This window comes from Mycobacterium sp., from assembly GCF_002863225.1.
In the GTDB taxonomy this organism is placed as follows: domain Bacteria; phylum Actinomycetota; class Actinomycetes; order Mycobacteriales; family Mycobacteriaceae; genus Mycobacterium.
In genome coordinates this window covers 1-56,470 of sequence record NZ_PKEK01000026.1, presented here as the reverse complement: position 1 = coordinate 56,470, position 56,470 = coordinate 1, and the positions used below count along the sequence as shown (strand labels likewise).

The following is a 56,470-nucleotide window of genomic DNA, read 5'->3' as shown; positions in this document are numbered from 1 at the left end:
AGGACTTCATCGCCGACGGTGCAATCGAGATCGGCGGCCGGTTGCCGATCAACACCCACGGCGGTCAACTCGGTGAGGCTTACATCCACGGTATGAACGGCATCGCAGAGGGTGTGCGCCAACTGCGCGGCACGTCGGTGAACCCCGTGCCCGACGTCGAGCATGTGCTGGTCACCGCCGGCACCGGGGTGCCGACCTCCGGCCTGATCCTCGGCTAGCTGCTTTCTGCTGAGCGCCCGTCTAGCAGGGCGCTCGAGGTTCGACGCTCGACTGGCCGGGCGTTCGACAGCTGAAGTGACGGCGACGATCTTGCGTGCGAATCTGCGGCGATGGGCCAGCCGTTTGTCGGGAGCGAAGCCGTTGCACGTGGAGTGCTGACCAAGAGCCAATTGGAGACGCGATACACCCGAGTGCTTCGAGACATTTACATCGATCGAAACGCTGAGATCACCGCCGTGGAGCGCGCCGAGGCTGGGTGGTTGTGGACTCGCCGCTTGGGAGTCGTGGCGGGGTTCTCGGCAGCCGCGCTGCACGGTAGTAAATGGGTCGACGACAGAAGACCGGTGGAGTTAATCCACGACAATCACCATCGCGCGGTGGGGATACAACTGCACAGGGACCTTGTCGAGGCGGACGAAGTCGAGATGGTCGGCGATGTCGTAGTCACATCACCGACACGGACAGCGCTCGACCTCGGCTGCTGGTACCCGAAGATGACCGCCGTGGCGGGGATCGATGCACTAGCCGCAGCGACGGAAATAAAGGCTGCTGATGTAGAGCTGTTGGCTCGTAGATACCCCGGACGCCGAGGGATCGCGCGAGCCCGCCTGGCGATCGAACTCTTTGACCCGGGCGCGCAGTCGCCGAAGGAGTCATGGCTACGGGTTGTTCTGATACAAGCCGGTTTGCCGCGACCGCAGACGCAGATCCCTGTACTCGACGAGTTCGGTGATGCTGTCGCGTTTCTCGACATGGGCTGGGAGGACGTGAAGGTAGCCGTGGAGTACGACGGCGAACAACACCGCGTCGACCGCAGCCAATACACCTGGGACGTTCGACGACTGGAAATGCTTGAGCGTCGTGGGTGGATCGTCATCCGAGTCGTGGCAGGAGACCGGCCCGCAGAAGTCGTGAGACGTGTTCGCGCGGCGTTGGCGCGCCGAGCGCCCCGTCAGACGGGCGCCTGACCATTCGGTCCCGGCTAGCCGGGCGCTCGGCCAGTCAAGCGACGCAGCAGCGCAGGCTAGCGTGGCGAAAGCTCTACCCCGCTGAGCACCACGGCGTTCTCCCGCGATGGCGCGGTAACGGTCGCGAGCAGACGCCCGTCTTCCTTCCACACCGACGCCCTCAGCGTCTCACCGGGGAAAGCGACGCCGGCGAACCGCGCGCCGTAGGAGCCGACGGCACCGGCGTCGCCGCCGAGAAACGCGTCGGTCAGCGCCTTGCAGGTCATGCCGTAGGTGCAGAGTCCGTGCAGAATCGGCCGGGGAAACCCTGCGGCAGAGGCGAATTCGGGATCGGAATGCAGTGGATTGCGGTCCCCGCACAAGCGGTAGAGCAGAGCCTGCTGCGGCAGGATCGGGATCTCGAGCTCGAGGTCGGGCGACCGTTCAGGTGCTGCCGCGGAGGTCGACGAGCCGCGGTCGCCGCCGAATCCACCTTCGCCGCGGGCGAAGATCGAGCGGAGCTGCGTCCACAGCAGCGTCCCGTCCGGGGCGGTCACGCGGGTCTCGGACCAGATCACCGCGGCCTTGCCCTTGTCCCAGATGTCGGTGAACCGGGTGACGGCCGTCGCGGAGCCGGACGGGGGCAGCGGCGCGGGTGCGGTGACCGACTCGCTGGCATGCAGCACCTTGCCCAGCTCGATGTCGATGCCGGGGTATTGCACGGTCGGCGGCGTGGTCATGTGGAAGCTGGCCGCGACATTGCCGAATGTCGGTAGCACCTGCGGTGTGTCGTCCACCAGGTAGCGCAGCTCGGCAGCATCCATCGGATCGGCTCCAGCGCCCAGCCCCAGGTGGTAGAGCTGGATATCGCTGCTGCTCCAAGTGAATTCGACTGGCTCCAGCTCAGCGGCCAGGGCCACGTCCACGTCAATAGGCATGTCAGCCCTGCCCGGCGATGTGCAGCGCAGCCAGGTAACCGAACGTCATGGCGGGTCCGATGGTGCCGCCCGGTCCGGGATAGGTGTGGCCCATCACCGGAGCGCTGACGTTGCCCGCCGCGTACAGGCCCTCGATGATGCTGCCGTCGTCCCGCAGCGCCCGTCCGTGGACATCCGTGCGGATTCCACCCTTGGTGCCCAGGTCGCCGGGGACCAACTTGGCGGCGTAGTACGGCCCGTGGCTGATCTCGCCGAGGTTGGGGTTGGGCTTGTTGGTCGGGTCGCCGTAGTAACGGTCGTAGGCGCTCTCGCCGCGGTGGTAGTCGGCGTCGACGCCCGAGCGGGCGAACCCGTTGAAGCGCTCCACCGTCGCTGTGAACTCGTCTGCGGGTAAGCCCGCCTTGGCGGCCAACTCCTGCAGAGTATCTGCCTGGACGATCACCCCGGACTCCATCCACTTTCGTGGAATGCGTTGTCCTGGTTGCAGTCCCGCGAAGATGTAGCGGTCGCGGTATTGCTGGTCGAATACCAGCCACGCTGGGATGTTCTCACCCGGGCCGGGGCCCTGGCCGAACTCGCCGCCGTACATGTGGTGGCACGCCTCGACGTAGGGCATGGATTCGTTCATGAATCGCTGCCCGGACATGTTGACGATGATCGACCCGGGAGAGTTGCGCTCCGACAGCGCGAACCACGGCGCTCCGACCAGTGGAACGGTCGGACCCCACCAGGCATCCTCCATGATTTCCAGTGCGGCGCCCAGCTTTTCGGCGGCCAGAATGCCGTCACCGGTGTTGGCCTTCGCGCCGACGGTCCACTCCGTGGTGATCGGTGCCCGCTGGTACTTGACCCGCATCTGCTCGTTGTGTTCGAACCCGCCGCTACCGAGGATCACGGCCTTCCGAGCCCGAATCAGTTGCGGTTCGCTCGCTTCCGGTTGTCCGGTGTCGCGCACGTAGACACCGCGGACGGCGCCGTCCTCGACGTAGAGGTCGGTCAGCGCGGTGTTGAGCCGGACCGGAACCCCGGCCTTGCGGAGCCCGACGCGAAGCGGCGCGATGAGCGCGCGTCCCATGCCGACCAGGTTCTTGCCGGTCGCCTTCGCCCACATGGTGCGAGCGCCGACCTTCAGGCTGCGCAGCACTCCACGAGGGTGGCGCTTGAGCTGATTGAGCCGAACGTAATCCTGTTGCATCACAACGACATTGAGTGGCACCTTGCCGTACGCCGGTTCCAGGCCGGCCATGTCGGGGCCGAGTTTCTTGGCGTTGAACGGTTTTGGCTCGATCGAACGACCCCCGGCGCGACCACCGGGCGCTTCGGGATAGTAGTCGGCGTACTGCGGGACCCAGCACATCTTCAGCGGCGAGTTCTTCAGCACGAAGGACAGCATTTCGGGCCCGCGCTCGAGGTAGGTGTCGATGCGCTGCGCCTCGACGACGTCGCCGACGATCCCGTGCAGATACGTGCGGGCCGCTTCGGCGGTGTCCTTGACGCCGTCTCGCTTGAGCACCTGGTTGTTGGGAATCCACACGCCGCCGCCGGAACGGGCGGTCGAGCCGCCGAAGTGCGCGGCCTTCTCTACGATTATAGTGTTGAGGCCCCGGTGGGCGGCCGCCAGCGCGGCAACCATGCCGGCGCCGCCGCTCCCGACCACGACGACGTCGAACTCCTGATCCGTCATGTAGAACACGTTATAGAATTGCCGGGGCCGGGCGCTACCGCCCCGGTCAATCGAGTGAGGGGACTTCGGCTCAATGCTTCCGTCAGCCACCCGTGACGCGCTGGCCGCCGACCTCGCCGAGGCCGAACGGACCCGCCAGCCCATCACTCCGCTGACCGGCGGGCACCCCGAGATCGACGTGGTCGACGCCTACGAAATCCAGCTGATCAACATCCGGCAGCGAGTCGCCGAAGGCGCCCGGGTGGTCGGCCACAAGGTCGGCCTGTCGTCACTGGCGATGCAGCAGATGATGGGTGTCGACGAGCCCGACTACGGTCACCTGCTCGACGAGATGCAGGTCTTCGAGGACGTCCCGGTCAAGTCCGAGAGGTATTTATACCCGCGGGTGGAAGTCGAGGTCGGTTTCATCCTGGCCCACGACCTGCCGGGTGCGAACTGCACCGAGGAAGACGTACTGAGGGCGACCGAGGCGCTCGTACCGTCGATCGAGCTGATCGACACCCGGATCACCGACTGGAAGATCGCGCTGTGCGACACCATCGCCGACAACGCATCGTCGGCGGGCTTCGTGCTGGGCGAGGCCCGGGTGGCGCCGTCCGACATCGACATCAAGTCCATCAACGCGGTACTGACCAACAACGGCGAGGTCGTGGCCGAGGGTCGCAGTGATGCGGTACTGGGCAATCCGGTGACCGCGGTGGCCTGGTTGTCCCGCAAGGTGGAAACCTTCGGTGTGCGGCTTCGAGCAGGCGATATCGTGTTGCCCGGTTCATGCACTCGAGCCATCGATGCACCCCCGGGCAGCAATTTCGTCGCCGATTTCGACGGGCTCGGGTCCGTCCGGCTGTCGTTCGAGTAAGGAGCGATCGCAAGCGCGGCGTAGCCGGGTGCAGCGGGTCGCGACAAGAGGAGAAGGAGCGATCGCAAGCGCGGCGTAGCCGGGTGCAGCGGGTCGCGACCAGGAGAGAAGGAGCTTCCATGCCGTCGAAACTCAGTGCGGCCATCGTCGGTTCGGGCAACATCAGCACCGATCTGCTCTACAAGCTGCTCCGCTCGGAGTGGCTGGAGCCGCGCTGGATGATCGGAATCGACCCGGAGAGCGAGGGCTTGGCCCGCGCCCGCAAGCTGGGACTCGAGACCAGCCACGAGGGCGTCGACTGGCTGCTGGCGCAGTCCGAGAAGCCCGACATCGTCTTCGAGGCGACCAGCGCCTACGTGCACCGTGACGCCGCGCCGAAATACGAGGCCGCCGGAATCCGGGCCATCGACCTGACGCCGGCCGCCGTCGGCCCCGCGGTGATTCCGCCGGCCAACCTGCGGGAGCACCTGGACGCCCCGAACGTCAACATGATCACCTGCGGCGGCCAGGCGACGATCCCGATCGTCTATGCGGTGTCCCGCGTCGTCGAAGTGCCCTACGCCGAGATCGTCGCATCGGTGTCGTCGAGTTCCGCCGGCCCTGGCACCCGGGCCAACATCGACGAGTTCACCAAGACGACCAGCAAAGGCGTGCAGACCATCGGTGGGGCGAAGCGCGGCAAGGCGATCATCATCCTGAACCCGGCCGATCCGCCAATGATCATGCGCGACACCATCTTCTGCGCCATTCCTGAAGACGCCGACCGGGACGCGATCGCCCAGTCGATCCGTGACGTCGTCGCCGAGGTGCAGACTTACGTGCCGGGCTACCGGTTGCTCAACGACCCGCAGTTCGACGACCCGTCGGTGCACTTCGGCGGCCAGGCACTGGTGACGACCTTCGTCGAGGTCGAAGGCGCCGGCGATTACCTACCGCCGTACGCCGGCAACCTCGACATCATGACCGCCGCGGCCACCAAGGTCGGTGAAGAGATCGCCAAGGAATCGCTGTCGGCGACAGCCCAGGGAGCACAGGCATGAGTACTCAAGACATCTTCTTCAACCCGATCTGGGACGTCCGGATGACGGACACCTCGCTGCGGGACGGCTCACATCACAAGCGTCACCAGTTCACCGCCGACGAGGTCGGCGCGATCGTGGCCGCACTCGACAACGCCGGCGTGCCGGTGATCGAGGTGACCCACGGTGACGGGCTCGGTGGCTCCAGCTTCAACTACGGCTTCTCCAAGACGCCCGAGCAGGAGCTGATCAAGCTTGCCGCCGAGACCGCCAAGGAAGCGAAGATCGCGTTCTTGATGCTGCCCGGCGTCGGCACCAAGGAAGACATCAAAGAGGCGCAGAACAACGGTGGCTCGATCTGCCGGATCGCCACCCACTGCACCGAGGCCGACGTCTCGATCCAGCACTTCGGCCTGGCGCGCGAGCTGGGACTGGAAACCGTTGGCTTCCTGATGATGTCGCACACCATCGCGCCGGAGAAGCTGGCGGCGCAGGCTCGCATCATGGCCGACGCCGGCTGCCAATGCGTCTACGTGGTGGACTCCGCTGGGGCGCTGGTGCTTGACGGCGTCGCGGACCGGGTTGCCGCGTTGGTTGCCGAACTCGGCGACGACGCCCAGGTCGGGTTCCACGGCCACGAGAACCTCGGGCTGGGCGTGGCCAACTCGGTGGAAGCCGTTCGGGCCGGCGCCAAGCAGATCGACGGCTCGTGCCGGCGGTTCGGCGCGGGCGCGGGCAACGCTCCGGTCGAGGCGCTGATCGGGGTGTTCGACAAGATCGGCGTCAAGACCGGCATCGACTTCTTCGACATCGCCGACGCGGCCGAAGAGGTGGTCGCACCCGCCATGCCCGCCGAATGTCTGCTCGACCGCAACGCGTTGATCATGGGCTACTCAGGGGTCTACTCGAGCTTCCTCAAGCACGCCGTCCGGCAGTCCGAACGCTACGGCGTTCCGGCCCACCAGCTGTTGCACCGGGCCGGCCAGCGCAAGCTGATCGGCGGCCAGGAGGATCAGCTGATCGACATTGCGCTGGAGATCAAGCGGGAGCAAGAAGCGGCCGGCGCCTCGCAATAGTCTGGCCATTTGCACAGCCTGTCCATAGCTGTCGCGGGTAGCGTCACGCCCATGAGCACGACATTCATCTGGGCCGGTCGAGTGGCCGGTGGACTGGTTGCGGCAACGGTCGCGACGATCATCGCGCTGCCGGTGGCAAACGCCGCCTGCAATCAGACGGTGGGTGACTCCATCAACTCGTACTTGCTACGGCATCCCGACCTCCACCAGCAACTGCAGGCCAGGTCGCAGGCTGAGGGTGATGGCCCCGACGTCATCAGCTACTTGAACCGGCACCCGGATGTGCGACAGCACCTGATCGACCTGTCACAGCGCTGCACGGACTAGCCCGCCGGCGAGCGGGTGTCGTTTCTCCCGTGCGGTGGACGACACGTGGGAATGTTCGCTTGTTGACGAAAACTAGAACACGTTCTAGCGTCAGAGCGTGCCGGATCCCCTCTTCTCTCAGCCGCTGATCGACGCCATCACCGAGTCCGAGAAGCTGGTCGCCGCCGCGCCGCATATCGAGACCGAGGCCGACCTGCTGGAGGGTCTGCAGTACCTGGCCGGTTGTGTGGCCGCGTGCACGCACATGGTGTTCGACTACGACCGCGACCATCCGGTGCTGCTCTCCGGCACCGGTCCGTACACGAAGATGGGCCTGGACAATCCGGACACCCTTTACTTCGGTTGCCGGGTGCAGCCGGACCACGACTACCTGGTCACCGGAGTCCGTGGCACCACCACGGATCTGAGTTTCCAGTTGCTCGGCGGCGAGTACACCGACGACAACGTGCCCGCCAGTCAGGCCGCATTCGACGACCGCGAACTCGAGATCGCCGCAGACGGCAGCTTTCAATGGCAGGTCAGGCCCACCAGCCCCGGTCAATTGGTGATCCGCGAGGTCTACGGTGACTGGGCTGCGCGGCGGGGCACGCTGTCGATCTCGCGTTCCGACACCGCCGGCACGGCGCCGCCGCCCCTGAGCCGGGCAACGATTGAAAAGCGTTACAGCGCAGCGGGAAAGCAGCTGGTCAATCGGATCAAGACCTGGCTGCAGTTCCCGCAGTGGTTCTACTTGGACCTCCCGGTCAACACGATGGTCGCACCGCGTCTGACGCCCGGCGGTCTGGCGACGCAGTACTCCTCGGTCGGGCACTTCGACCTACGGCCGGACGAGGCGCTGGTCATCACGTTGCCGGTGACCGATGCGCCCTATCTCGGATTCCAGCTGGGCAGCCTGTGGTACATCTCGCTGGATTACATCAACCATCAGACGTCACTGAACAACGCTCAGGTGCAGGCGGATCCAGACGGGAAGATCCGGATCGTCGTCGCCGACCAGAACCCAGGTGTCACGAACTGGGTCGAGACGCTGGGGCACCGCCGCGGGTTCTTGCAGTTCCGCTGGCAGCGGGTGTCGCGTCAACTGACCGAGGCCGACGGCCCCACCGTCCAGCTGGTCGACATCGACAAGCTCTCGGACGCGCTGCCGTATTTCGAGCACAACAAGATCTCAGAGCAAGACTGGCGTACACGAATCGCGTTGCGCCAACAGCAAATTGCGGCCAGGATGCTGGGGTGACCATGACGGGACTGCTGGAGAAAAAAGTCATCGTGATCAGCGGTGTCGGCCCGGGGCTCGGCACCACGCTGGCGCATCGGTGTGCGAATGACGGCGCCGAGCTGGTGCTGGCGGCTCGTACGGTCGAACGCCTGGAAGAACTGGCCACCCAGCTCGGCGACGCCGGGCACAAGGCGCTGGCCGTGCGTGCCGACATCACCGAGGACGACGACGTCGCGGCCCTGGTGGAATCCACCACCTCGAATTTCGGCAAGGTGGACGTGCTGATCAACAACGCGTTCCGGGTGCCGTCGATGAAACCGTTGGCCGGCACCAGCTTTCAGCACATCCGAGACGCCATCGAGCTGAGCGCGCTGGGCGCGTTGCGGCTCATCCAGGCCTTCACGCCGGCGTTGGAGGAGGGTGGCGGCTCGATCGTCAACGTCAACTCCATGGTGCTGCGGCACTCGCAGGCGAAATACGGCGCCTACAAGATGGCCAAGTCCGCGCTGCTGTCCATGTCGCAGTCGTTGGCCACCGAGTTGGGCGAGAAGGGTATCCGGGTGAATTCGGTTGCACCCGGCTATATTTGGGGCGAGACGCTGCAGGGCTACTTCGAGCATCAGGCCGGCAAATACGGCACCACGGCCGACCAGATCTACCAGGCGACCGCGGCCAATTCCGACCTCAAACGTCTGCCGACCGAAGACGAGGTGGCGTCGGCGATCATATTCATGGCCAGCGACTTGTCCAGCGGTATCAGCGGGCAGACGCTCGATGTCAACTGCGGCGAATACCACAACTAGGCCTCCGCCGACGATGCAGAGCGAAGCGATGACGAGGAGACGGGCTAGTGGTTGAACGCACCGACATTGCGACCGTCGATGAGCTGCATGCCTCGGCCACCAAGCTGACCGGGCTCGACGACTTCGGGGTCGACAACGACAACTACCGCGAGGCGCTCGGCGTGCTGCTGGACTCCTACCGGCAGGAGGCCGGCCTAACGGTGTTGGGCAGCAAGATGAATCGATTTTTCCTGCGTGGCGCACTGGTCGCCAGGTTGTTGTCGGAGTCCGCGTGGAAGCAGTACCCGCAGCATGCCGACATCGAGATCAAACGGCCCATCTTCGTCACCGGCCTGGTGCGCACCGGAACCACCGCACTGCACCGGCTGCTCGGCGCCGACCCGGCACACCAGGGGTTGCACATGTGGCTGGCGGAATTTCCGCAGCCGCGTCCCCCGCGCGACACGTGGGAATCTCACCCGTTGTACCGCCAACTCGACGACCAGTTCACCCAGCATCACCAGGACAACCCGGGATACACCGGCCTGCACTTCATGGCCGCCTACGAGCTCGAGGAATGCTGGCAGCTGCTGCGTCAGTCGCTGCATTCGGTGTCCTACGAGACGTTGGCGCACCTGCCGACCTACTCGAAGTGGTTGGCGCAACAGGACTGGACGCCGGCCTACCGGCGGCACCGCAAGAACCTCCAGCTGATCGGACTCAACGACGCCGACAAGCGGTGGGTGCTGAAGAACCCCAGCCACCTTTTCGCGCTCGACGCATTGATGCAGACCTATCCCGACGCGCTGGTCATCCAGACACATCGACCCGTCGAGACGATCATGGCGTCGATGTGCTCGCTCGCCCAGCACACCGCCGACGGCTGGTCGACAGGGTTCACCGGTGAGCAAATCGGTTCGGACGCAATGGAAACCTGGTCACGCGGACTGGAGCAGTTCAACACCGCGCGGGCCAAATACAATCCCGACCAGTTCTACGACGTCGAGTATCGAGAACTCATCGCCGACCCGATCGGCACCGTGGCCGACATCTACCGGAAATTCGACATCCCGCTCACCGACGAGGCGAGGCAGGCGATGGAGGACAGCCATGCCGAAAGTCAAACCGGTGCAAGGGCTCCCAAGCACAAGTACTCGTTGGCCGACTACGGGTTGACCGCCGAGGGAGTCAAGGAGCGCTTCGCGGGGCTGTGACGTTTGTCGGGTCAGCCGCCGCCCGGCTCCTGAGCCGGCCGCCGACACGGCACGACTGTGAATCCTGCTACGCGACACGCCGAACAGGTGTCGCTGTATGCACTTTCGGCGCGGAGACGTCTACCCGTCGCCCGGTGGGGTGGCGGTCGACACCGCCTCGAGACAACCTTCGGCTACGGCGTGCTCGATGCTGTCGCCGAGTTTGGGGCAGGACCGGCTGCGCGCGCTGGGTTCGCCCGATGCACGCACCTCGGCGAAGTAGGCGCAGCGTTGCGAAGCATCGCCATTCCATTGCACCGCAGTGTGTCCGGGCCCGAGTCGCTTGACGTTCACCGTGGCGTGGCAGAACCGGCAGTCCACCGGTTGCAGCCCCGACGTCAGGTAGCGGGTCTTGTCGGCCTGTGTGGCCGCCTGCACTGCGGCGGCCCGTTCCGGGTCGTCGGCGAAATTCGGTGCCTTGGACCAAGATCCACCGCTCTGGCTGGGTGCCGGCTGGTCGTCGTGGTCGTGGTCGCCGCGGAGCATCAGCATCGACCGGGCCAGCCGGTCGACGTCGGGCGACTCTTCGGGCTGGTTCATCAGACCTGCGTCGGCTGACCTTCGGACTCGGTCTTCTCTTCGTCAGCCTGCTTCGCCAGGTTCTCGTCGACCTCCACGTGCCATTTCTCGTTGGCAACGGTGGTGTCCACCTCGATCTCGAAGCGGTCGGTCATGTCAGCCGTGACGTCGGCGATGTCGACGTAGAACTGCTGATACCACCGCCGCATCTGATAGACAGCGCCGTCTTCCTCGACCAGCAACGGGTTGTCGATCCGGGTCTTGTGCTTCCAGATCTCGACGTCTTGCAGGAAGCCTTTGCTGACGCCCTCGGTGAAGACCTTGGCGAGCTTGTTCGTCATCTTTTCGTCCATGCCCTTGGGCTTTTCGACCATGACGCCCCACTGCAGCACGAACGAGTTCTGGGTCACCGGGTAGTGGCAGTTGATCAGGATCGACTCGGCCTTGTAGTCGCCGTACTTGTTGTGCAGCCAGTTGATCATGAACGACGGGCCGAAATACGACGCCTCCGAGTCCAGATGCGCTTCGCCGTAGGAGGTGCCGAGGTCGTTGACGTCGGGCCGGCCCACGTTGTGCAGGTACTGCGAAGCGATGTGGCCTTCGAAGACGTTCTTGAAGTACGTCGGCAAACCGAAGTGGATGTAGAAGAAGTGCGCCATGTCGGTGACGTTGTCGATGATCTCGCGGCAGTTGGAGCCCTCGATCAGCATCGAATGCCACCGCCAGTCGGTCCACTCGTCGCTGGCGAACTCGGGAAGCTCGGGAATCCGCAATTCGGGCGGTGGTGGATTGCCCTCGTGGTCGTGCCAGACATACAGCAGGCCGCTGCGGACATCCGTGGTCCAGGATCGCGTGCGGGCCAGTCGGGGAGTGCGCTTGGCGTAGGGCACCAGCTTGCATTTGCCGTCTCCGCCCCAGCGCCAATCGTGGAACGGGCAGGCCACCTCGTCGCCCTTGATGGTGCCCTGCGCCAGGTTGCCGCCCATGTGCCGGCAGTAACCGTCCAAGACATGCAGGTCGCCGTGTGAATCGGCGAACACCACCAGATGCGTGCCGAACGCCTCGATGCCGTGCGGTTCGCCGTCGAGATAGTCCTTGACCGGGCCAAGGCAGTGCCAGCCGCGGGCATAGCGGTCAGGCAGGGTGCCGGCGTCGATCTCGCGGACAGCGGCGGTCTCGGTAGCCATCAGGCCTCCAGATTTATCGGGCTTCTAACTAGAACACGTTACAGTTTTTGCCCCGTATCGCGCAATGACGGGGATATCACTGCCGGTTACCCGGCCTGCGGTATATCTGAACGATGCCGCTGTACTCCTTCGAGGGCCGATCGCCCCGAGTCGATCCGACCGCTTTCGTCGCGCCCACGGCCACGCTGATCGGCGACGTGACCGTCGAGGCCGGGGCGTCGGTCTGGTTCAACGCCGTGCTGCGCGCCGATTACGGCCCGGTGATCGTTCGTGAGGGAGCGAATGTCCAAGACGGTTCGGTGCTCCATTCACCGCCGGGCATCCCGGTCGACATAGGCCCGGGTGCGACGGTGGCGCACATGTGCGTCATCCACGGCGCCCACATCGGCGCCGAGGCGCTGATCGCCAACCACGCCACCGTGCTCGACGGGGCGGTGATCGGTGCGCGCAGTCTGGTGGCAGCCGGCTCACTGGTGACCGGCGGTACGAAGATCCCAGCCGAGGTGTTGGTGGTGGGATCTCCCGCGACCATCAAGGGCCCGATCGCGGGGACCGGTGCCGAGATGTGGGTCAAGGTGAACCCGCAGGCCTATCAGGATCTGGCCCAGCGTTATCTGAAGGGGCTGGAACCGATTTAGATCTTGCGGGCGCTTGCGGTGGCCTGGTCGACTTCCCAGAACGCGCGCAGCGCCAGCATCTTGCCCTGGTCGTCGACCTTGTAGGTGAAGACACCTTCGGCGGTGACCTGATGTCCCGCCGCGGTGATCAGGATGTGGCCGACGTTGGCCTCCTCATTGCCGCATTGGTAGGTCTTGTCGAAGACGAACTCGATCTTGTCAGTCGGCGCGATCGCCTTGTCCCAGAACGCCGAGATGGCGTCCCGCCCGCGGTGGCCTTTGCCCTCTGGGTCGAAATGCGAAGGGCCGACCGGGTCTTCGACAATGCCGTCGTCGGCGAAGTTCGACACCCAGGCATCCTTGTCGCGGGCTGCAACGGCATCGCGGGAGCGTTTTCCGGCCAGGTGTGCCGGGGTGTCGTTCATTTCTGCCAGCCCGAGTGAATGTAGGTGTCGGCGAAGCGCTTCAGCGAATCTTGCTTCTTGTCCAGCGGCGCATCGGTCCCGAGGCCGTCCAGAATCCACGGGATGGTGATGTAGTCGGTGACGCCAATCTCGGCGAGCTCGCGGTGGCCGTCCACACCGAACTTGTCGATGCACACCGCCTGGATCTCGAAAGGCAGTTCCGCTCGTCCGTTTTCGGCGCGCAGCGCGTCGAGTTTACCGATGGTTTCCTCGAGCTCCGCGTGCGTCATCATCGCACTGGTCCAACCGTCACCGACCCGGGCAGCTCGGCGCAGCGCCACATCGGTGTGGCCGCCTACATAGAACGGCACCGGTTCAGTGGGCGCCGGGCTCATCTGCAGGCGGTCGAAATCGTAGAAGTCGCCGTGGAATTCGACCATCCCACCGGCGAGTACCAGCTTGATGACCTCGATCATCTCGTCGACACGCTTGCCGCGCTTGGCGAACGGAACGCCACACCACTCGAATTCCTCCGGGGCCCAACCGATCCCGACACCGAATCCGAAGCGGTTGTTGGTCAGGTTGGCCACCGAGCCCACCTGGCGGGCCAGTAGCAACGGGTTGCGCGAACCCAGCTTCATCACGTTCGTATAGAACCGCAGCTTCGAGGTGACCGCGCCCATCGCGCCTGCCAGGATCAGCGGGTCGACCCAGGGCGACTCCTCGTCGAACATCCGCTTACCATCGGCGGTGTAGGGATAGTCGACCGATTGCTTCTCGAAATAGAAGATCGAGTCCGGCAGTGCGATCGAGTCGAATCCGACTTCTTCCGCGGTCTTGGCCAACTCGGTCAGTTGGTCGATCTGGCCGAACGCGATACTGCAGGTGTATTTCACTTCTTGTCAGCTCCCACAACCCACATCGAGTAGTACTGCGAGCCACCGCCGTAGGCGTGGCCAAGTGCCTTGCGCGCGTTGGGAACCTGATGGTCACCGGCCTTGCCCATCACCTGGATCGCCGCTTCGGCGAACCGGATCAGGCCGGAAGCGCCGATCGGGTTCGACGAAAGCACCCCGCCGGAAGCGTTCAGCGGAATTCTGCCGCCGATCGCCGTCTCACCGGCCTCGGTGAGTTTCCAACCCTCGCCTTCGGCGGCAAACCCCAAGTTCTCCAACCACATCGGCTCGAACCAGGAGAACGGCACGTAGATCTCTGCGGCGTCGATCTCGTCGATCGGGCTGGTGATGCCGGCCGCTTTCCACAACGCCTTGGCGGCATCCCGGCCGGCCTGCGGGTTGACCTGGTCGCGGCCGGAATACGCCAGCGGTTCGGTGCGTAATGCGGTGGCGTGGATCCAGGCCACCGGATGGCCATCGGCGACGCGCTTGTCGGCGACATCCTCGTTGCCGATCACGACCGCGCAGGCGCCGTCGGACGACGGGCAGGTCTCATCGAATCGAATTGGATCCCAGAGCATCTGCGACGACATCACCTTGTCCAGGGTGATGTCGGGTTGGTGCAGGTGCGCCAACGGGTTCTTGGCCCCGTTCAGCCGGTCCTTGACCGCGACCATGGCCCCGATGTGGGTCGGCGCGCCCGACCGGCGGATGTAGGACCGAACGTGTGGCGCGAAGTAACCACCGGCGCCGGCACCCACCGGCTTGGTGAAAGGCACCGGAATGCTCAACGCCCACATGGCATTCGACTCGGACTGTTTCTCCCACGCCATTGCCAGCACCCGCCGGTACTTGCCCGACTGGACCAGGCTGGCCGCCACCACACCGGTCGACCCGCCCACCGAACCGGCGGTGTGCACCCGGATCAGCGGCTTGTTGGTAGCGCCCACGGCATCGGCCATGAACAACTCCGGCATCATCACGCCCTCGAAGAAGTCGGGCGCCTTGCCGACCACCACCGCGTCGATGTCGTCCATCGTCGACCCGGAGTCGGCCAATGCCTTGTCGATGGCCTCGCGAACGAGTCCGTTCATCGAGACGTCCTGGCGCTTGGCGACGTACTTCGTCTGCCCGGTGCCGAGCACCGCAGCGAGCTGGCCCGCCATTAGTGCCACTCCTTCTCATCGCTACGCTCTGCATCGTCGTGACACGCCATTGTTATTTCCCTTCCAGCACGGCGACGAGATTTTGTTGCAACACCGGACCGCCGGTCGCGTGCGCGAGCACCCGGCCCGCCGAACCGTTGAATATGTGTTGTGCCGCAAAGCCGATGCGCTCCAACCCGGCGGAGAACATCGGGTTGGCCGCCAAGGCGCCGCCGGAGGGGTTGACCTTCGTCGACGACGGCAGGCCGATGGCCTCGGTCAGGATCAGCTGCTGATGGGTGAACGGCGCGTAGAGCTCGGCGATTTCGATCGAGCCGGCGTCACCGCCCGTCGCGGCCTTGGCTGACGCCTCGGTCGACGGCGACGCGGTCAGGTCGCGGGCGCCGAGCACCGGGGTTTCGATGCGGTGTTCGATGCCGGTGATCCACGCCGGGTTCTCCCGCAGCTCGCGGGCCCGGTCGCCGGCCGCCAACACGATGGCCGCGGCGCCGTCGGTGATCGGCGCGATGTCATGGCGCCGAAGCGGATCCGCGAAGTACGGCCGGGCCAGTAGCTCGTCGATGCTCTTGGCCGGCTTTTCGGAGTCGGTGCGCTCGGAGGCCGCGAACGAGTCGAGCGCCACCTGGGCCATCTGCTCGGCGGTCCATTTACCGGAATCCAGGCCGAACCGGGCCTGCAGTCCGGCCATCGAGACAGCGTCCGGCCACAGCGGCGCAACGGTGTACGGGTCGGTCTGCAGTGAGAGCACCCGGCGCAGCGTGCCCGCCGAGGACTTGCCGAAGCCGTACACCAGCGCGGTGTCGACTTCGCCGGTCAGCAGCTTGATGTAGGCCTCGTAGAGGGCCCACGCCGCGTCCATCTCGACATGCGATTCGTTGATCGGCGGCACCGCACCGATCGAGTCGATCGCCGAGATGAACGAGAATGCCCGGCCCGCAAGGTAATCCGAGGAACCGGAGCACCAGAAGCCAATGTCGGTCTGCTGCAGGCCGAGCGCTTCGTAGAGCGAGTGGAAACACGGCATCAGCATTTCGACGCCGTTGGTGGTGCCGTCGGTCCGGCGCACATGCGGCGCATGGGCGAATCCGACGACGGCTACATCGCGAAAAGTCACGTGTCTGGGCCTTTACAGGTGGTGTTTGTAGGTGTCGTAATCGGCGTCGGGCTCGCCGGTCGGCTTGAAGTACTCGATGTTGTCGATGCCCAGGCCCCACTCCTCGCGGGGCTTCCAGACCGCCTCGACGCGCATGCCCATCCGCACCTCGGTCGCGTCGATCTCTTGAATCAGGTGCAGGAAGGCGATATCCGCGCCGTCGAGCAACACGTAGGCCGCGACGTACGGCGGTTTGATCCGCTGCCCGGCGAACGGGATGTTGATGATCGCGAATGTGGTGACCGTGCCCTTGTCCGGCAACTCGATGAAATTGTCGAGCACCAGACCGGTCGCCGGATCGGCTTCCTTGGGTGGGAAGTACACCTTTCCGCTGTCGCCGGTGCGGGCGCCGAGCAGCTTGCCCTCTTCCAGCCCGCGCAGGAACGCCGTCTCGGGAAGTGAAGCGGTGTGCTGGATTTCGATGCTGGCGGGGGTCACCTGAACCGTCACGGGCTCGCGGTCGTCTTTGTCGCCGGGAACCTGCTCGGCCTCGTCACCGAGGACGAAGTGGGCGATGTCGGTGATCGCACCGGCGGGATCGTCGACCCAGTGCGCGTGCACGCGGGCGCCGCTGCTGATCGCGTCGGCGGACCCGGCATCGACCGCGTGCAGCAGCGGGACATCGGCACCGTCGAGCTTGATCAGCGCCCAGGCGAACGGGTGGTCGAGCGGTTGTCCCTCGAGGGGTTGGGCCTGCCACGTCCACGACACCACGGTCCCGACGCTCTCCACCGGGACGATCTCGGTCAGCGGTTCGTAGGTCACCGGGTCGAACTCAGCCGGCGGGACGTAGACCCGGCCGTCGGAGCCGCGGACGCCGACAATGCGTCGTTCGCGAAGGGCGGTGAAGAACTGACTCAGGACGGGGCCGACTGAACGGGTGTAGTCGAACGACAGCTTCAGAGGCGCCGAGAGAACCTTCTGATGGGTATCGATCTGCACCGGGCTGCTTTGGCTGGTGGTCACAGTGTCGAGTAGAACAGGTTCTAAGAATGGATTCAAGATAGGGTCGAGACCTGCAGGAAGGTAGCGCGCATGAAGCTCGGACTCCAGCTGGGATATTGGGGCGCTCAGCCCCCCGACAATTACGCCGAACTCGTGGCGGCCGCCGAGGACGCCGGATTCGACGCGGTGTTCACCGCCGAAGCGTGGGGCTCGGACGCCTACACGCCACTGGCCTGGTGGGGTTCTTCGACCCATCGTCTGCGGCTCGGCACGTCGGTCGTGCAGCTGTCCGCGCGCACCCCGACCGCCTGCGCGATGGCCGCGCTGACCCTCGACCATCTGTCCGGCGGCCGGCACATCCTGGGCCTCGGGGTGTCGGGACCGCAGGTGGTGGAGGGGTGGTACGGCCAAGCCTTCCCCAAGCCGCTGGCCCGCACCCGCGAATACGTCGACATCATCCGCCAGGTGTGGGCTCGGGAGAAGCCGGTCACCAGCGACGGCCCGCACTACCCGTTGCCGCTGAAGAGCGAGCGCGCAACCGGTCTGGGCAAGCCGCTCAAGCCGATCACTCACCCGCTGCGCCCGGACATTCCGATCATGCTGGGCGCCGAGGGGCCGAAGAACGTGGCGTTGGCGGCCGAGGTCTGCGACGGCTGGCTGCCGATCTTCTACACGCCGCGGATGGCCGACACCTACAACGAATGGCTCGACGAAGGGTTCGCCCGGCCGGGTGCGCGCCGCAGTCGCGAGGACTTCGAGATCTGCGCGACGGCGAACATCGTCATCACCGAGGACCGTCCCGCGGCGTTCGCCGCGATGAAGCCATACATCGCGCTCTACATGGGCGGGATGGGCGCCGAGGACACCAACTTCCACGCCGACGTCTACCGCCGGATGGGTTACGCCGAGGTGGTCGACGACGTGACCAAGCTGTTCCGCAGTAACCAGAAGGACAAGGCGGCCGAGATCATCCCGGACGAGGTCATCGACGACGCCGCGATCGTCGGCGACGTCGACTACGTGCGTAAGCAGATCAAGGCCTGGGAGGCGTCCGGCGTCACCATGATGGTGGTCTCAGGACGCAGTACCGAGCAGGTCCAGGAGCTGGCCGGCCTGATCTGACCCGGTTGTTGCGGTCAGTTAGAACACGTTCTAGATTAGCCGGGTGGCGGTTCGTGACCGGTCAGCTGATGGCGTGTGCGTCGCCGAAGGTCATCTCGACGTGGCCAACCGCACCCGACGCCATCGCGCGCTTCGGCAGACCCAACGACGCCAGCTCCTTGGCGTACGGGTGATCGCCGAGACGCACGGTCGCCCCGCCGAGACGGCCGCGCACCTCGCGGATCTTCATCTCCCACGGAACTTCGCGGGTGGTGCCCTCGGCGAACGTGTAGGTCTTGAGCATCCGGGCCCGCGACGTGAACACCCCGGGCACCGGCAGGCCGCGGCCGAAGTCGATGCCGGCGATGTGCTGACCCTCGGCGCTGACATCGAAGCCGAAGTGACTGCCTTCGCGAACGGTGAAGTCCGCCATAATTTTTGGGAAGCCCCAAATGGTGCGACCGGCCTCCAGAGTGAAAGCCTGGTCGACCGGCAGGTGGTGGATGAACGCCGCCGCGTCACCGAGCGCCTTAAGGCCTTGGGCATTCGAGCCCGGCGGATTGACCATGACCGCGGTACCGAACTCGTGGTACTGCCCAAGATCCCCGTCGATGTAGCGGGCCAGCATCAGGGTGAGAACTGCGCGGTCCGGGCGGTGCCGGCAGACCTGCAGGCCGCTGTAGTCGACAAGCCGCTGCGCTGCGGCGGCGTCGACCGAGAACATCGCGGTGCGAACGTCCGCCTTACGGATCCGCACCGGCATGGTGAGCACGGTTCCGGCGATGGTGTGCTGTGAATTCGGCATGCCGGCCACTGTAATCCGCTAGTAATTGGGCCAAGTACATAACTGGAGGCTTAGGTACATGACCGCAACCATTCCGACCACGATCGCGAACATCGATCTCGCAGACGGCAACTTCTACGCCGACCGCGCGGCTTCGCGCGAGGCCTATCGCTGGATGCGCGCACACCAGCCGGTGTTTCGCGACCGCAACGGCTTGGCCGGCGCGACGACGTATCAGGCCATCATCGATGCCGAACGCAACCCCGAACTGTTCTCCAACACCGGTGGTATCCGGCCGGATCAACCCGGTATGCCGTACATGATCGATATGGACGATCCGTCGCATCTGTTGCGGCGCAAGCTGGTCAACGCCGGGTTCACCCGCAAACGCGTCACCGAGAAGATCCCCTCGCTCGGCCGGCTGTGCGACGCATTGATCGACGCCGTCTGCGAGCGCGGCGAATGTGACTTCGTCCGCGACATCGCCGCCCCGCTGCCGATGGCGGTGATCGGCGACATGCTCGGTGTGCTGCCCGAGGAGCGGGGCATGCTGTTGAAGTGGTCGGACGACCTCGTGTCCGGGCTGAGTTCGCACCTCGACCCGACGGGGCCTGAGTTCCAGACGGTGATGAATGCCTTTGCGGGATATACCGAATTCACCATGGGCATCATCGCCAAGCGCCGCGCCGAGCCAACCGACGACCTGTTCTCCATCCTGGTCAACGCCGAAGTCGAAGGCCAGCGGATGAGCGATGAAGAGATCGTGATGGAGACCCTGCTGATCCTGATCGGCGGCGACGAGACGACTCGGCACACCCTCTCCGGCGGCACCGAGCAGCTGGTGCGTCATCGCGATCAGTGGGACGCGCTGCGTGCCGACTCCGACGCGTTGCTGCCCGGTGCGATCGAGGAGATGCTGCGCTGGACCTCACCGGTGAAGAACATGTGCCGAATGTTGACCGCCGACACCGAGTTCCACGGCACCGAGCTGAAGCAGGGCGAGAAGATCATGCTGTTGTTCGAGTCGGCGAACTTCGACGAGTCGCAGTTCGACAGCCCTGATCAATTCGACATTCGCCGAGACCCCAACGGCCACGTGGCTTTCGGCTTCGGTACTCACTTCTGTCTGGGTAACCAGTTGGCCCGGCTGGAATTACGGCTGATGACCGAGCGGGTGCTGCAGCGGCTACCGGACCTGCGCCTGGCCGACGACAGCGGCCAATTGCCGTTGCGCCCAGCCAACTTCGTCAGCGGCCTGGAGTCGATGCCGATGGTGTTCACACCGAGCGCACCCATCGGCTGACGCTTTGCGCCGAGCGTGCCGAGCGCCCGGCTGGCCGCGCGCTCGGCACCGAACGCCCGGCTAGACGGGCGCTCGGCGCAAAGGATGCGCCAAGGGGCTCAGCGGTTTTTGAACTGCGGGGCCCGCTTCTCCTTGAAAGCCAACGGGCCCTCCTTGGCGTCCTCGGACAGAAACACGCCGATGCCCAGCTTGGTGTCGATCTTGAATGCGTCGTTCTCGTGCAGGCCTTCGGTATCCCGGATCGAGCGCAGGATCGCCTGGACGGCCAGCGGCCCGTTGTTGGCGATCACGTCGGCGATTTCGAGCGCCTTGTCCAGCGCGCTGCCGTCGGGGACGACGTAGCCGATCAGCCCGTAGGACAGCGCCTCGGCGGCGGTGATGTGCCGTCCGGTCAGCAGCAGATCGGCCGCGATCGTGTACGGGATCTGCCGCACCAGGCGGACCGCGGAGCCGCCCATCGGGTAGAGGCTCCACTTGGCTTCGGAGATGCCGAACTTGGCGCTCTCGCCGGCGATGCGGATGTCGGTGCCCTGCAGGATCTCGGTGCCGCCGGCGATCGCCGGACCCTCGACCGCGGCGATCAGCGGTTTCGTCAGCCGCCGGCCCTTGAGCAGAGCGTCGATGCGCGACGGGTCGTAGCTGCCGTCTTTGAACGAGTCACCGGGCGGCTTCGCGGTCGCGGCCTTGAGATCCATGCCCGCGCAGAAGTAGCCGCCGGCCCCGGTCAGGATGCAGCAGCGGATGTCGGGATCGGTGTCGACGCGGTCCCAGGCCTCGACCATGATCGAGAGCATCTCGGTGGAAAGTGCGTTGCGAGCCTCGGGTCGGTTCAAGGTCAGGATCAGAGTGTGTCCGCGCTGCTCAATGAGGGCATGAGCACTGCCTTCGGCCGGACTTCTCGACTCGCTCACGGGTGATCGCCTTCCTGTCCGTCAGCCGGAAACTTGTCAGGAAATGTAACACGTTCTAATTTAGGTCCCGTGGCCCTGAATATTGCCGACCTGGCGGAGCACGCCATCGATGCCGTCCCTGACCGTGTCGCCCTGATCTGCGGCGACGAGCAGCTGACCTACGCCCAGCTCGAGGAGAAGGCCAACCGCCTCGCGCACTACCTGCAGGAGCAGGGGGTGAAGAAGGACGACAAGGTCGGCCTGTACTGCCGCAACCGGATCGAGATCGTCGTCGCGATGGTCGGGATCATCAAGGCGGGTGCGATCCTGGTCAACATCAACTATCGGTACGTCGAGGGCGAACTGCGCTACCTGTTCGACAACTCCGACATGGTCGCGCTGGTGCACGAGCGCCAGTACTCCGAGCGCGTCGCCAACGTGCTGCCGGAGACTCCCAACGTGAAGACCGTCCTGGTGATCGACGACGGGTCGAGCGTCCCCGAAAGCACATATCAGAGCTACGGCGGTGTCGAGTTCTACGCCGCGATCGCCGACAGCTCCGCCGAGCGCGACTTCGGCCCGCGCAGCGCCGACGACATCTATCTGCTCTACACCGGCGGCACCACCGGATTCCCGAAGGGTGTGATGTGGCGCCACGAGGACATCTACCGGGTGCTGTTCGGTGGAACCGACTTCGCCACAGGCGAATTCATCGAAGACGAATACGACCTGGCCAAGGCCGCCGCGGCCAACACGCCGATGGTGCGCCACCCGATCCCGCCGATGATCCACGGCGCCACCCAGTCGGCCACCTGGATGTCGATCTTCTCCGGCCAAACCACCGTTCTCGCACCGGAATTCAACGCCGACGAAGTCTGGCGCACGATCCACGACCACAAGGTGAACCTGCTGTTCTTCACCGGCGACGCGATGGCGCGCCCGCTGCTGGACGCACTGCTGGCCCATCAGGACAAAGGAAACGAGTACGACCTGTCGTCGCTGTTCCTGCTCGCTTCCACCGCGGCGCTGTTCTCGCCGAGCATCAAGGAGAAGTTCCTCGAGCTGCTGCCCAACCGGGTCATCACCGACTCGATCGGCTCCTCGGAGACCGGTTTCGGTGGCACCAGCATCGTCGCAAAGGATGCGCCGCACAGCGGTGGTCCACGGGTGACGATCGACCACCGCACCGTCGTCCTGGACGACGACGGTAACGAGGTCAAGCCCGGCTCGGGTGTCCGCGGCTTCATCGCCAAGAAGGGCAACATTCCGGTCGGTTACTACAAGGACGAGAAGAAGACCGCCGAGACGTTCAAGACCATCAACGGCGTCCGCTACGCCATCCCCGGCGACTGGGCGACGGTCGAGGAGGACGGCAGCGTCACGATGCTCGGCCGCGGCTCGGTGTCGATCAACAGCGGTGGCGAAAAGATCTACCCCGAGGAGGTCGAGGCCGCGCTGAAAGGGCATCCCGACGTCTTCGACGCACTGGTGGTCGGGGTCCCCGACCCCCGCTACGGTCAGCACGTGGCGGCCGTCGTGCAGGCGCGGCCAGGAGCCCGCCCTGCGCTGTCCGACCTGGATTCGTTCGTCCGCGCCGAGATCGCGGGATACAAAGTGCCGCGCAGCCTTTGGCTGGTCGACGAGGTCAAGCGCTCGCCTGCGGGCAAGCCCGACTACCGGTGGGCCAAGGAGCAGACCGAGGCGCGACCGGCCGACGACGTCCACGCCGCGCACGCGACCGCTTGACCGACTTCGTCAAACGCCACGCCGGCGCGCCGGCCGGGTTCTTCGAGTGCGAAGCCGCTGGGCTGCAATGGCTTTCGACCGCCGACGGTGGTGTGCCTTGCGTGCCGGTGCGCGCGGTGGACGCGACGAGTCTGACGCTGCAACGACTCGAGTCTGTCCCGCCCACCCCGGATGCGGCCCGCGAGTTCGGGTCGCGGTTGGCCGCGACGCATGACGCGGGAGCAGTCGGCTTCGGTGCCGGCCCCGACGGATGGGACGGGCCCGGGTTCTTCGGGCCGTTGACGCAGCCGTTGCCGATGTCGCTGGAGCCGCAGCCGCTGTGGGGACAGTTCTATGCCGACCAGCGGCTGGCGCCGATGGCGTTGCGGGCCGCGCCCCGGCTCAGCGAAACGACGCGGGAGGCAGTGGAACGTGTCGCGGCGCGCTGCCGGGCCGGCGACTTCGACGACGGCGATGGGCCCGCGCGACTACACGGTGATCTGTGGGCGGGCAACGTGATGTGGACGCCCGACGGTGTGGTGCTCATCGATCCGGCCGCGCACGGCGGCCACCGGGAGAACGACCTGGCCATGCTTGCGCTGTTCGGCTGCCCGCACTACGACGCGATCATCGACGGTTACCAGCGCGCGCATCCGCTGCGGCCGGGGTGGCGACAGCGGATCGGGTTGCACCAGCTATTCGCTTTACTGGCGCATGTGGTGCTGTTCGGCGGCGGTCACGCGCAGCGGACCCAGATCTGCGCCCAGGCCGCCCTGGCGATCTGAGCAGTTCTAGAGTCGAAGCGTGAATGGTGCGCAGGCTCTGATCAACACGCTGGTCGACTCCGGAGTCGACGTATGCTTCGCGAACCCCGGCACGTCGGAGATGCACTTCGTCGCCGCCTTGGACTCCGTTCCCCAAATACGCGGCGTGCTGGGTCTTTTCGAAGGCGTTGCGACCGGTGCAGCGGACGGCTACGCGCGTATCTCCGGTCGGCCGGCCGCAGTGCTGCTGCACCTCGGCCCGGGCCTGGGCAATGGCCTGGCAAACCTGCACAACGCGCGCCGCGCCCGCGTGCCGATGGTGGTCATCGTCGGTGATCACGCCACCTATCACAAGAAGTACGACGCCCCACTGGAATCCGACATCGATGCGCTCGCCGGCAGCGTCTCGGGTTGGCTGCATCGGTCGGCCGGTACTGCCGGTGTGGCGGCGGACGCGGCCCAGGCGGTGGCCGCGAGCCGGGCCGGAGCCCAGATTGCGACGCTGATCCTGCCGGCCGACGTGTCGTGGTCCGAGGGCGCCGAACCCGCCGGCGAGCTGCCGACCCGCGTCCCGGCCGCCGATCCGGCGTTGGCACCCGAGGTCGCGGAGGTGCTGCGCTCCGGCGAGCCCACGACGATTCTGCTCGGTGGCGACGCCACCCGGCGACCCGGATTGGCCGCGGCCACCCGGATCGCCCAAGCCACCGGTGCGCGTCTGCTCTGCGAGACCTTCCCCACGCGTCTGGAGCGCGGTGCCGGCGTCCCGGCCATCGACCGGCTCGCCTACTTCGGCGAGGCGGCGCTGGCGCAGCTCGACGGCGCCAAGCATCTGGTGCTGGCCGGCGCCAAGTCGCCGGTGTCCTTTTTCGCCTATCCCGACAAGCCCAGCGACCTGGTGCCTCCCGGCTGCGAGGTGCACGTGCTCGCCGAAAACAACGGCGCCGCAGACGCATTGATCACTCTTGCCGACGAGTTGGCCCCGGGCACCGTAGCGCCGGTCGCCGAGCTCTCCCGCCCCCAACTACCGGCCGGGGCGCTGACGGCGGTCTCCGTTGCCGACGTCGTCGGCGCACTCATGCCCGACAACGCGATCGTGGTCGACGAGTCGAATACATCCAGCCTGCCGTTGGCGGCAGCCACCACCGGAGCGCCCGCGCACGACTGGCTGACCCTGACCGGCGGTGCCATCGGATACGGCATTCCGGCAGCAGTGGGAGCCGCGGTGGCGGCACCGGACCGTCCTGTGCTTTGTCTGGAATCGGATGGTTCTGCGATGTATACGATTTCGGGACTGTGGACCCAGGCGCGGGAGGGTCTCGATGTCACCACAGTCATCTACAACAATGCCGCCTACGACATCCTGCGACTGGAACTGCAGCGAGTCGGAGTCGGAGCGGAACCGGGCCCCAAGGCGCTCGACCTTCTCGACTTGTCGCGGCCGACAATGGATTTCGTCAAGATTGCCGAAGGCATGGGGGTACCGGCCCGCCGGGCCACCACCGTGGAGGAATTCGTCGATGCGTTACGGACGGCCTTCGCCGAACCCGGCCCGCATCTGATCGACGCCGTCGTGCCGTCAATACTCGGCTAGGGCCTGGCTGACGACCCAGTCGGCCAGTGCGTTGACCGCATCGACCCCCGTTTCGTAGCCGCCGTCGCTGACCTCGGCCGCCAACGCGACGCCGATGTTGCCGGGTACGACCGCGAACTGGCGAACGAGATACCCGCCGCCCAGACCCGGCCCCCAACCACCCTTAGCGGCAAAGCCTTTCGCGGCCAGGCCCCATCGGTGCCCGGCCGCAAGGCGGCCCATCAGCTCGATCACCCGGGCAGCGCCGCTGACGTCAGACAGCCCGGCGGCGAATCGGGCCTGGCCGGCCAGCGACCATCGCGTCTGCCCGAACGGCGTGTATTCGCTTCGCAAGCGCCGTGATTCGACCGCGGTGGCCGGATCACCCGCGTCGCGAATCACGGCTTGCACGAGTTGGCCGGCGTGCTCCCCGAGCCGCGACCACAGCGTCTCGGCGGAGGCGTTGTCGGATCGGGTGATCGTCTCGACGACAAGCTCGTCGATGTCCGACCTCGCACGCATGGCCGCAATTGCCAACGGCACCTTGATCGTCGACCATGCGACGCCGGTCTGCCAGTCGCCGTAGCCGGCCGGGGGACTACCGCCGGAAGATGCGATCGCGACACCGACGGTTGCCGGGATGCTTCCCGACAGCTGTCGAAAGCCGGCCTCCACCGCTCGTTTCACGATGCCCGAATCGTACCGACCGGCAGTCACCACGAACCGGCTGGTTGCGCGGTTTACAGTCGGTGTCACACACCGACACAAGGACAGCGGATGACCGAGCTCCCAGGCACGCCATCGGATGACGTGGCCGGTGTTCTCGGCACCGGGGACGGCGGGATCGGAACACTGTTCGTCTCGATGGCGACTCGGCATCCCGATGGATCGGACGCCGACTATCTGCGCTGGCACACACTCGACCACCGCCCGGAACAACATCGGCTGACGGCCTTGCGCGCTTCGCTCCGGTTGGTGTCGACACCGGCCTGCCGATCGGTCCGCGCGGTCAGCCACGACCGGTTCGATCCCGTGGACCATGTGATGACCTACTTCTTCACCGATCCCGGCGGGTTGACGGGCTTCCTGGAACTCGGGAAGGCGTTGCGCAATGCCGGCCGGATACCCACGCTGCTGCCTCCGGTGAAGCGCGGTGTGTACCAGGTATACGCCAAGGCGTCGGCGCCGGACGTCAAGGTCGGAGCCGACGTGCTGCCGTGGTGGCCGATCCGCGGGGTATTCCTGTTGTTGGAGAGGGGGACTGCGCCCGCCATAGGGCTTCTCGACGTCGCCGGTGTCGCCGGTGTCTGGTCGGCCTCAGCGGACAGCGTCGACGCGAGGTCGGCCGATGCGCGGCCGGGTCAGTCCATCACATATTGCTTCCTCGACGACGACCCGGTGGACACCGCTGATCGGTTGCGAGCGGTGCTGTCACGACGATGGCGCGACGCGCCCGTGGAACCCTTGCTGGCCGCGCCGTTCTATCCGGTGGTGCCACATGATTGGGATCGCCACATCCCTTAGCGCTCACGACGAATCGACACGACCGGCTCGTCGCAGTCCAGTCCTTCGGCCGACAGCTGTCTTTTGAGCACCTTGAACGTCGCGGTCCGAGGCAGATTCGAGCTGATCCGGATGTACGACGGCCACTGCTTGGGTCCGAGATCGGACTGTTCGGCGAGAAACGCCCGGAACTTGTCGACATCGAATTCCGCACCCGACGCCAGCACCACCGCGGCCATCACCTGATCCCCGACGGACGGATCCGGGACCGCGTACACGGCCACCTCGGTGATGTCGGGGTGGCGGGCCAGCACTCGCTCGATCGGCGCGGTGCCCAGGTTCTCGCCGTCCACCCTCAACCAATCGCCGAGCCGCCCGGCGAAGTAGGCGTAGCCGGCCTCGTCGCGATAGGCGAGGTCGCCGCTGTGGTACCTGCCGCCGGCCATCCGCTGCGCGTTTGCTTCCGCGTCGTTGTAATAGCCCTCGAAACGCCCTGCGCCGGTGACGTTCACCAGCTCGCCCACCACGCCGACCGGGCAGGGCTCACCGGTTTCCACGTCGACGATCTCGACCTCGGCAGGCAGCGGACCCAGAGCGCCCGACGGCGTGTCCGGCGTTCGGCCGATCGCGATGCCGCCCTCGGTCGACCCGAACCCGTCGACCACCCGGCAGCCGAACCGGACGCCGAACCGGTCGATGTCGGCGGGTGCACCCTCGTTGCCGTACACCGCCCGCAGCGGATTGTCCGCATCGTCGGGGCGCTCCGGTGTGGCCAGCACGTAGGACAGCGGCTTTCCCACGTAGTTCGCGTAGGTGGCGCCGTAGCGGCGGATGTCGGGCAGGAACCCGGACGCGGAGAACTTGCGCCGCAACACCATCGAGCCGCGGCAGGCCAGCGCCACCGCCCAGCCGACCAGCACCGCATTCGAATGGAACAACGGCATCGACGCGTAACAGACGTCGGCGGTGCCGAGACCGAATCGGTCGGACATGGTCACACCGGCGACCGCCACCTTGCCGTGGCTGCACATCACCGCCTTGGGATTGCCACTGGTGCCCGAGGTGAAGATCAGCATGAACAGGTCGTCAGGCGATGCCGCCCGGAACGTGACTGGGGCGTCGCGATGGCCGGCCACCTCGACCGCCCACTCGGGGGAGTCGACATCGACGTAATCGATACCGTCGAGGGTTGCTGACGACTTCGAATCGGCAAGCACCAGTTGGCAATCCGCATGTTCGATATCCCGAACGAGTGCGTCACCGCGGCGCACCGGGTTCAGACCCACCGGGACGATTCCGGTCATTCCCGCGGCGACCAGCACCGAGGAGAAGAACGGTGTGTTCTCCAGCAACACCCCCACGTGCGGTGGCCGGGCCGGATCCAGTCGCGCGCGCAGCGCCGCCGCGACCGCCGCGCCATCGCGGAGATGGTCGTGCCAGGAGACGAACGCGTCTTCGAAGTAGACGCCCCGATCCTCGACGTCGACCAGCGGCGCCAGCAGGTCGGCGACCGTGGGAAGGCCGTCAGTCACCGGCCCGCTCCTCCTCGGTCGGCTGCACGGGCCGCATCGTCGTCGGACGCCACAGCTAGGCGGGAGTGTCCGCCAGTTCGCGGCCGATCTTCAGTAATTGGCCGGTCGCGCCGCCCACCGCGAACTCGGTTTGCTTGGCGGCCAGGAAGTATCGATGGACCGGGTGGTCGGTGTCGATACCGACTCCGCCGTGGATGTGCACGATGGTGTGTGCCACGCGGTGTCCGGCATCGGCCGCCCAGAATGCCGCGGTGGCCACTTCGGTGTCGGCGGGCAGGTCCTCGCTGAGCCGCCATGCCGCCTGGGTCAGGGTCAGACGCAGACCCTTCACGTCGATGTAACCGTCGGCCAGTCGCTGCCCGACAGCCTGGAAGCTGCCGATCGGACGGTCGAATTGCTCACGCTCCCGGGCATATTCGGCAGTCATCTGCAGGCCGCGCTCCAGGACACCGAGTTGGAAAGCGCTGTGGCCCAGCACACCCAGCGTCGCGATCCAGCTGACGACGTCGGCCCCACCGACCGCCCGCGCGCTGGAGACCTCGGCCCCGTCGAGTCGCAGGTGCCCGATGCTGCCCAGCCCGGTGGTGTCCAGCGTGGTGACCGTGACTCCGGGATCGTCGGCGGTGACCAGGAAAACGGTAGTGCCGGAATCAGTTTCAGCGGGCACCAGGAAAGCGTCGGCCACCGGCCCGAAAGCGATCTGGGTGCGGGTTCCGGTCAATCGATAGCCGTTCCCGGCTGCCGCTGCTTGAACCGGCCCGTCACCCATCTCGCCGTCGAGAGCGACGGCTAGAATCTTGGACCCGTTCACCGCTGCTGTGCCCCACTCCTGTTGCAGCTCAGGCGATCCGAACCGGGCCAGTGCGCCGGCTGCCAACACCGCCGATTCGAGGTAGGGAACCGCGGCGAGTTGGCGGCCGAGACCGACCAGCACCGCGACCTCCTCGAGCACGCCGAATCCGCCGCCGCCCAACGATTCCGGCGCCGCTGTGGACAGAATGTCGGCGTCGATCAGTTTGCTCCAGAGCTCACGGTCGAACCGCTGCTCGAGTCCGTCGAGTTTTCGCTGATGCTCGGGTGTGCACACGGCGTCGACGATGGTGGTGACCAGCCCGCCGAGATCTTGCGCGGCTTCGGTTGTCGAGAAGTCCATGAGTTCTCCTGCCGTTCTCAGCGGTTGGCTCGGGGCAGGCCGAGCGCCACCATGCCGATGATGTCGCGCTGCACCTCGTTGGTGCCGCCGCCGAAGGTCAAAATCAGGCACGCCCGGTGCATCCGCTCGACGCGGCCCCGAAGCAGCGCACCGGGGGAGTCCTGGCGGAGGGTCGCCGCGGTGCCCAGCACCTCCATCAGCAACCGGTAAGCCTCGGTGGCCAACTCGGTACCGAACACCTTGGCCGCCGAGGCGTCGGCGGGTGACGGGCTCTCCGACGCCGAAGAGGCCAGTTCCCAGTTGATCAACTTGAGCACTTCGACCTTGGCATGCACGCGGGCCAGGTTGAGCTGTATCCACTCCGAGTCGATCAAGCGGGCGCCGGCGGCGTCCTTGGTGTTCTGTGCCCAGTCACGAACCTGGTTGAGTGCCATGATGATCGGCATCGGGGATACCAGGGCCACGCGCTCGTGGTTCAGCTGGTTGGTGACCAGCTTCCAACCGGCGTTCTCTTCACCTACCCGGTTGGCGACCGGCACGCGGACGTCCTGGTAATAGGTGGCGCTGGTGTCCACGCCCGACATAGTGTGCACCGGCGTCCAGGAGAAGCCCTCTGCGGTGGTGGGCATGATCAGCATCGAGATGCCGCGATGCTTCTTGGCTTCGGTGTTGGTGCGGACCGCGAGCCAGACGTAGTCGGCGTAGGCGATCAGGCTGGTCCACATCTTCTGACCGTTGACCACGTAGTCGTCGCCGTCGCGCACCGCGGTCGTGCGCAGGTTCGCCAGGTCGGTGCCCGCGCCGGGCTCCGAGTAGCCGATCGAGAAGTGCAGATCGCCGGCGGCGATCTTGGGCAGGAAGAAATTCTTCTGCTCCTCGGAGCCGAAGTGCATGATGGTCGGCGCGACGCTGTTGATCGTCAGAAACGGCACCGGTGCGCCGGCGATCGCCGCCTCGTCGGTGAAGATCAGCGAGTCCATCGGGGAGCGGTCTTGGCCGCCGTACTCCTTCGGCCAGTTCAGGGTGAGCCACCCGTCCTTGCCCATCTGCGCCACCGTCTCGCGGTAGACGTTCCCCTCGCCGACCTCGCCCGAGGTCGAGCTCAACGCCTCGCGACGTTCGGGGGTGATCAGCTGGGCGAAGTACGCCCGCAGCTCGCGGCGCAACTCCTCCTGCTCCGGCGTGTAACTGATGCGCATTTCGGCCGCCTCCGGTCATCGGTGAGTTCTGCGGCAGCCTGCATCGTCGGCCACCCATTCGCTTCCCTGGTTGTAACACGTTCTAGTCTGAGGGTCCAGCGACCATTCCTCTGGACGCGATCGGGACTGGTCGTATGGTGGGCATACCGTTTTCAGCCACAGTCCAGGCTTGCGTCAGAGGAGGAACGTCGTGCGGGTGAAAGTCGACCATGACCGGTGTGAAGGCAACGCGGTGTGCTTGGGAATCGCGCCGGATATCTTCGACCTCGACGACGAGGATTATGCCGTGGTCAAGGCCGACCCGGTGCCCGCCGACCAGGAGGCGCTGACCGAGCAGGCGATCGCGGAATGCCCGCGAGCCGCGCTGCTGCGCAGCGAATAACACAGACTAGAGGTATTCATAAATTGACTACGCCCAATGGACCGGCTTCTCCTCAGACCGCCGGGCGGTCTGCAACGTCGCCGGCGGCGAGCACGGACGCGATCGACCTGTCCGGGAAGGTCGCGGTAGTGACCGGCGCGGCAGCGGGGCTGGGCCGTGCCGAGGCGATCGGCCTGGCCCGCGCCGGTGCCACCGTCGTCGTGAACGACATCTCCGCCGCTCTGGACGCCTCCGACGTGATCGACGAGATCAGCAGCGCCGGTTCGAAGGCCGTCGCTGTGGCCGGCGACATCAGCCAGCGAGAGACGGCTGACGAACTGGTCAGCACCGCAGACGGATTGGGCGGACTCGGCATCGTGGTGAACAACGCCGGGATCACCCGCGACCGGATGCTGTTCAACATGTCCGACGAGGAGTGGGACGCGGTGATCGCGGTGCACCTGCGCGGCCACTTCCTGCTGACCCGCAATGCCGCCACCTACTGGCGGCAAAAAGCAAAGGACAACGACGGTTCGGTCTACGGGCGCCTCGTCAACACGTCGTCGGAGGCTGGGCTGGTCGGACCGGTCGGGCAGGCGAACTACGGCGCCGCGAAAGCAGGCATCTCGGCACTGACCCTCACCGCGGCACGCGCGTTAGGCCGGTACGGGGTGTGCGCCAACGCAATCGCTCCCAGAGCTCGCACCGCGATGACCGCGGACGTCTTCGGTGACGCACCCGATCCCGCCTCCGGTGAGATCGATCCGCTCTCACCGGAGCACGTCGTGACGTTGGTGCGCTTCCTGGCGTCGCCGGCAGCCAAAGACGTCAACGGTCAGGTCTTCATCGTTTACGGGCCGCAGGTCACGCTGGTGGCGGCGCCGACCGTGGAGCACCGGTTCGACGCGAGTGCGCAGGCCTGGGATCCGGCTGAACTGAGCGACGAGCTGCAGCAGTACTTCGCCGGACGCGATCCCGAACGCAACTTCGCGGCCACCGCATTGATGGAGTGATCGACGCGCGGACGCCTTCCCGCGACAGCACGTATCGATTGGAAATCAACTAGAACACGTTTCAGGATGATCTGCGTCACAAATGCTCTGACCTGCAGTGTTACTAACTTTCGTCTAATTCGATGGTTCTTTGACACTGCGAACTTGTTCTAGTTACGATTGGCCGGCTCACGCGGAGCGCCGGCGGCTCAGCAACAAGCTATGGCGGCGCAACCGGGGACACAAGGCCTTCGGTCTGAAGGTGGAGACGCCCGCGCGAGAAGGGAACCAAGTTGATCGAACAGCTTGCGGTTCCGGCTCGGGCCGTGGGCGGTTTCGTCGAGATGGCCCTGGAAACCTTCCGGAAGGCGTTCCAGCGCCCCTTCCAATTCCGTGAGTTCCTCGACCAGACCTGGATGATCGCCCGGGTTTCATTGGTGCCGACGCTCTTGGTGGCCATCCCGTTCACCGTTCTGGTGGCCTTCACGCTCAACATTCTGTTGCGCGAGATCGGCGCCGCCGACCTCTCCGGCGCCGGCACCGCCTTCGGCACCATCACCCAGCTCGGTCCGGTAGTCACGGTGTTGGTGGTGGCCGGGGCCGGCGCTACCGCAATCTGCGCCGATTTGGGCGCGCGCACCATCCGCGAGGAGATCGACGCGATGCGGGTGCTGGGTATCGATCCGATCCACCGCCTGGTCGTGCCGAGGGTGCTGGCGTCGACCTTCGTCGCGCTGCTCCTCAACGGTCTGGTCTCGGCGATCGGAATCGCCGGCGGTTACGTCTTCTCGGTACTGCTGCAGGGCGTCAACCCGGGCGCCTTCGTCAGCGGACTGACGGTGCTGACCCACCTGGGCGAGCTGATTCTCTCGGAGGTCAAGGCACTGCTGTTCGGCGTCGTGGCCGGTTTGGTCGGCTGCTACCGCGGGCTGACGGTCAAGGGCGGCCCGAAAGGGGTTGGGGTCGCGGTCAACGAGACCGTGGTCTACGCGTTCATCTGCCTGTTCGTGATCAACGTGATCATGACGGCCATCGGCGTGCGGGTGCTGACCCGATGAGTCGTGCCGGCGCCGCGGAGTCGCGCCGATGAGTTACGACGCCTCGCTGCGGGTCCGCCGCTTCCTGCACCAGTTCGCCGGCCCCGTCGACAGCTTCGGCGAGCAGGCACTGTTCTACGGCGAGTCGATGCGCTACATCCCGAACGCGTTGACGCGCTATCGCAAAGAGACCATCCGGTTGATCGCCGAGATGACCATGGGCACTGGCGCATTGGTCTTGATCGGCGGAACAGTCGGTGTCGCGGCATTTTTGACGCTGGCGTCCGGCGGCGTGATCGCCGTACAGGGTTACGAGTCGTTGGGCAACATCGGTATCGAGGCGCTGACCGGATTCCTGTCGGCGTTCCTGAACGTCCGCATCGTCGCTCCGGTCGTTGCGGGAATCGCCTTGGCCGCCACCATCGGTGCCGGCACCACGGCGCAATTGGGCGCCATGCGGGTGGCCGAGGAGATCGACGCCGTCGAAGCGATGGCCGTACATTCGGTGTCCTACCTGGTGTCGACCCGGCTGATCGCCGGCCTCATCGCGATCGTTCCGCTGTATTCGCTTGCGGTGCTTGCCTCTTTCTTCGCCGCGCGCTCCACCACGGTATTCATCAACGGTCAGTCGGCCGGTCTGTACGACCACTACTTCAGCACCTTCCTGATTCCGACCGATCTGCTCTGGTCGTTCCTGCAGGCGATCGTGATGTCGATCGCGGTGATGCTGATCCATACCTACTACGGCTACAACGCATCTGGCGGTCCGGTGGGTGTCGGTTTGGCGGTGGGTCAGGCCGTGCGGACCTCGCTGATCGTCGTGGTGGTGATTACCTTGTTCATCTCGCTGGCCGTCTACGGGGCGTCGGGTAATTTCAACCTCTCCGGATGAGCGGTCAGGCTGCGGAGAGCACTACGCGATGACCGAGCAAACGGGCAACTAGCAGAAAGGGGGACAGTGGCAAGCACCGGCGCACAACGCACTCACGTCAGGCTGGCAGCGGCGCTGCTGGCCTCTCTGCTGCTGGGGTTCGTAGTGTTGACCTATCTGTCCTACACGGCCGCGTTTTCGCCGGTCGACACGGTCACGCTCACCGCGCCGCGCGCCGGCCTCGAGATGGACCGCGGCAACAAGGTCAAGTACCGCGGCATTCAGATCGGCAAGGTCGACGAGATCAGCTACGAGGGTGAGCATGCCCAGCTCAAACTCGCGATCGATGGCGGCCAGCTGCACTACATTCCGTCCAACGCCGCCGTCCACATCGCCAGCAGCACGGTATTCGGGGCCAAGTCGGTGGAGTTCATCCCGCCCAAGGCGCCGTCGCCCGCCGCGCTGCGGCCGGGTTCGCATCTGGCGGTCTCGGCCGTCTCGCTGGAAGTCAACACGTTGTTCCAGTCGCTGATCGGGCTGCTGCAGAAAATCGATCCGGTCGAGCTGAACGGGACACTGAGCGCGCTCGCCGAGGGGCTGCGCGGGCACGGCCACGACTTGGGCGGCGTGCTGTCCGGGCTCAATACCCTGACGCAGCAACTCAATCCGAAGCTTCCCGCGTTGCAGCAGGACTTCCGTCGGACCGCCGCCGTCGCCAACATCTACGCCGACGCGGCACCCGACCTGGTCACCGTCTTCGACAACACCCCCACGATCGCCAAAACCGTGGTGGATCAGCAGACCAACCTCAACACCAGCCTGCTGTCCGCAATAGGCCTGTCCAACAACGCTTATGACACGCTGGCGCCGGCCGAGCAGAATCTGATCGACGGGATCAAGCGTCTGCGTGCGCCGCTGAAGGTCGCCGCCGACTATTCGCCGGAATTCGGCTGCCTGTTCGGGGCGATCAACCGCGGAATCCAGGAGTTCGCGCCCATTCTCGGTGTCAAGAAGGCGGGTCTGTTCACCTCGTCGAGCTTCATCCTGGGTGCCCCGACCTACACCTATCCGGAGAGTCTGCCGAGGGTCAACGCCTCCGGCGGCCCCAACTGCCGCGGGTTGCCGGACCTACCCACCAAACAGACCGGTGGCTCGTGGTACCGCGCCCCATTCCTGGTGACTGACAACGCGAACATCCCCTACGAGCCGTTCACCGAGCTTCAGGTCGACGCCCCGTCCACGCTGCAGTGGCTGTTCCACGGCGCGTTCGCAGAGCGGGACGACTTCTGATGGACAGTCACGAGTCGCAGCGGTCGATCATGGTGAAGGTCGGGATCTTCACCGCGACCATGCTTTTGGTGGCGCTCGGTCTGGTGGTGACGTTCGGTGAATTCCGGTTCGGGCCGTCGAACACGTACCACGCCAACTTCCTCGACGCCACGAGACTGAAGGGCAACCAGAAGGTCCGCATCGCCGGGGTGCCGGTCGGCGCGGTGAAGACGGTCAAGCTCAACCCGAACAACACGGTGGACGTGGAGTTCACCGTCGACAAGCGCTACACCTTGTACTCGTCGACTCGTGCGCTGATCCGCTACGACAACCTGGTCGGTGACCGGTTCCTCGAAATCGCATCGGGCCCAGGTGAATTGCGGAAGCTCCCGCCGGGCGCGACCATCGACCAACGTCACACCCAGCCCGCGCTGGACCTCGACGCCCTACTCGGTGGCCTGCGTCCGGTGCTCAAGGGGCTGGACGCCGACAAGATCAACACCATCAGCGGCTACGTGATCGATCTTCTGCAGGGCCAAGGTGGGGCGCTGTCGAATCTGCTGGGCAACACCAACGCCTTCGGCTCGACGCTGGGTGCCCGCGACCAGGCGATCGGCAGCGTGATCACCAACCTCAACAAGGTGCTGGCCACCGTCGACGCCAAGGGCGCGCAGTTCTCCGACACCGTCGACCAGTTGCAGAAACTGATCACCGGTCTGGCCGAGGGTCGTGACTCGATCGCCGGTGCGATCCAGCCGCTGGCCACCACCACGACGGATCTGACTGACCTGCTCAAGCATTCACGCCGGCCGTTGCAGGGGATCATCGAGAACACCCGCCCGCTGGCCGGTGAGCTCAACGATCGACTGCCCGAGGTGAACAACGACATCGAGCAACTCGGCGAAGACTATCTCCGGCTGTCCGCGCTCGGCGCCTACGGCGCGTACTTCAACATCTACTTCTGCACGGTGTCGCTGAAGATCAACGGCCCGGCCGGCAGCGACATCATCATCCCGATGGGCGGCCAGGTGGATCCGAGCAAGGGCAGGTGCGCTTTTGTCAACAAGTAGCACCCACCGCCGCGACCGCGACCCACTCCGCACCGGGATCTTCGGAGTGGTCCTCGTGGTGTGCGTCATCCTGGTCGCATTCGGCTACACGTCGTTGCCGTTCTGGCCGCAAGGTCGGCCCTATACCGCGTACTTCGCTGACGCCGGTGGCCTCGATCCCGGCAATGACGTCTACGTTTCCGGCATCAAAGTCGGCAAGGTGCAAGCGGTTTCGCTGGCCGGCGACACAGCCAGGGTCGATTTCACCGTCGACCGTCACGTCAACGTCGGGAACGGCTCGCTCGTGGCGATCCGGACGGAGACCATCCTCGGCCAGCGTGCGGTGGCAGTGACACCGTCCGGAGCGGGAACCGCTACGACCATCCCGTTGAGTCGCACCACGACGCCGTACGCACTGGGCTCGGCGCTGGAAGACCTGGGCCACACCGCCGGCGAGTTGGACAAGGCGCAGTTCGAGAAGTCGCTGAAGGTGCTCACCGACGCATTGCACGACGCCACGCCGCAGCTGCGCGGGGCGCTGGACGGCATCACCACGCTGTCGCGTTCGTTGAACACCCGCGACGAAGCGCTGGAACAGCTTCTGGCCCATGCCAAGTCGGTGACCGGGGTGCTCGCCGAGCGTGCGGGCCAGGTGAACAAACTGATCGTCGATGGCAACCAGTTGTTCGCGGCGCTCGATGCACGCCGCGCCGCGCTGGGCGAGCTGGTCGCCGGCATCGACGACGTGTCGGCGCAGTTGTCCGGCTTCGTCGCCGACAACCGCAAGGAGTTCGGTCCGGCGCTGAGCAAGCTGAACACCGTGCTCGACGACCTCAACGAACGCCGTGACTACATCAGCGAAGCGTTGAAGCGATTGCCTGCCTACGCGACCACGCTCGGTGAGGTGGTGGGCTCCGGGCCCGGCTTCAACGTGAACGTCTACGGCGTGATCCCGGCGCCAATCGTCGGAATGATGTTCGACGCGGTGTTCCAGCCCGGCAAGCTGCCGAACAGCTTCGCGGATTACCTGCGCGGCCTCGTGCAGGAGCGCTGGAAATTGAGGCCGCAGTCGCCATGACCCTGACCTCGGCTATCCGGCAACGTCACCGCGGTGTGCGGTTGACGGTGGCTGTGCTGCTTGCGGTTTCGCTCGCAGTGAGTGCCTACCTGGTCTGGCCGGGCCGGGCCGGCAACAAGATCGTCGGCTACTTCACCTCGGCGGTCGGTTTGTACCCCGGTGACCAGGTCCGCATCGTCGGTGTTCCGGTCGGCACGATCGACTCGATCGAGCCGCGGGCCGAGGACGTCAAAATCACGATGTCGGTGGACAGCGGCGTCAAGGTTCCCTCGGATGCCCGCGCTATCGTCATGTCGCCCAACTTGGTTGCGGCACGGTTCATTCAGCTCGCCCCGGCCTACACCAGCGGACCCGCATTGTCCGACGGAGCCACCATCCCGCTGGCCAAGACTGCGGTGCCGGTGGAGTGGGACGAGGTCAAAGAGTCGCTGACCGATCTCGCCAAACAGCTCAGTCCCGCGGCCGGGCAGCTGCAGGGGCCACTGGGCAAGGCGATCAACCAGGCCGCCGACACCTTCAACGGCAACGGTGATTCGTTCCGTACGTCTTTGCGGGAGCTCTCGCAGGCCGCCGGTCGGCTGGGCGATTCGCGCACTGACATCTTCGGCACGGTCAAGAACCTGCAGGTGCTTGTCGACGCGTTGTCGGCGAGCAACGAGCAGATCGTCTCCTTCGCCGGGCACGTGGCCTCGGTGTCGCAGGTGTTGGCCAAGAGCTCGACCCACCTCGACAACACCCTCGGCACGTTGAATCAGGCCCTGATCGACGTCAAAGGCTTCCTGCAGCAGAACAATTCGACGCTGATCGGCACGGTCAACAAACTCACCGACCTGACCCAGGTGTTGAGCGACCAGAGTGAAGACATCGAACAGGTGTTGCACGTCGCCGGACCCGGTATCTCCAACTTCTACAACATCTACGACCCCGCGCAGGGAACCCTGAACGGCCTGATCTCGATTCCGGAGTTCGCCAACCCGGTGCAGTTCATCTGCGGTGGTTCCTTCGACACCGTGGCGGGTCTGTCCGGCCCGGACTACTACAAGCGCGCCGAGATCTGCCGCGAGCGACTGGGTCCGCCACTGCGCCGACTGACGTTCAACTATCCGCCGCTGATGTTCCACCCGCTCAACATGATCACCGCCTACAAAGGCCAGATCCAATACGACACCCCGGAGACCCAGGCCAAGTCTCAGACGCCTATCCCGGACCTGCATTGGATACCGGCGCCCGGTGCGCATCCGCCCAGCCCGACCGACCTGCAGGCGATGATGGTGCCGCAGGCTGCACCCAACGGTGGCGCTCCGGCGGCCGGCGCCCCGGGCCCGGCTCCGGTTCCGTTCGGTCCGCGGCCGGGTCCCGGTCCGGCTGCGCCACCGCCGGTCCTGCCGTTGCCGGCCGAGCAGGGAGCCGGGCGATGAAGCGGATCTTGTTGCGCGGCAGCGCCTTGGCCGCGGGAACTGCGCTACTGGCCGGCTGCCAGTTCGGTGGACTCAACTCGGTGGCGCTGCCCGGTACCGCCGGACACGGTTCGGGTTCGTTCTCGATCACCGTGGATCTGGCCGATGTGGCGACGCTGCCGCAGAACTCGCCCGTGATGGTCGATGACGTCACGGTGGGTAGTGTCTCGGGCATCGACGCGATGCAGCGCCGCGATGGAAGTTTCTACGCCGCGGTCAAGCTGGCGCTGGACAAGAACGTCGTGCTGCCGGCGAATTCGATTGCCCGGGTGGCCCAGACCTCGCTGCTCGGGTCCCAGCATGTCGAGCTGGCGGCCCCGCCGGATCAGCCGGGCGTCGGCCGACTCGTCGACGGCTCGGCCATCCAAGAGGCGCGGACCAGCCGCTTCCCGACCACCGAAGAAGTGTTCTCCGCGCTCGGCGTGGTGGTCAACAAGGGCAATCTTGGTGCGCTGCAAGAGATCACCGACGAGACCTTTCAGGCGGTCGCGGGCCGGGAGGGTCAGTTCACCAACCTGGTGCCGCGGCTGGCCGAGCTGACCGCCGGGCTCACCAACCAGGTGAACGACATCGTCGCCGCCATCGACGGACTCGACCGGTTCTCGACCATCCTGGCCAACAACAAGGACAGCCTGGGGCGGACGCTGGAGACGTTGCCCGAAGCACTGCGGGTGCTCAACAAGAACCGGGACAAGATCGTCGAAGCATTCGGTGCGCTGAAGAAGGTCTCGACGGTGGCGGCGCACGTTCTTTCGCAGACCAAGGTCGACTTCGCCGCGGATGTCAAAGACATCTACGCCAACATCAAAGCGCTGGCCGACAACCGGAAGAACTTCGTGACGTCGATGCAGTTGCTGCTCACGTTCCCGTTCCCGAACTTCGGCATCAAGCAGGCGGTGCGTGGTGACTACCTCAACGTCTTCACCACGTTCGATCTCACCGTCCGGCGACTGGGCGAGACGTTCTTCACCACCTCGTGGCCGCTGGACCCGAACATGCAGCACATGAAGGAGATCCTCAACCCGCCGGACTTTCTGCTCGGTGAAATGGCCAACCTCTCCGGGCAGGCCGCAGACCCGTTCAAGATTCCGCCCGGTACACCAGCGGGGAACAACTGATGCAGGATCGGCTGACTCGCGTCCAACTGGCCATCTTTGCTGTGGTCACGGTGATCACCGTGGTGATCATGGCGATCTTCTACCTCAGGTTGCCTGCCGCGCTGGGCATCGGAACCTACCGTGTGACAGCGAATTTCGTCGCCGGCGGCGGTCTGTACAAGAATGCCAACGTCACCTACCGCGGGGTCGCGGTGGGCCGGGTCGATTCGGTGGGCCTCACCCCGGACGGCGTCGACGCGGTGATGCGGCTGAACAGCGGCACCGTCGTCCCGTCGAACGTCACCGCATCGGTGAAGAGCGTCTCCGCCATCGGCGAGCAGTACATCGACCTGGTGCCTCCCAAGCATGCGGCCGCGGACAAGCTGCACAACGGATCGCGTATCGACCGGGCCAACACCGTGATCGGGGTGGACATCGCGACGCTGCTGCACCAATCGGAGACGCTGGTCAACAGCGTCGCCGACACCCGTCTGCGTGAGCTGTTGCGCGAAACCTTCAAGGCGTTCAACGGATCCGGACCGGAGCTGGCCCGGTTGTTCGAGTCGTCGCGCCTGCTCGTCGAGCAGGCCAACGCGGATTTCCCGCAGGCCTCGCAGCTGATCGACCAGGTCGGCCCGTTCTTGCAGGCTCAGATCCGCTCCGGCAACGACATCAGGGCGTTGTCTGATGGCCTCGCCCGGTTCACATCCGAAGTGCACCAAGCTGATCCGCAGCTACGCACGCTGCTGACCGTCGTTCCACCCGCCGTCGATCAAGCCAACACGGCGTTCTCCGGCATTCGCCCGTCGTTCCCGATGCTGGCGGCCAATTTGGCCAACCTGGGCCGCGTCGGCGTCATCTACCACAAGTCGATCGAGCAGCTGCTGGTCGTGTTGCCGGCCCTGTTCGCCGCGATCATCACCGCGGCCAACGGCGCGCCCCAGGACGAGGGTGCCAAGCTCGACTTCAAGGTCAACGTCGATCCGCCGCCGTGCACCACCGGTTTCGTTCCGCCACCACTGATCCGGACCCCGGCCGACGAAACGCTGCGGGAGCTGCCGACGGACATGTACTGCAAAACCGCCCAGAACGACCCGGCAGCGGTCCGCGGTGCGCGCAACTACCCGTGCCAGGAGTTTCCCGGCAAGCGGGCCCCGACCGTCGCGCTCTGCCGCGATCCGAAGGGCTACGTGCCGATCGGTACCAACCCGTGGCGCGGACCGCCGATCCCGTACGGCACACCCGTGACGAATGGGCTGAACATTTTGCCGCCCAACAAATATCCATTCATTCCGCCGGGCAACGACCCGGACCCGGGTACGCCGATCGCCGGGGCGCTTCCACCCGGGGTGATCGAAGGACCCGGTCCGGCACCGCACCAACCGTTTCCGGCGCAGCCACCGCCCAACACCGGTGGGACTGACGGGCGGCAGGCCTGGATACCACCCTCGCCCTACCCGCCGCAAGCTCCGGCCATCCCTTTCCCGAAAGCCGTTCCCGCGCCGCCACCGCCGGTGGGGTTGCCGGGCGCGCCGTATCCACCGGCCGAGAAACCGTGGGGCCCGCCGCCGGGCCCGGGTCCACGGGCCAACGGGACGTCGTACACCACCTATGACGACAGCACCGGCGAATTCCAGGACCCCTCGGGCGGCACTGGTATCTTCGCCCCCGGCAAAGCATCGACCGCGGAGAACTGGTTGGACCTGATGCTCGACCCGAGGCAGTTGTGACGGAGAAAGATCGGCCCGCGCGTCCACCGCGCCGGCGGGCGTCGAGGGCTGCGGGTCCGCACGGCGGTGAGCCGGCCACCGCCACAGTCGAAGTCGAGACCGCGAGCACGCCGAGCAAGCGGCCGAACGCACCGCTCGGTCCTCCACCGCGCCGGCCGTCCAACAGCAGGCGGGTCGGGTGGATCGCGCTGGCGGCCGGTCTGACCGGAATTGCGATCCTGGCCGGCGGGTTGGCCTTCGAGATCCATCAGCAACGTCAAGCCGATGCTGCGCACGCTCGGTCCCAGCGCTTCGTCGACACCGCCACCCAGACCGTGGTCAACATGTTCAGCTACAAACAGGACAACATCGACCAGAGCGTCGCCAGATTCGTCGAGGGCACCAGCGGGCCTCTGCACGGCATGCTCAGCAGCAACAACAACGTCGAGAACATCAAAGCGTTGTTCCGCCACACCGACGCGAACTCCGAGGCGGTCGTCAACGGTGCCGCACTGGAAAGTATTGACAGCGTGAGTGACAACGCTTCGGTGCTGGTGTCCATCCGCGTCACGGTGACCGATCTGGACGGGGTCAACAAACCGTCCCAGCCCTACCGGATGCGGGTGATCGTGCACGAGGACGAGGGCGGGCGGATGACCGGTTACGACCTGAAGTATCCCGACGGAGGTAATTGATGCGGTGGTTGATCGCCGCCGTCGTGTGCCTGCTGACCTCCGCCTTCGTCGGCCTGGCCGGCATCGGGGGCTGGCTCTACTGGGAGCGGGTCGAGACCCGGGGCGAACAGGCGGCCCGCACAGCGCTTCCGCCGCTGGCCACCAAGCAGATTCCGGAAGTCTTCGCCTACGACTTCCAAACGGTGGAGCGCAGTCTCAGTGCCGCGTACCCGCTGCTGACACCGGCGTACCGCCGGGAATTCGAGAAGAGCGCCAACGACAAGATCATCCCGGAGGCGCGTAAGCGCGAGGTCGTGGTCCAGGCGAGCGTGGTGGGCGTGGGAGTGATGAGCGCCCAACGTAATTCGGCATCGGTAATGGTGTACATGAATCGCACTGTGACCGACAAGACCCGCCAGCCGCTGTACGACGGTAGCCGGCTGCGGGTCGACTATCAGCGCCTCGACGGCAAGTGGTTGATCAGCTTCATCACGCCGATCTAGCCGATCCTCGGTGTCAGCGGCACTGCCCGATCTCGTTGCAGTTCAACGGATAACGGTCGACCGGATTAGGTAGAGGTCCCGTGAGCGCCAGCGAGAACGGCGTCTTCGTCATGGCCGGCTGCAGACCGCAGACGTCGCCGTGAATGCTGGTGTGCGTGCCGGTGAGCGACACGTCGTCGAACGCGTAGGTGTCCGTCGAAGCCGCCGTGCTGCCGTCCGGGCATGCGACGCCGTTGTTCTTGGGGACCTGAAACGTCCATAGATCGCTTGCCAATCGGGCCCGGCCGACGTAATTCGCCATCTTCTCCGAACGGCTGATCACCCGGGCGGTGGTGCTGCTGACGTTCAGCGCACACAGGTCGGCGGCAATCACGGGGTCGCTGAAGTCGGGGATCGCCCGTTGCCGCGACGGGGCGTCACACAGCGCGGAGATCTTCCACGTCGTCGCGGGCACGCCGGCCTCGGTGAAGGTGTACATGCCGTCCGGCGGCGGGCCGAGCGCCTGTGCGGGAATGGATGTTCCGACGGCGACGAGTGTCATGGCTGCGGCAGCGGTCAGGCCGCGGGAGATGAGCGCCATGCATCGATTATCGCAGTGCGCCAACTGCCGCACCATGGATTCAGCTGTTTGACGGCTGCTCGGCGGCCAGTGCGTCCAGAAATGCCCGGGCCCACCGGTCGACATCGTGGATAAGCACCTGCCGCCGCAACGCCCGCATCCGGCGTCGACCCTCGGTCTCAGGCTGACCGATCGCCGCCTCGATGGCGTCTTTGACACCCTCGAGGTCGTGCGGGTTCACCAGGTAGGCCTGTGTGAGTTCGGCTGCGGCGCCGGTGAATTCGCTGAGCACAAGCGCGCCACCGAGATCGCTGCGGCACGCGACGTACTCCTTGGCCACCAGATTCATCCCGTCTCGCAGCGGGGTCACCAGCATCACGTCGGCGGCCACGAAGAAGGCGATCAGTTCGTCGCGGGGGATCGGGCGATGCAGGTAGTGCACCACCGGGCGGCCGACCTCGCCGTATTCGCCGTTGATGTGGCCGACCTGACGCTCGATGTCCTCGCGCAATCTCTGGTAGCTCTCCACCCGTTCGCGGCTGGGGGTGGCGAGCTGAACCAGCACGGTGTCTTCACCTTTGACGCGGCCTTCGGCCAGCAGTTCGGACAGCGCGTTGAGCCTGACGTCGATGCCCTTGGTGTAGTCCAATCGGTCGACGCCGAGCATGATTCGGCGCGGATTTCCGATCTCAGCGCGGATCTCCTTGGCCCGTTTGCGGATGCCGCGGTCACGACCCTTCTGGTCGAGTTCGGCCGAGTCGATGGAGATCGGGAACGCCCCCACCCGCACGACGCGATCGTCGAGGTGCACTTCGCCGAGGCGTGAACGCACCCCGACCGAGCCGCGGGAGGTACTCGCGCCGAGCAGGCGTCGCGCCAGGATGAGGAAGTTCTGCGCGCCGCCGGCCAGATGGAAGCCGACCAGATCAGCGCCGAGCAGACCCTTGATGATCTCGGTGCGCCACGGCATCTGCATGAACAATTCGACCGGCGGGAAGGGGATGTGCAGGAAAAACCCGATCGTCAGATCGGGCCGCAGTTCGCGCAGCATCGCCGGCACCAACTGAAGCTGATAGTCCTGCACCCACACGATCGCGCCATCGGCGGCGGCCCGCGCCGCGGCCTCGGCGAACCGGCGGTTGACGTCGACGTAGCGGTCCCACCATTCCCGGTGGTAGATCGGTTTGACGATGACGTCGTGATACAGCGGCCACAGCGCGGCGTTGGAGAATCCCTCGTAGTACTCCTCGACGTCGTCGGCCGAGAGCCGCACGGGGAACAGCCGGAGGTCCTCATCGTCGATCGGCTCGTCGATGGCATCCACGTCGTCGTCGGCGACGCCGGGCCACCCTATCCAGGCACCGCGACGACGGCGTAGCAGCGGCTCCAGCGCGGTGACGAGACCACCCGGGCTGCGTTTCCAGTTCGTGCTGCCGTCGGGCAGTCGCTCCATGTCGATCGGCAGCCGATTGGCGACGACGACGAAGTCGGAGACACCGGCGGAAGGACTCTGTGAGTCCTCGCCGCCCGCGCGGGGCACTTACACCTCGATCTTCGAGGGTCCAATACCGAGCATCGCGATGAACACGCGGCACTCGTCGGCGTCGTTCGCATAGGCCGCGACGACACGCCTGGCCTGGCTTGCGGTGTCGTCGGGCAACGGCTCCACGTCTTCGATTTCGCTGGTGTCAGATTTGGCGGGCATGACATAACTGTAGGCGAAGTGCGTGATCAACCGCTCAGGGCGCTGCAACCCCGACGTGGCGGCGTTACGGCGTGGTCGTAATGTGTAACTCCCGAGACCATAGGCGAAGCCGAGGCGAATGAGGTGGCCGATGTCAGACTCCGATGAGTTGGTGGCTTACGAAACTCTCGACGAGGGCCGTATCGCGCGGATCTGGCTGAACCGCCCCGAGGCGCACAACGCGCAGAGCCGCGGCTTGCTCGTACAACTCGACGAAGCGTTCCTGCGCGCCGAGGCCGACGACGCCGTACGCGTGGTGATCCTGGCCGCCCGCGGCAGGAACTTCTCCGCCGGCCACGACCTGGGTTCGGAGCTGGCGCTGGCGGAGCGGGCTCCGGGCGATGCGCAGCTGCCCAGCTTCCGGAGCAACGGCGGCACCCGTGAAGCCGTCATGGAGAAGGTCTACCTGCAGGAGTGGCACTACTTCTTCCAGAACACCTGCCGCTGGCGTGATCTTCGCAAGATCACCATCGCCCAGGTGCAGGGCAACGCAATCTCGGCCGGCCTGATGCTGATCTGGGCGTGCGACCTGATCGTCGCCGCCGACAACGCGAAATTCAGCGACGTGGTGGGTGTTCGGATGGGGATGCCCGGCGTCGAATACTTCGCTCACCCCTGGGAGTTCGGCCCACGCAAAGCCAAGGAGTTGCTGCTGACCGGTGACTCGCTGGACGCTGACGAGGCCTACCGGCTCGGCATGGTGTCCAAGGTTTTCCCGGCCGACGACTTGGCCGACAAGACACTCGAATTCGCCCGCCGGATCGCCGAGCGGCCGACCATGGCTGCGCTGTTGGTCAAAGACTCGGTCAATGCCGCGTCCGACGCGACCGGCTTCACCGAAGCGTTGCGGCACGCCTTCCACATCCACGAGTTGGGTCACGCGCACTGGGCCGCGCACAACGAGAATCGCTATCCCGTCGGGCTGCCGCCGGACGTCGAGGATTGGCGTAACCCGAAGCCCACGAAGATCGCCCGCAAGGACACCCCCTAGCCGTCGGGTTTCGAGCGCGAAGCAGGAGCCTGGGCTGCGATCCTGCCTCGATGACGGCCGTGGCTTCTGGCTCGGGCACGCTGTATAACTAGAACCTGTTCCAGTTTCGCCACTGAAGGCACCAAGGGGTCGGCATGCAGCTTTCGTTTGAGGACCGCACCTACCTGGTGACCGGCGGTGGCAGCGGCATCGGTAAAGGGGTCGCCGCCGGCCTGGTCGCATCCGGGGCATCGGTCATGATCATCGGCCGCAATGCCGACCGCCTGGCAGCGGCCGTCGAGGAGATCGGCGCGGGCCAGCGCGGCGAGATTCGCTACGAACCCGCCGACGTCACCAATGAAGACGAAGTCGCCCGCGCGGTCGAAGCCGCCACGGCATGGCACGGCCGGTTGCACGGCGCCGTGCACTGTGCCGGCGGATCGCTGACCATCGGTCCGCTCACCCAGATGGACTCCGACGCCTGGCGGCGCACCGTGGACCTGAATATCAACGGCAGCATGTACGTTCTCAAGCATTGCGCCCGCGAAATGGTACGCAGCGGTGGCGGATCCTTCGTCGGCATCTCGTCGATCGCGTCCAGCAACACCCACCGATGGTTCGGCGCCTACGGCGTCACCAAGGCCGGGCTCGACCATCTGATGCAGCTGGCCGCCGACGAACTCGGCCCATCCTGGGTGCGGGTCAACAGCATCCGCCCGGGCCTGATCCGCACCGACATGGTCGCCCCGATCACCGACTCGCCCGAACTGTCCGAGGACTACGCGGCGTGTACGCCGCTGCCCCGGGTCGGGGAGGCCGAAGACATCGCCAACATGGCGATGTTCCTCCTCAGCGACGCCGCGGGCTGGGTCACCGGTCAGGTGATCAACGTCGACGGCGGGCATCTGTTGCGCCGTGGTCCGGACTTCACCGCGATGCTCGAGCCGGCGTTCGGCGCCGACGGCCTGCGGGGAGTTGTCTGACGGAAGTGTCCGCTGGCCGAGATGAGTATCTTGCGGTCACGGCGGACGCGCTGAGACTGACGCCTACCGAATACGCAAGGCGCAATTGCTATTTGGCCAGCGAACTGACGCCTTATGAATCCGGGATGATCGATTTCCTGGGGGCCGACCACATCATGTGGGGCCGTGACTATCCCCATGAGGAAGGTTTCACGCCGCACTCCAAGCTGACCATTCGCTGGGCACTGCACGACCGGTCCGAGGATGAGTGCCGAAAGATCCTGGGAGGTAACGCAGGTCAGTTGTACCGCTTCGATCTCGAAGCGCTGGCACCCGTCGCCAACGAGATCGGTCCCACCGTCGCCGAGGTGCACACACCGCTCGAGGACACCGGATATCTCGCACCCGCTGCCTTCGCCTACCGGCCGTTCGAAGGCGGGCTGGCTCTCGAGCGTCTGGCCCCCGCCCGTACGTAGGGCGTTCGGTCCCGAGGGGCCGTCACGGCTCACGCAGCAGCCGGGACAATTCCGCGCAGACCTGCTGTCGGGCCTGCTGTGCGATGCCGAGCGTGGGCATTGTCATGAATCCGTGAATGCCGCCGTCGAAGACGCATCGTGCGGTGGTCACCCCCGCGGCGTCGAGAGCGTCGGCGAAAGCGATGCCTTCGTCACGCAACGGGTCGTGGCCGGCGATGACAACGACTGCGGGAGGTAGACCCGTCAGATCCGCACGGAGCGGCGACGCGTAGGGGTGCTCCCGGTCGGCGGCGTCGGGTACGTACTGATCCCAGTACCAGCGCATTGCCGGCTCGGGATTGTAGAAACCCTTGCCGAACAACCGATACGACTCGGTGTCGAAGTCGGCAGCGATCACCGGGTACAGCAGCATCTGTGCCGTGGGCGGACGAGTTGCGCGGTCGCGCGCCATCAATGCGGTGACGGCGGCCAGATTCCCTCCTGCGCTGTCACCGCCCACCGCAATGCGCCGCGCGTCACCCCCGAGGTTCTCCGCCTGATCCGCCGCCCACTGCGTCACGGCGTACACGTCCTCGGCTGCTGCAGGCCACTGATGTTCCGGAGCCAGCCGGTAGTCCACTGAAACCACCAATGCCGGAATACGATTGGCGATGTCGCGGCAGAGGCCGTCGTGGCTGTCCAGGTCGCAGAAAACGAAGCCGCCGCCGTGGGCGTACACGAGGATCGGCAGGTGGCCGCCGCGTGCGGGCCGGTAGACCCGTACTGAAATGTCGCCGCCTGGCCCCGGGACGGTCGCGTCTCGGATGTCGGCCACCGGCTCGGGTTCGCGGGGTGGCACGAACCGTGACCTGATGGTCGCCCGTGCCTGGGCGCCGGTCATGGTGTGAACCGGCGGGAACCCGGCGTCCAGCGCCTCGATCAGGGGGGCGAGTTGCGGGTCGAGGATCATGCGTATTGCAAGGCCGGTCGTGTCAGTGCAGGACGATGAGGGAGCAGCGGTCGCATCTGCTGCAGCGTCGGGGCGACCCGCCGTGGGCCGTATGCGACATTCACAGCCGCATGGCCGCCGGCATCTCGCCGACCCACTGATGGCCCCAATAGCTGTCGGCGGTGATTTCCTCTGCGGTGTAGGAGGTTTCGTCGACTCGCAGACCGTCGGTGCCGAACTCGATGTCCCAGTCGCCGGGCGCGCGGACATAAAACGACACCATCTTGTCGTTGGTGTGGCGCCCGAGTGTGGACGACAGCTGGAAGCCTTCGGCATTGACGCGATCCAAGGCCTGACCAACCGCGTCTAAGGAGTCCACCTCGACCATGATGTGGACCAGACGGGGATCGCGTTGATGTGCGGCCGGCACAATCGCGAGGCTGTGATGACGTTCGTTGATGCCGAGGAAGCGCACCCGCACGGGGCCGAATTCCTTGGGCAGTGGAACACGGAATGCGCCACGGGAACGGAAACCCAGTACGTCGGTGTAGAACTCGAAGAGTGCGTTGGGATCGGTCGCGGGCAGCACGACGTGACCCAAGCCCTGACTGCCGGTCACGAACGATGCGCCGAACGGTGTGACAACCGGGCTGTGATCGAGCACAGCACCGTGAAACACCTCCAGTGTCGTGCCGGCCGGGTCGTCGAACGTGATCACTTCTTCGACCCGACGGGCTTCGGCCTCATCGGTTGACAGTTTCTTCAAGGGCACCCCGGCGCCGTCCAGAGCCGCGACGACCCGCTGCAGCGCGCGGTGATCGCGTACCTCCCAGCCGACAGTCAGCACCCGGTCGGCGTCGCCCGGCACCACGATCATCCGTGCGGCCCGCTCATCCATTCGCAGATACAGCGCCGAAGGGTCAGGTCCTTTGCCTTCGGCGAAGCCGAGGACGCCGAAGGCGAACTGACGCCACCGGTCGATGTCGTTGCTGGAAATGGTTATGTAGCCGAGGCTTTGCAGATCGCTCACGGTCGGTCTCCCTAGATCAGCGCCCGCAGCGGGCCCTCGGGTGGCTCGACACCGACCGAACTGAGCGCGGCTGCGTGATAGGTGGTGCCCGGGACATGGATGGCGTGCATTTGGCCGACATGTACGTCACGCCAGTACCGCTGCAGCGGCTTGTCCATCCGCGCCGCGTTGCCACCGGACCGCGCGAATATCTCGTCGACGGCGGACACCGCGCGCCACACGGCGCGGACCTGGGTGCGCCGGCCGGCCGCACGGTCTGCGAAGGACACCTCTTTGCCCGCGGCCACCATGTCGTAGATCCGGTCGGCGTTAGTGAGTAGCTCCTGCCGTGCCGCGTTGATGTCGGCCGCCGCCTCACCGACCGCGTACATCACGTAGGGGTCGTCCTTGATCGCGGTGCCGGTGGCCCCGACCCGAGCTCGCTGGTAGTCCAGGTGAGCAGCCAGCGCGCCTTCGGCGATGCCGATGGTCGCCGCGGAAATCCCGAGCGGGAACATCGTCGACCACGGCATCAGATAGAGCGGCTCGGTCATGCCGGCTTCGCGCTGCGCGGTGCCGTCCATCACCTTGGCGGCATCCATCGTTCGGTAGCTGGGTACGAACGCGTCTTTGACAGCGACGTCCTTGGATCCGGTTCCGCGCAGCCCGACCACATCCCAGGAGCCGTCGATGATCTCGTAGTCTTTGCGCGGCAGAATCATGTGCACCATCTGGGGCGGCATCAGCGGGATGCCCTTCTCGTCACCGAGCATCGCGCCCAGAATGATCCAGTCGCAGTGGTCGGTGCCGGAGCTGAACTGCCAGCGGCCGTTGAAGATGCAGCCGCCGTCGACGGGCCGGGCAACACCCTGGGGTGCATAGGGCGAGGCCATCCAGGTGTCGACGTCGTCAGCCCAGATCTCGGCGGAGACCTTCGGGTCGGCGTAGGCCAATTGATAGGGATGCACACCCACGACGCCGACGATCCAACCGGCGGCCGGATCGAGGGCCGCGGTCGCCATGGTCGTCTCGGCGAATTCGCGCGGGTGAACCTCGAAGCCCTGGTACTGCTTGGTCTGGAGCAATCGGATCAGACCGGCGGACTTCATCATCTTGACGGTGTCGTCGGTGAGCCGCCCTAATTGTTCGGCGCTGTCAGCCTGTTCGCGCATCTGGTCGGCCAGGTCCATCACTCGGTCGAGTACACGTTCGCTCATGTCGGCGTCCTTCGTTGTGTAGGCCTAGTGATGGTCTACCGCAGAGCACGGCCTGTTCGCGGCCAATCCCGATGAGCGGGCGGAATCCTCTGCTGTCGGGTGTGGTGTCCAATGACCGGGAAACCGCGGTGGCCTGGCCGGCGCCTTACCTACAGTGCTCCTTGTGACGGTTGACGAACCTCTGGACGCGACGGTGGTGGGCGCCGGACCACAGACGCGGTGGACGGCTGGGCCGCGGAATTGGCGCATCGGGCCGAGGAATCGTTGTTCACCAAAGCCAACTCCTGGTACATGGGCGCTAACGATCCGGGTAAGCCGAGAGTGTTCATGTTGTTCATCGGTGGCTTCGCCGCTTACAACAAAATCTGTGCCGAGGTGGCGGACTCCAGTTACAAGGGATTTGCCCTGACCAAGGCTGAAGGCAGAAAGTGATTGCGATGCAGAGTAATTCAGGTCAGCTGGCCGGCAAGGTCGCGCTGATCAGCGGCGGGTCGGGCGGGCTGGGCGCGGCGTTTGCGCGGCTGATACTCGAGCGCGGCGGCAGCGTGGTACTGGCTGACCTGCTGGACGATGAGGGAACCAGGCTGGCCGGTGAACTCGGCCCGCAGGCCCGCTACATCCACCTCGACGTCACCGACGCAGAGCAGTGGGCGGCCGCCGTCCGATTCACCCTCGACGAGTTCGGTTCCCTGAGCGGATTGGTCAACAACGCCGGAGTATCGACCGGGCAGCTGATCGAACACGAACCGCTCGCGCACTTCCGCAAGGTGGTGGATATCAACCTGACGGGGGTGTTCAACGGCCTGCAGTCGGTCATCAAGCCGATGCGCGAGGGCGGCGGGGGGTCGGTCGTCAACATCTCCTCTGCGGCAGGCATGTTCGGCTTGGCCTTCACCGCGGGTTACGGCGCGTCGAAATGGGGGGTGCGCGGCCTGTCGAAGATCGCCGCTGTCGAGTTGGCGCCGGACCGCATCCGGGTGAACTCCGTGCACCCCGGCATGGTGTACACCCCGATGACCGTCGACATCGGCATCCAGCCCGGTGAGGGCAACTACCCCAACACCCCGATGGGCCGGATTGCGGAGTCGGGCGACATCACCGGCGCCGTCGGTTTCCTGCTGTCCAACGATGCCGCCTATGTGACCGGCGCCGAGATCGCCGTCGACGGTGGATGGACCGCTGGTCCGACGATGAAATATGTTATGGGACAGTGACCTTGAACAGGAGCGCGTAGATGAATCGTTTAGCAGGTAACCGGATTCTGGTGACCGGCGCGGCCTCGGGAATTGGTCAAGCGACCGCGCTGCGCCTGCTGGACGAAGGTGCTGCGGTCGTCGGCGCCGACGTTGCCCCCGACGGGCTGGAGAAAACCCGCGCCCGCGCCGCGGAGGCCGGTACGGGTGAGCGGCTGACCACGCTGGAGATGAACATCGGCGAAGAGGCTTCGGTGGTCGAAGGTGTGCGCTCGGCGGTCGACACGCTGGGTGGTCTGGACTCGGTGGTGAACGCCGCCGGGATCCTGCGTGCCGTGCACACCGAACAGATGGCGCTGGAGCAGTGGAACCAAATCATCGGGATCAATTTGACCGGGACGTTTCTGGTGGTTCGCGAGGCCATCCCGAACCTTCTGCAGAATCCGCGCAGCGCGATCGTCAACTTCAGTTCCACGTCAGCGTCATTCGCGCACCCCTACATGGCGGCCTACGCGGCGAGCAAAGGCGGCGTCCAGTCGTTCACCCATGCGCTGGCGCTGGAGTACGCGAGTAAGGGACTGCGCGCCGTGTGTGTGGCGCCCGGAAGTATCAAGTCCGGAATCACCGATGCCACCGGCGGATACATTCCGCAAGACGCGGATTGGGGCCTGTTCACCAGGTTGATGCCGATCCTGCCGACGACCGAGGAGTCCAGCGGTACCGGCATGGCCGCCCCGTCGGCGGTGGCTGGCGTGATTGCGATGCTGGTCTCCGACGACGGCGCGTTCATCACCGGCACCGAAATTCGCATCGACGGCGGCACCCACGCGTGAGTCTTACCTACGAAGGCTCCTTACGCGAAGTCGGCACCGACGCCGGCGTCCTCCGCTACCACGAAGCCGGCCCGGCCGACGGTCGTCCGCTGTTGCTGCTGCACGGATCTGGCCCGGGTGTGACGGGCTGGCGGAACTTCCGCGGCGTGCTCGGCACCTTCGCCGAGTCCTTCCGCTGCCTGATTCTGGAATTCCCCGGTTTCGGAGTCAGCGATGACTTCGGCGGCCATCCGATGATCACAGCGCTGGATGCGGTGGTGCGATTCGGTGACGCGCTCGATTTGAAAACCGTTGACATCGTGGGTAACTCGATGGGCGGCGGGGTCGGGATCAACTATGCGATCGCCCACCCGGAGCGGGTGCGACGGCTGGTGACCATCGGCGGTATCGGCCGCAACATCCTGACTCCTGGTCCCGCAGAAGGCATCCGGTTACTGCAGGAGTTCACCGACGATCCCACCCGCGAGGGGCTGATTCGGTGGTTACAGTCGATGGTCTATGACCCGGCGATCGTGACCGACGAACTCATCGAGGAGCGGTGGAGTCATGCAACCGATCCGGCGACGTTGGCCGGCGCGCGGCGGATGTACGGCAAGGAAGCCTTCACCCAGATGATGAAGGCTCTGGAGTCGTCCAAGGGTCCGCAACCGTGGGCCGTCATGCACCGGGTTCTGGCGCCGACGCTGATCACCTGGGGACGCGACGACAGGGTCAGCCCGCTGGACATGGCGTTGCTCCCGATGCGGACCATCCCGAACGCCGAGTTGCATGTGTTCCCCAACTGCGGCCACTGGGCGATGATCGAGGCGAAAGAGGCGTTCGAGAGCGTAGTGCTGGCCTTCTTGCTCCGAGAGGTCAGTTGACGCAGGGGACTCCGCCACCACCGATCGGCACACCTCGATCGGGTGCCGGTTCGGTCGTGCTCGTGGTGGTTGCGGATTTCCACCCGTAATTGCCGTAAATCGATGCCGGCGTAGTGGTTTCGGTCGTGGACTCGTCCTGGCTGGGAAGCGAGAAACTGTCGTCGACGACCACCTGGACGTGCCCGAACTCCAGTGCGCGATTTGGCTTGTCGGGTGCGTCGATGCCCAGCATGCTTGCCAATTCGCGTGCGTCCTTGTCGGCGCCCGGCGCGTATTCGATTGCGGTCGTAGTGGGTTCACCGCGCACCCGGTCGCGTACCGAGCCGGTGTTGTAGCCGTCGCGCTTGAGTGTGCGGGCCAACTTGCTGGCCAGGCCGCCGACGCTGCTGGCGTTCACCACGTCGACCACGGTTGACAAATCAGGCGTGCCGACGTCGGTCGTCGACGCGGTCGATGATGTCCCGAAGGCCGCTGCCACTTCGGCTTTGATCGCCGCCGGGTCGACGATGTTGACGTCTTGGCCGTTGATGTTGTCGTATCGCACAACGGGCAACGTTCGGTACTCGACTGATCCGCCGGCAAGCGCGCCCATCCTGCGGAACATGTCCTCGTCCCAGCCGGCCGAGAGCACAACGTCTTTGCGTGCCACCGCCATCAAGCCCTTCAACTTGCCGAGGTTGGTGAAGGTGCCGGTGTCCTGGAGTTGGTGCATGACCGAGGAGAGGAAGGCCTGCTGGCGGTGCGTCCGGTCCAGGTCGCCGTTCTCCAGGCCGTGGCGCTGCCGAACGAACGCCAGCGCCTGCCCGGCATCCAATGTCTGCGGCCCGGCCGGGAAGTCGGCGCCCGAGTACTCGTCGTACACAGCGTGTTTGAGGCAGACGTCCACTCCGCCGAGGCTGCTGGCCAGGTCGTAGAAGCCGGCCAGATTGACCTCGGCGAAATAGTCGATCGGCACCCCGGTCAACTTTCGCACCGCCTTGAGCGTCGCTGCGCGGGCGGCCTCGCGCCCTTTGGTCTCCAGCTGCTTCTGGTCGCTGACACCCTTGTCGATCATTTTCTGCTCGACGTACTGCTTGGTCAGCCCGTAGGCCTCTTTGATCTTGATGTGGTTGTAGCCCGGTACTCCGTTCCACGCGACCCAGTCGTCGCGGGGGATCGAGAAGGCCGACACTTTGTCGTCGGGTCCGATGTGAGCCAGGATCAACGTGTTGGTGTTGTAGCCGCCGTCATCGGAATCGCCGGCGTGCAGATGCTTCAGCACGCTCCAGGGCAGATCGTCGCCGTTCTGATCCTTGCGGGAGTCGAGCCCGATCAGCAGGATGTTCATCCCGTTGCCGGTGGATTTCGGATCCTCGGGGCTCAGCGCCTGAGAGACGGTGATCCCGCTCAGCACGCCGTGCGCCATCCAGTAGCCAGACCCGGTGGCCAGCAGGGCCCCTGCGGCCACCACCGAGCCAACCGCATGCAGCAGCGTGCGGCGACGGGTCTTCGGCGTCGTCGCGCGGTGGCGATGCTTGGGGTCGGATCGCTGCAGTGCGTTCACCACAATCTCGGCTGTTTCATGAGGTCGGCGCCAGACCGGCTGATTGTGCTCAGGCGCTGATTGGTACTTGGGTCTAGTATGCGGCAGCTTTCTAAGGACCGTCCTGTGACCCAGCTAACCGCACAGCAGTCTCAGCAGCTCCGAAAAGCCGCTGAACAGCAACGATGCCGATGAATTGCAGTGTTGTGCGACCGTACCAATTGTGGCCGAATCGTGCCGTTCACAGCTCGAGAATGGCTCCGTCGGCGGCCGGCAGGGTGGCGTCGAAGTGAGCCTGAGCTGCTTCGGCGGTGCGTTCGGCAACTCCGGGCAGGGGATGGTTATGGGTGATCAGCAGGCGCTCCACGCCGGCCTGAGCGGCGATCGTTCCAGCCTCCTCGCCAGACGTGTGTCCGCGCTCCGCCGCACTGGGCTCCCATGCCTCGTGCAGCAATGTCGCCACACCTGTCACACGTCGAACCGTCACCGGGTCGAACTCGGTGTCGGTGCAGTAGGCGAAGCGGTCGCCGACCCGGAACCCGGCCGATGGCAGCGGATGGCGCGTCTGCTCCCACGTTTCGATTTCATGCCCGGCGAAACCCAGCGTGTCCCAACCCAACTCCGCCCAGCGAGCCGACGCCAGCGGCGACGTGGTCTGGAACGGAGACGCCAGAAGCTGCCCCTCCACGATCGAGCGGGTCGGCCGACCGTAGGCCATCGAACCCGGGCCGGCGATCGTGAGCTCGCGGCCGCCCAGCGCTCGGCCGCTGACGAATCCCAGACCGGTCACGTGATCGAGATGGAAGTGGCTCAGCACCACCGTCACCGACTCGATGCCATTCAGTAGGGATGGGTTGATGTGCAAGGCGCCGAAACCGGTTCCGGCGTCCAGGATCAATGCCTCGGTTCCAGAGGTGATCAGATAGCAGCTGGTCTGGCGGGAGCTGGTGGGAATCCATCCACCGCTGCCGAGCACCGTCATCCGCATGACGAGAAATCTACGTCGACAGCGATTGCCTCAACGCGGCGACGGTGCCCAAGTCAGAAAGCGCGGCCACTCCGCGTCGAAGTCCTTCCAGGGCAATGCCTTCGTCCTGCATGCCGCCCATGCCCGCGGTGATCAGTGGCGCCACGTAGGCATACAGCGCGCCCTGCCGATAGCGCAGCCAGAGTTCGTCCGCGTCCAGCTCCGGGCCGTCGGCAGCGGCCAGGGCGGCCCGATAGACCGCGAGGAGCTCGCGTTCGCTGGATCGCCGATCGGCGGTGGCCATACCCGTGACCAGTGTGTAGGACAGTTCGCGGCCGGGGTGGCCACGCCGCACCGCCTGCCAGTCGAGCAGCCCGGCTGAACCGTTGCGGAAGT

56 protein-coding genes and 3 pseudogenes (1 of these 59 cut by a window edge) are annotated in these 56,470 nt (G+C 65.6%); 35 read left to right on the top strand and 24 right to left on the bottom strand.

The window, feature by feature from the left end; translation table 11 throughout:
* Both CYU59_RS06575 and CYU59_RS06570 read left to right on the top strand, forming a co-directional pair.
* A protein-coding gene (locus tag CYU59_RS06575) for a lipid-transfer protein (RefSeq protein WP_292980614.1) crosses the window boundary here: on the top strand, positions 1-218 show its final stretch. 952 nt of this gene lie to the left of the window's left edge; 218 of the gene's 1,170 nt are visible here — the last part of the coding sequence; the start codon falls outside the window, past its left edge; the stop codon is at positions 216-218.
* Between the two features lie 111 nt (positions 219-329).
* A complete protein-coding gene (locus CYU59_RS06570) occupies positions 330-1,187 on the top strand; it encodes a DUF559 domain-containing protein (protein ID WP_292980611.1) in 858 nt (285 codons plus the stop codon).
* Between the two features lie 56 nt (positions 1,188-1,243).
* On the opposite strand, the gene CYU59_RS06565 is transcribed toward CYU59_RS06570, so the two are convergent.
* Both CYU59_RS06565 and kstD read right to left on the bottom strand, forming a co-directional pair.
* Positions 1,244-2,104, bottom strand: coding sequence for a MaoC family dehydratase (locus tag CYU59_RS06565; RefSeq protein ID WP_292980608.1), 861 nt, complete (start codon positions 2,102-2,104; stop codon positions 1,244-1,246).
* A gap of 1 nt (position 2,105) precedes the next feature.
* Positions 2,106-3,788: a 3-oxosteroid 1-dehydrogenase gene (gene kstD / locus CYU59_RS06560; protein WP_292980605.1), complete on the bottom strand. Its 1,683-nt coding sequence runs from the start codon at positions 3,786-3,788 to the stop codon at positions 2,106-2,108.
* 73 nt (positions 3,789-3,861) lie between these two features.
* Between kstD and CYU59_RS06555 the strand changes: the two genes are divergently transcribed.
* From CYU59_RS06555 to CYU59_RS06525, 7 genes are all read left to right on the top strand, one after another.
* A complete protein-coding gene (locus tag CYU59_RS06555) occupies positions 3,862-4,647 on the top strand; it encodes a 2-keto-4-pentenoate hydratase (protein WP_292980602.1) in 786 nt (261 codons plus the stop codon).
* Positions 4,648-4,766: 119 nt separating this feature from the next.
* Positions 4,767-5,687, top strand: coding sequence for an acetaldehyde dehydrogenase (acetylating) (locus tag CYU59_RS06550; protein WP_292980600.1), 921 nt, complete (start codon positions 4,767-4,769; stop codon positions 5,685-5,687).
* Positions 5,684-6,742 carry a 4-hydroxy-2-oxovalerate aldolase gene (gene dmpG, locus CYU59_RS06545; protein ID WP_292980597.1) on the top strand — a complete coding sequence of 353 codons (1,059 nt, stop codon included), beginning with the start codon at positions 5,684-5,686 and terminating at the stop codon, positions 6,740-6,742. Before CYU59_RS06550 ends, dmpG begins: the two co-directional genes overlap by 4 nt.
* 51 nt (positions 6,743-6,793) lie before the next feature.
* Entirely contained in the window at positions 6,794-7,069 is a 276-nt protein-coding gene (locus tag CYU59_RS06540) for a hypothetical protein (protein ID WP_292980594.1), read from the top strand.
* 97 nt (positions 7,070-7,166) lie between these two features.
* Positions 7,167-8,306 carry a hypothetical protein gene (locus tag CYU59_RS06535; protein WP_292980591.1) on the top strand — a complete coding sequence of 380 codons (1,140 nt, stop codon included), beginning with the start codon at positions 7,167-7,169 and terminating at the stop codon, positions 8,304-8,306.
* Between the two features lie 2 nt (positions 8,307-8,308).
* Positions 8,309-9,091 (top strand): SDR family oxidoreductase, encoded by a 783-nt coding sequence (locus CYU59_RS06530; RefSeq protein WP_292980826.1) that lies wholly within the window; start codon positions 8,309-8,311, stop codon positions 9,089-9,091.
* 47 nt (positions 9,092-9,138) lie between these two features.
* The gene (locus CYU59_RS06525; RefSeq protein WP_292980588.1) at positions 9,139-10,284 is read left to right on the top strand and encodes a sulfotransferase; all 1,146 of its coding nucleotides are present in this window, start codon (positions 9,139-9,141) and stop codon (positions 10,282-10,284) included.
* Between the two features lie 120 nt (positions 10,285-10,404).
* Here CYU59_RS06525 and CYU59_RS06520 read toward each other — a convergent pair whose 3' ends face one another.
* Positions 10,405-10,863: a hypothetical protein gene (locus CYU59_RS06520; RefSeq protein WP_292980586.1), complete on the bottom strand. Its 459-nt coding sequence runs from the start codon at positions 10,861-10,863 to the stop codon at positions 10,405-10,407.
* A complete protein-coding gene (locus CYU59_RS06515; RefSeq protein WP_292980584.1) occupies positions 10,863-12,029 on the bottom strand; it encodes a Rieske 2Fe-2S domain-containing protein in 1,167 nt (388 codons plus the stop codon). Before CYU59_RS06515 ends, CYU59_RS06520 begins: the two co-directional genes overlap by 1 nt.
* Before the next feature lie 113 nt (positions 12,030-12,142).
* Between CYU59_RS06515 and CYU59_RS06510 the strand changes: the two genes are divergently transcribed.
* A complete protein-coding gene (locus tag CYU59_RS06510; RefSeq protein ID WP_292980581.1) occupies positions 12,143-12,667 on the top strand; it encodes a gamma carbonic anhydrase family protein in 525 nt (174 codons plus the stop codon).
* On the opposite strand, the gene CYU59_RS06505 is transcribed toward CYU59_RS06510, so the two are convergent.
* Genes CYU59_RS06505 through CYU59_RS06485 form a run of 5 tightly spaced genes read right to left on the bottom strand, consistent with a single transcriptional unit; the run spans position 12,664 to position 17,231 of the window.
* Positions 12,664-13,071, bottom strand: coding sequence for a nuclear transport factor 2 family protein (locus CYU59_RS06505; protein WP_292980579.1), 408 nt, complete (start codon positions 13,069-13,071; stop codon positions 12,664-12,666). The two genes, CYU59_RS06510 and CYU59_RS06505, sit on opposite strands and share 4 nt — an antisense overlap.
* Entirely contained in the window at positions 13,068-13,946 is an 879-nt protein-coding gene (locus CYU59_RS06500; protein ID WP_292980576.1) for a TIGR03619 family F420-dependent LLM class oxidoreductase, read from the bottom strand. Before CYU59_RS06500 ends, CYU59_RS06505 begins: the two co-directional genes overlap by 4 nt.
* Entirely contained in the window at positions 13,943-15,112 is a 1,170-nt protein-coding gene (locus CYU59_RS06495; RefSeq protein ID WP_292980573.1) for a thiolase domain-containing protein, read from the bottom strand. The genes CYU59_RS06500 and CYU59_RS06495 overlap by 4 nt, the downstream gene beginning before the upstream one ends.
* Before the next feature lie 52 nt (positions 15,113-15,164).
* Positions 15,165-16,226, bottom strand: a complete 1,062-nt coding sequence (locus tag CYU59_RS06490) for a thiolase domain-containing protein (protein WP_292980570.1) — start codon at positions 16,224-16,226, stop codon at positions 15,165-15,167.
* A gap of 12 nt (positions 16,227-16,238) precedes the next feature.
* Positions 16,239-17,231, bottom strand: a complete 993-nt coding sequence (locus tag CYU59_RS06485; RefSeq protein ID WP_292980567.1) for an OB-fold nucleic acid binding domain-containing protein — start codon at positions 17,229-17,231, stop codon at positions 16,239-16,241.
* A 69-nt stretch (positions 17,232-17,300) separates the two neighbouring features.
* Between CYU59_RS06485 and CYU59_RS06480 the strand changes: the two genes are divergently transcribed.
* A complete protein-coding gene (locus CYU59_RS06480; protein WP_292980564.1) occupies positions 17,301-18,332 on the top strand; it encodes an LLM class F420-dependent oxidoreductase in 1,032 nt (343 codons plus the stop codon).
* A gap of 61 nt (positions 18,333-18,393) precedes the next feature.
* On the opposite strand, the gene CYU59_RS06475 is transcribed toward CYU59_RS06480, so the two are convergent.
* On the bottom strand, positions 18,394-19,116 hold the full coding sequence (locus CYU59_RS06475) for an acetoacetate decarboxylase family protein (protein ID WP_292980561.1): 723 nt from the start codon (positions 19,114-19,116) through the stop codon (positions 18,394-18,396).
* 58 nt (positions 19,117-19,174) lie between these two features.
* Here CYU59_RS06475 and CYU59_RS06470 point away from each other — a divergent pair, with 58 nt between their 5' ends.
* Positions 19,175-20,398 carry a cytochrome P450 gene (locus CYU59_RS06470; protein ID WP_292980558.1) on the top strand — a complete coding sequence of 408 codons (1,224 nt, stop codon included), beginning with the start codon at positions 19,175-19,177 and terminating at the stop codon, positions 20,396-20,398.
* A gap of 98 nt (positions 20,399-20,496) precedes the next feature.
* On the opposite strand, the gene CYU59_RS06465 is transcribed toward CYU59_RS06470, so the two are convergent.
* Positions 20,497-21,309 (bottom strand): crotonase/enoyl-CoA hydratase family protein, encoded by an 813-nt coding sequence (locus CYU59_RS06465; RefSeq protein ID WP_292980555.1) that lies wholly within the window; start codon positions 21,307-21,309, stop codon positions 20,497-20,499.
* 69 nt (positions 21,310-21,378) lie between these two features.
* Between CYU59_RS06465 and CYU59_RS06460 the strand changes: the two genes are divergently transcribed.
* From CYU59_RS06460 to CYU59_RS06450, 3 genes are read left to right on the top strand one after another with little or no spacing between them, the layout of a single operon-like run.
* Positions 21,379-23,034, top strand: coding sequence for an acyl-CoA synthetase (locus CYU59_RS06460; protein WP_292980552.1), 1,656 nt, complete (start codon positions 21,379-21,381; stop codon positions 23,032-23,034).
* On the top strand, positions 23,031-23,798 hold the full coding sequence (locus CYU59_RS06455) for a fructosamine kinase family protein (RefSeq protein WP_292980549.1): 768 nt from the start codon (positions 23,031-23,033) through the stop codon (positions 23,796-23,798). The genes CYU59_RS06460 and CYU59_RS06455 overlap by 4 nt, the downstream gene beginning before the upstream one ends.
* A 19-nt stretch (positions 23,799-23,817) precedes the next feature.
* Positions 23,818-25,368 (top strand): acetolactate synthase large subunit, encoded by a 1,551-nt coding sequence (locus tag CYU59_RS06450; protein WP_292980546.1) that lies wholly within the window; start codon positions 23,818-23,820, stop codon positions 25,366-25,368.
* Here the strand turns inward: CYU59_RS06450 and CYU59_RS06445 are convergent.
* The gene (locus CYU59_RS06445; protein WP_292980543.1) at positions 25,354-26,034 is read right to left on the bottom strand and encodes a serine hydrolase; all 681 of its coding nucleotides are present in this window, start codon (positions 26,032-26,034) and stop codon (positions 25,354-25,356) included. The genes CYU59_RS06450 and CYU59_RS06445 overlap by 15 nt on opposite strands.
* A 90-nt stretch (positions 26,035-26,124) precedes the next feature.
* Here CYU59_RS06445 and CYU59_RS06440 point away from each other — a divergent pair, with 90 nt between their 5' ends.
* Positions 26,125-26,871, top strand: a complete 747-nt coding sequence (locus tag CYU59_RS06440) for a hypothetical protein (protein WP_292980540.1) — start codon at positions 26,125-26,127, stop codon at positions 26,869-26,871.
* Here the strand turns inward: CYU59_RS06440 and fadD17 are convergent.
* From fadD17 to CYU59_RS06425, 3 genes are read right to left on the bottom strand one after another with little or no spacing between them, the layout of a single operon-like run.
* A complete protein-coding gene (fadD17, locus tag CYU59_RS06435; RefSeq protein ID WP_292980538.1) occupies positions 26,868-28,382 on the bottom strand; it encodes a long-chain-fatty-acid--CoA ligase FadD17 in 1,515 nt (504 codons plus the stop codon). The two genes, CYU59_RS06440 and fadD17, sit on opposite strands and share 4 nt — an antisense overlap.
* A 55-nt stretch (positions 28,383-28,437) precedes the next feature.
* The gene (locus CYU59_RS06430) at positions 28,438-29,535 is read right to left on the bottom strand and encodes an acyl-CoA dehydrogenase family protein (RefSeq protein ID WP_292980535.1); all 1,098 of its coding nucleotides are present in this window, start codon (positions 29,533-29,535) and stop codon (positions 28,438-28,440) included.
* 17 nt (positions 29,536-29,552) lie between these two features.
* The gene (locus CYU59_RS06425; protein WP_292980532.1) at positions 29,553-30,734 is read right to left on the bottom strand and encodes an acyl-CoA dehydrogenase family protein; all 1,182 of its coding nucleotides are present in this window, start codon (positions 30,732-30,734) and stop codon (positions 29,553-29,555) included.
* 190 nt (positions 30,735-30,924) lie between these two features.
* Between CYU59_RS06425 and CYU59_RS06420 the strand changes: the two genes are divergently transcribed.
* The 12 genes and pseudogenes from CYU59_RS06420 (at position 30,925) to CYU59_RS06365 (ending at position 42,831) form a co-directional block, all read left to right on the top strand.
* Positions 30,925-31,116 (top strand): ferredoxin, encoded by a 192-nt coding sequence (locus CYU59_RS06420; protein WP_292980529.1) that lies wholly within the window; start codon positions 30,925-30,927, stop codon positions 31,114-31,116.
* A 95-nt stretch (positions 31,117-31,211) separates the two neighbouring features.
* Positions 31,212-32,108: pseudogene (locus CYU59_RS06415) on the top strand (3-oxoacyl-ACP reductase); the annotation flags it as partial.
* A gap of 272 nt (positions 32,109-32,380) precedes the next feature.
* Entirely contained in the window at positions 32,381-33,145 is a 765-nt protein-coding gene (locus CYU59_RS06410; RefSeq protein WP_292980526.1) for an ABC transporter permease, read from the top strand.
* Between the two features lie 28 nt (positions 33,146-33,173).
* On the top strand, positions 33,174-34,016 hold the full coding sequence (locus CYU59_RS06405) for an ABC transporter permease (RefSeq protein WP_292980523.1): 843 nt from the start codon (positions 33,174-33,176) through the stop codon (positions 34,014-34,016).
* A gap of 66 nt (positions 34,017-34,082) precedes the next feature.
* Positions 34,083-35,285 carry an MCE family protein gene (locus tag CYU59_RS06400; RefSeq protein WP_292980520.1) on the top strand — a complete coding sequence of 401 codons (1,203 nt, stop codon included), beginning with the start codon at positions 34,083-34,085 and terminating at the stop codon, positions 35,283-35,285.
* Complete coding sequence (locus CYU59_RS06395) at positions 35,285-36,334, top strand: MCE family protein (protein WP_292980517.1); 1,050 nt, start codon at positions 35,285-35,287, stop codon at positions 36,332-36,334. The genes CYU59_RS06400 and CYU59_RS06395 overlap by 1 nt, the downstream gene beginning before the upstream one ends.
* Positions 36,321-37,391 carry an MCE family protein gene (locus tag CYU59_RS06390; RefSeq protein WP_292980515.1) on the top strand — a complete coding sequence of 357 codons (1,071 nt, stop codon included), beginning with the start codon at positions 36,321-36,323 and terminating at the stop codon, positions 37,389-37,391. The genes CYU59_RS06395 and CYU59_RS06390 overlap by 14 nt, the downstream gene beginning before the upstream one ends.
* Positions 37,388-38,809: a virulence factor Mce family protein gene (locus CYU59_RS06385; protein WP_292980513.1), complete on the top strand. Its 1,422-nt coding sequence runs from the start codon at positions 37,388-37,390 to the stop codon at positions 38,807-38,809. The genes CYU59_RS06390 and CYU59_RS06385 overlap by 4 nt, the downstream gene beginning before the upstream one ends.
* A complete protein-coding gene (locus CYU59_RS06380; protein ID WP_292980511.1) occupies positions 38,806-39,966 on the top strand; it encodes an MCE family protein in 1,161 nt (386 codons plus the stop codon). Before CYU59_RS06385 ends, CYU59_RS06380 begins: the two co-directional genes overlap by 4 nt.
* Positions 39,966-41,675 carry an MCE family protein gene (locus CYU59_RS06375; RefSeq protein WP_292980509.1) on the top strand — a complete coding sequence of 570 codons (1,710 nt, stop codon included), beginning with the start codon at positions 39,966-39,968 and terminating at the stop codon, positions 41,673-41,675. Before CYU59_RS06380 ends, CYU59_RS06375 begins: the two co-directional genes overlap by 1 nt.
* On the top strand, positions 41,672-42,349 hold the full coding sequence (locus CYU59_RS06370; RefSeq protein ID WP_292980507.1) for a mammalian cell entry protein: 678 nt from the start codon (positions 41,672-41,674) through the stop codon (positions 42,347-42,349). Before CYU59_RS06375 ends, CYU59_RS06370 begins: the two co-directional genes overlap by 4 nt.
* Entirely contained in the window at positions 42,349-42,831 is a 483-nt protein-coding gene (locus CYU59_RS06365; protein ID WP_292980504.1) for a mammalian cell entry protein, read from the top strand. Before CYU59_RS06370 ends, CYU59_RS06365 begins: the two co-directional genes overlap by 1 nt.
* Before the next feature lie 13 nt (positions 42,832-42,844).
* Here CYU59_RS06365 and CYU59_RS06360 read toward each other — a convergent pair whose 3' ends face one another.
* From CYU59_RS06360 to CYU59_RS06350, 3 genes are read right to left on the bottom strand one after another with little or no spacing between them, the layout of a single operon-like run.
* Positions 42,845-43,411 carry a hypothetical protein gene (locus CYU59_RS06360; RefSeq protein ID WP_292980501.1) on the bottom strand — a complete coding sequence of 189 codons (567 nt, stop codon included), beginning with the start codon at positions 43,409-43,411 and terminating at the stop codon, positions 42,845-42,847.
* 40 nt (positions 43,412-43,451) lie between these two features.
* Positions 43,452-44,930, bottom strand: a complete 1,479-nt coding sequence (locus CYU59_RS06355) for a trehalose-6-phosphate synthase (RefSeq protein WP_292980498.1) — start codon at positions 44,928-44,930, stop codon at positions 43,452-43,454.
* Positions 44,931-45,095: a hypothetical protein gene (locus CYU59_RS06350; RefSeq protein ID WP_292980495.1), complete on the bottom strand. Its 165-nt coding sequence runs from the start codon at positions 45,093-45,095 to the stop codon at positions 44,931-44,933.
* Between the two features lie 130 nt (positions 45,096-45,225).
* On the opposite strand from CYU59_RS06350, the gene CYU59_RS06345 reads away from it, so the two are divergent.
* The 3 genes and pseudogenes from CYU59_RS06345 to CYU59_RS06335 form a co-directional block, all read left to right on the top strand.
* A complete protein-coding gene (locus CYU59_RS06345) occupies positions 45,226-46,125 on the top strand; it encodes an enoyl-CoA hydratase (RefSeq protein WP_292980492.1) in 900 nt (299 codons plus the stop codon).
* A 134-nt stretch (positions 46,126-46,259) separates the two neighbouring features.
* Positions 46,260-47,087, top strand: a complete 828-nt coding sequence (locus CYU59_RS06340) for an SDR family oxidoreductase (RefSeq protein ID WP_292980488.1) — start codon at positions 46,260-46,262, stop codon at positions 47,085-47,087.
* Between the two features lie 38 nt (positions 47,088-47,125).
* Positions 47,126-47,542 (top strand): annotated as a pseudogene (locus CYU59_RS06335) (amidohydrolase family protein); the annotation flags it as partial.
* 22 nt (positions 47,543-47,564) lie between these two features.
* Here CYU59_RS06335 and CYU59_RS06330 read toward each other — a convergent pair.
* The 3 genes from CYU59_RS06330 to CYU59_RS06320 all read right to left on the bottom strand — a co-directional run bounded on the left by CYU59_RS06330 (position 47,565) and on the right by CYU59_RS06320 (position 50,696).
* On the bottom strand, positions 47,565-48,491 hold the full coding sequence (locus CYU59_RS06330; RefSeq protein WP_292980486.1) for an alpha/beta hydrolase: 927 nt from the start codon (positions 48,489-48,491) through the stop codon (positions 47,565-47,567).
* Between the two features lie 100 nt (positions 48,492-48,591).
* Entirely contained in the window at positions 48,592-49,500 is a 909-nt protein-coding gene (bphC, locus tag CYU59_RS06325) for a biphenyl-2,3-diol 1,2-dioxygenase (RefSeq protein ID WP_292980485.1), read from the bottom strand.
* Positions 49,501-49,511: 11 nt separating this feature from the next.
* Entirely contained in the window at positions 49,512-50,696 is a 1,185-nt protein-coding gene (locus tag CYU59_RS06320; RefSeq protein WP_292980484.1) for an acyl-CoA dehydrogenase family protein, read from the bottom strand.
* Positions 50,697-50,903: 207 nt separating this feature from the next.
* Between CYU59_RS06320 and CYU59_RS06315 the strand changes: the two are divergent.
* The 4 genes and pseudogenes from CYU59_RS06315 to CYU59_RS06300 form a co-directional block, all read left to right on the top strand.
* A pseudogene (locus CYU59_RS06315) lies at positions 50,904-51,128 on the top strand (cyclohexanone monooxygenase); the annotation flags it as partial.
* Positions 51,129-51,133: 5 nt separating this feature from the next.
* Positions 51,134-51,910: an SDR family oxidoreductase gene (locus tag CYU59_RS06310; RefSeq protein WP_292980482.1), complete on the top strand. Its 777-nt coding sequence runs from the start codon at positions 51,134-51,136 to the stop codon at positions 51,908-51,910.
* 20 nt (positions 51,911-51,930) lie between these two features.
* Positions 51,931-52,722 (top strand): SDR family NAD(P)-dependent oxidoreductase, encoded by a 792-nt coding sequence (locus CYU59_RS06305; RefSeq protein ID WP_292980480.1) that lies wholly within the window; start codon positions 51,931-51,933, stop codon positions 52,720-52,722.
* Positions 52,719-53,585, top strand: a complete 867-nt coding sequence (locus CYU59_RS06300; RefSeq protein ID WP_292980478.1) for an alpha/beta fold hydrolase — start codon at positions 52,719-52,721, stop codon at positions 53,583-53,585. Before CYU59_RS06305 ends, CYU59_RS06300 begins: the two co-directional genes overlap by 4 nt.
* Here the strand turns inward: CYU59_RS06300 and CYU59_RS06295 are convergent.
* From CYU59_RS06295 to CYU59_RS06285, 3 genes are all read right to left on the bottom strand, one after another.
* A complete protein-coding gene (locus CYU59_RS06295) occupies positions 53,578-55,119 on the bottom strand; it encodes an LCP family protein (protein WP_292980824.1) in 1,542 nt (513 codons plus the stop codon). The two genes, CYU59_RS06300 and CYU59_RS06295, sit on opposite strands and share 8 nt — an antisense overlap.
* A 229-nt stretch (positions 55,120-55,348) precedes the next feature.
* Positions 55,349-56,095, bottom strand: coding sequence for an MBL fold metallo-hydrolase (locus tag CYU59_RS06290; protein ID WP_292980476.1), 747 nt, complete (start codon positions 56,093-56,095; stop codon positions 55,349-55,351).
* 10 nt (positions 56,096-56,105) lie between these two features.
* Positions 56,106-56,470 (bottom strand): oxidoreductase family protein (locus tag CYU59_RS06285; protein WP_292980475.1); only part of this gene is annotated, 365 nt, incomplete at its 5' end.

Bases quoted from the DNA above. Each gene is read 5' to 3' on its own strand.
- CYU59_RS06570 (WP_292980611.1), top strand. From the start codon at position 330: ATGGGCCAGCCGTTTGTCGGGAGCGAAGCCGTTGCACGTGGAGTGCTG.
- CYU59_RS06565 (WP_292980608.1), bottom strand. From the start codon at position 2,104: ATGCCTATTGACGTGGACGTGGCCCTGGCCGCTGAGCTGGAGCCAGTC.
- kstD (WP_292980605.1), bottom strand. From the start codon at position 3,788: ATGACGGATCAGGAGTTCGACGTCGTCGTGGTCGGGAGCGGCGGCGCC.
- CYU59_RS06555 (WP_292980602.1), top strand. From the start codon at position 3,862: ATGCTTCCGTCAGCCACCCGTGACGCGCTGGCCGCCGACCTCGCCGAG.
- CYU59_RS06550 (WP_292980600.1), top strand. From the start codon at position 4,767: ATGCCGTCGAAACTCAGTGCGGCCATCGTCGGTTCGGGCAACATCAGC.
- dmpG (WP_292980597.1), top strand. From the start codon at position 5,684: ATGAGTACTCAAGACATCTTCTTCAACCCGATCTGGGACGTCCGGATG.
- CYU59_RS06540 (WP_292980594.1), top strand. From the start codon at position 6,794: ATGAGCACGACATTCATCTGGGCCGGTCGAGTGGCCGGTGGACTGGTT.
- CYU59_RS06530 (WP_292980826.1), top strand. From the start codon at position 8,309: ATGACGGGACTGCTGGAGAAAAAAGTCATCGTGATCAGCGGTGTCGGC.
- CYU59_RS06520 (WP_292980586.1), bottom strand. From the start codon at position 10,863: ATGAACCAGCCCGAAGAGTCGCCCGACGTCGACCGGCTGGCCCGGTCG.
- CYU59_RS06515 (WP_292980584.1), bottom strand. From the start codon at position 12,029: ATGGCTACCGAGACCGCCGCTGTCCGCGAGATCGACGCCGGCACCCTG.
- CYU59_RS06510 (WP_292980581.1), top strand. From the start codon at position 12,143: ATGCCGCTGTACTCCTTCGAGGGCCGATCGCCCCGAGTCGATCCGACC.
- CYU59_RS06505 (WP_292980579.1), bottom strand. From the start codon at position 13,071: ATGAACGACACCCCGGCACACCTGGCCGGAAAACGCTCCCGCGATGCC.
- CYU59_RS06495 (WP_292980573.1), bottom strand. From the start codon at position 15,112: ATGGCGGGCCAGCTCGCTGCGGTGCTCGGCACCGGGCAGACGAAGTAC.
- CYU59_RS06480 (WP_292980564.1), top strand. From the start codon at position 17,301: ATGAAGCTCGGACTCCAGCTGGGATATTGGGGCGCTCAGCCCCCCGAC.
- CYU59_RS06475 (WP_292980561.1), bottom strand. From the start codon at position 19,116: ATGCCGAATTCACAGCACACCATCGCCGGAACCGTGCTCACCATGCCG.
- CYU59_RS06470 (WP_292980558.1), top strand. From the start codon at position 19,175: ATGACCGCAACCATTCCGACCACGATCGCGAACATCGATCTCGCAGAC.
- CYU59_RS06440 (WP_292980540.1), top strand. From the start codon at position 26,125: ATGACCGAGCTCCCAGGCACGCCATCGGATGACGTGGCCGGTGTTCTC.
- CYU59_RS06430 (WP_292980535.1), bottom strand. From the start codon at position 29,535: ATGGACTTCTCGACAACCGAAGCCGCGCAAGATCTCGGCGGGCTGGTC.
- CYU59_RS06425 (WP_292980532.1), bottom strand. From the start codon at position 30,734: ATGCGCATCAGTTACACGCCGGAGCAGGAGGAGTTGCGCCGCGAGCTG.
- CYU59_RS06405 (WP_292980523.1), top strand. From the start codon at position 33,174: ATGAGTTACGACGCCTCGCTGCGGGTCCGCCGCTTCCTGCACCAGTTC.
- CYU59_RS06395 (WP_292980517.1), top strand. From the start codon at position 35,285: ATGGACAGTCACGAGTCGCAGCGGTCGATCATGGTGAAGGTCGGGATC.
- CYU59_RS06385 (WP_292980513.1), top strand. From the start codon at position 37,388: ATGACCCTGACCTCGGCTATCCGGCAACGTCACCGCGGTGTGCGGTTG.
- CYU59_RS06380 (WP_292980511.1), top strand. From the start codon at position 38,806: ATGAAGCGGATCTTGTTGCGCGGCAGCGCCTTGGCCGCGGGAACTGCG.
- CYU59_RS06375 (WP_292980509.1), top strand. From the start codon at position 39,966: ATGCAGGATCGGCTGACTCGCGTCCAACTGGCCATCTTTGCTGTGGTC.
- CYU59_RS06365 (WP_292980504.1), top strand. From the start codon at position 42,349: ATGCGGTGGTTGATCGCCGCCGTCGTGTGCCTGCTGACCTCCGCCTTC.
- CYU59_RS06360 (WP_292980501.1), bottom strand. From the start codon at position 43,411: ATGGCGCTCATCTCCCGCGGCCTGACCGCTGCCGCAGCCATGACACTC.
- CYU59_RS06350 (WP_292980495.1), bottom strand. From the start codon at position 45,095: ATGCCCGCCAAATCTGACACCAGCGAAATCGAAGACGTGGAGCCGTTG.
- CYU59_RS06345 (WP_292980492.1), top strand. From the start codon at position 45,226: ATGTCAGACTCCGATGAGTTGGTGGCTTACGAAACTCTCGACGAGGGC.
- CYU59_RS06340 (WP_292980488.1), top strand. From the start codon at position 46,260: ATGCAGCTTTCGTTTGAGGACCGCACCTACCTGGTGACCGGCGGTGGC.
- CYU59_RS06330 (WP_292980486.1), bottom strand. From the start codon at position 48,491: ATGATCCTCGACCCGCAACTCGCCCCCCTGATCGAGGCGCTGGACGCC.
- CYU59_RS06320 (WP_292980484.1), bottom strand. From the start codon at position 50,696: ATGAGCGAACGTGTACTCGACCGAGTGATGGACCTGGCCGACCAGATG.
- CYU59_RS06310 (WP_292980482.1), top strand. From the start codon at position 51,134: ATGCAGAGTAATTCAGGTCAGCTGGCCGGCAAGGTCGCGCTGATCAGC.
- CYU59_RS06305 (WP_292980480.1), top strand. From the start codon at position 51,931: ATGAATCGTTTAGCAGGTAACCGGATTCTGGTGACCGGCGCGGCCTCG.
- CYU59_RS06290 (WP_292980476.1), bottom strand. From the start codon at position 56,095: ATGCGGATGACGGTGCTCGGCAGCGGTGGATGGATTCCCACCAGCTCC.